This is a genomic window from Nocardioides nitrophenolicus (genome assembly GCF_016907515.1).
Classification (GTDB): domain Bacteria; phylum Actinomycetota; class Actinomycetes; order Propionibacteriales; family Nocardioidaceae; genus Nocardioides; species Nocardioides nitrophenolicus.
This window is the reverse complement of record NZ_JAFBBY010000001.1, coordinates 2415393-2470892: the sequence shown is the minus strand read 5'-3', so window position 1 is coordinate 2470892 and position 55500 is coordinate 2415393. Positions and strand designations below refer to the sequence as shown.

At 73.1% G+C, this 55500-nt stretch carries 56 protein-coding genes (2 of these 56 running past the window's edge); 46 read left to right on the top strand and 10 right to left on the bottom strand.

The annotated features are described in order from the left end of the window. The 4 genes in view from JOD66_RS12055 to JOD66_RS12040 are tightly spaced (at most 2 nt apart) and all read left to right on the top strand, a layout consistent with a single transcriptional unit that may run on beyond the window. On the top strand, positions 1 to 341 hold the 3' end of the coding sequence (locus tag JOD66_RS12055; protein WP_204837115.1) for an SDR family NAD(P)-dependent oxidoreductase. It extends 439 nt beyond the left edge of the window; 341 of the gene's 780 nt are visible here — the last part of the coding sequence; its start codon lies off the left edge, out of view; its stop codon occupies positions 339 to 341. Beyond that, positions 338 to 1402 carry a phosphotransferase family protein gene (locus JOD66_RS12050; RefSeq protein ID WP_204837114.1) on the top strand — a complete coding sequence of 355 codons (1065 nt, stop codon included), beginning with the start codon at positions 338 to 340 and terminating at the stop codon, positions 1400 to 1402. The genes JOD66_RS12055 and JOD66_RS12050 overlap by 4 nt, the downstream gene beginning before the upstream one ends. Further along, positions 1402 to 2067: a histidine phosphatase family protein gene (locus JOD66_RS12045; RefSeq protein ID WP_204837113.1), complete on the top strand. Its 666-nt coding sequence runs from the start codon at positions 1402 to 1404 to the stop codon at positions 2065 to 2067. Before JOD66_RS12050 ends, JOD66_RS12045 begins: the two co-directional genes overlap by 1 nt. A 2-nt stretch (positions 2068 to 2069) precedes the next feature. Beyond that, positions 2070 to 3161, top strand: coding sequence for a VanZ family protein (locus tag JOD66_RS12040; RefSeq protein WP_204837112.1), 1092 nt, complete (start codon positions 2070 to 2072; stop codon positions 3159 to 3161). Here the strand turns inward: JOD66_RS12040 and JOD66_RS12035 are convergent. Further along, entirely contained in the window at positions 3145 to 3906 is a 762-nt protein-coding gene (locus JOD66_RS12035; RefSeq protein WP_204837111.1) for an SDR family oxidoreductase, read from the bottom strand. The two genes, JOD66_RS12040 and JOD66_RS12035, sit on opposite strands and share 17 nt — an antisense overlap. A gap of 54 nt (positions 3907 to 3960) precedes the next feature. Between JOD66_RS12035 and JOD66_RS12030 the strand changes: the two genes are divergently transcribed. The 8 genes from JOD66_RS12030 to JOD66_RS12000 all read left to right on the top strand — a co-directional run bounded on the left by JOD66_RS12030 (position 3961) and on the right by JOD66_RS12000 (position 10570). Next, positions 3961 to 4233, top strand: a complete 273-nt coding sequence (locus tag JOD66_RS12030) for an AbrB/MazE/SpoVT family DNA-binding domain-containing protein (RefSeq protein ID WP_239545210.1) — start codon at positions 3961 to 3963, stop codon at positions 4231 to 4233. After that, positions 4217 to 4618, top strand: a complete 402-nt coding sequence (locus JOD66_RS12025) for a PIN domain-containing protein (RefSeq protein WP_204837110.1) — start codon at positions 4217 to 4219, stop codon at positions 4616 to 4618. Before JOD66_RS12030 ends, JOD66_RS12025 begins: the two co-directional genes overlap by 17 nt. Before the next feature lie 23 nt (positions 4619 to 4641). Beyond that, positions 4642 to 5409, top strand: coding sequence for a calcium-binding protein (locus JOD66_RS12020; protein WP_204837109.1), 768 nt, complete (start codon positions 4642 to 4644; stop codon positions 5407 to 5409). A 78-nt stretch (positions 5410 to 5487) separates the two neighbouring features. Next, complete coding sequence (locus tag JOD66_RS12015; RefSeq protein ID WP_204837108.1) at positions 5488 to 6081, top strand: PadR family transcriptional regulator; 594 nt, start codon at positions 5488 to 5490, stop codon at positions 6079 to 6081. Next, positions 6078 to 6206, top strand: a complete 129-nt coding sequence (locus tag JOD66_RS29100; protein WP_275579817.1) for a hypothetical protein — start codon at positions 6078 to 6080, stop codon at positions 6204 to 6206. Before JOD66_RS12015 ends, JOD66_RS29100 begins: the two co-directional genes overlap by 4 nt. Then, positions 6203 to 6922 carry an ABC transporter ATP-binding protein gene (locus tag JOD66_RS12010; RefSeq protein WP_204837107.1) on the top strand — a complete coding sequence of 240 codons (720 nt, stop codon included), beginning with the start codon at positions 6203 to 6205 and terminating at the stop codon, positions 6920 to 6922. Before JOD66_RS29100 ends, JOD66_RS12010 begins: the two co-directional genes overlap by 4 nt. Beyond that, on the top strand, positions 6919 to 9495 hold the full coding sequence (locus JOD66_RS12005) for an FtsX-like permease family protein (protein ID WP_204837106.1): 2577 nt from the start codon (positions 6919 to 6921) through the stop codon (positions 9493 to 9495). Before JOD66_RS12010 ends, JOD66_RS12005 begins: the two co-directional genes overlap by 4 nt. A gap of 253 nt (positions 9496 to 9748) precedes the next feature. Beyond that, entirely contained in the window at positions 9749 to 10570 is an 822-nt protein-coding gene (locus tag JOD66_RS12000) for an NAD(P)H-binding protein (RefSeq protein ID WP_204837105.1), read from the top strand. A gap of 75 nt (positions 10571 to 10645) precedes the next feature. Here JOD66_RS12000 and JOD66_RS11995 read toward each other — a convergent pair whose 3' ends face one another. Continuing rightward, positions 10646 to 11035 carry a type II toxin-antitoxin system VapC family toxin gene (locus tag JOD66_RS11995; RefSeq protein ID WP_204837104.1) on the bottom strand — a complete coding sequence of 130 codons (390 nt, stop codon included), beginning with the start codon at positions 11033 to 11035 and terminating at the stop codon, positions 10646 to 10648. Then, positions 11032 to 11274, bottom strand: coding sequence for a type II toxin-antitoxin system Phd/YefM family antitoxin (locus tag JOD66_RS11990; protein WP_204837103.1), 243 nt, complete (start codon positions 11272 to 11274; stop codon positions 11032 to 11034). Before JOD66_RS11990 ends, JOD66_RS11995 begins: the two co-directional genes overlap by 4 nt. 112 nt (positions 11275 to 11386) lie before the next feature. Between JOD66_RS11990 and JOD66_RS11985 the strand changes: the two genes are divergently transcribed. The 8 genes from JOD66_RS11985 to JOD66_RS11950 are packed head-to-tail and all read left to right on the top strand — an operon-like array spanning position 11387 to position 20863. Beyond that, positions 11387 to 11992, top strand: coding sequence for a TetR/AcrR family transcriptional regulator (locus JOD66_RS11985; RefSeq protein ID WP_307823463.1), 606 nt, complete (start codon positions 11387 to 11389; stop codon positions 11990 to 11992). Next, positions 11992 to 12789 carry a TIGR03084 family metal-binding protein gene (locus JOD66_RS11980; protein ID WP_204837102.1) on the top strand — a complete coding sequence of 266 codons (798 nt, stop codon included), beginning with the start codon at positions 11992 to 11994 and terminating at the stop codon, positions 12787 to 12789. The genes JOD66_RS11985 and JOD66_RS11980 overlap by 1 nt, the downstream gene beginning before the upstream one ends. After that, the gene (locus tag JOD66_RS11975; protein ID WP_204837101.1) at positions 12786 to 14501 is read left to right on the top strand and encodes an acyclic terpene utilization AtuA family protein; all 1716 of its coding nucleotides are present in this window, start codon (positions 12786 to 12788) and stop codon (positions 14499 to 14501) included. The genes JOD66_RS11980 and JOD66_RS11975 overlap by 4 nt, the downstream gene beginning before the upstream one ends. Next, a complete protein-coding gene (locus JOD66_RS11970; protein ID WP_204837100.1) occupies positions 14502 to 15638 on the top strand; it encodes an acyl-CoA dehydrogenase family protein in 1137 nt (378 codons plus the stop codon). Then, entirely contained in the window at positions 15638 to 16120 is a 483-nt protein-coding gene (locus tag JOD66_RS11965) for an SRPBCC family protein (protein WP_204837099.1), read from the top strand. The genes JOD66_RS11970 and JOD66_RS11965 overlap by 1 nt, the downstream gene beginning before the upstream one ends. A 56-nt stretch (positions 16121 to 16176) precedes the next feature. Then, on the top strand, positions 16177 to 17727 hold the full coding sequence (locus tag JOD66_RS11960; RefSeq protein ID WP_205126349.1) for an acyl-CoA carboxylase subunit beta: 1551 nt from the start codon (positions 16177 to 16179) through the stop codon (positions 17725 to 17727). An 8-nt stretch (positions 17728 to 17735) separates the two neighbouring features. Beyond that, positions 17736 to 19697, top strand: a complete 1962-nt coding sequence (locus JOD66_RS11955) for an acetyl/propionyl/methylcrotonyl-CoA carboxylase subunit alpha (RefSeq protein ID WP_204837098.1) — start codon at positions 17736 to 17738, stop codon at positions 19695 to 19697. After that, complete coding sequence (locus JOD66_RS11950) at positions 19694 to 20863, top strand: acyl-CoA dehydrogenase family protein (protein ID WP_204837097.1); 1170 nt, start codon at positions 19694 to 19696, stop codon at positions 20861 to 20863. Before JOD66_RS11955 ends, JOD66_RS11950 begins: the two co-directional genes overlap by 4 nt. A gap of 105 nt (positions 20864 to 20968) precedes the next feature. Here JOD66_RS11950 and JOD66_RS11945 read toward each other — a convergent pair whose 3' ends face one another. Continuing rightward, positions 20969 to 22483, bottom strand: coding sequence for a class I adenylate-forming enzyme family protein (locus JOD66_RS11945; protein WP_204837096.1), 1515 nt, complete (start codon positions 22481 to 22483; stop codon positions 20969 to 20971). Continuing rightward, positions 22480 to 23706, bottom strand: coding sequence for an alpha-hydroxy acid oxidase (locus tag JOD66_RS11940; protein ID WP_204837095.1), 1227 nt, complete (start codon positions 23704 to 23706; stop codon positions 22480 to 22482). The genes JOD66_RS11945 and JOD66_RS11940 overlap by 4 nt, the downstream gene beginning before the upstream one ends. Positions 23707 to 23920: 214 nt before the next feature. Here JOD66_RS11940 and JOD66_RS11935 point away from each other — a divergent pair, with 214 nt between their 5' ends. The 18 genes from JOD66_RS11935 to JOD66_RS11850 all read left to right on the top strand — a co-directional run bounded on the left by JOD66_RS11935 (position 23921) and on the right by JOD66_RS11850 (position 41818). Then, positions 23921 to 26632, top strand: a complete 2712-nt coding sequence (locus JOD66_RS11935; RefSeq protein ID WP_204837094.1) for a family 78 glycoside hydrolase catalytic domain — start codon at positions 23921 to 23923, stop codon at positions 26630 to 26632. Then, positions 26629 to 27603, top strand: coding sequence for an ABC transporter permease (locus tag JOD66_RS11930; protein WP_204837093.1), 975 nt, complete (start codon positions 26629 to 26631; stop codon positions 27601 to 27603). Before JOD66_RS11935 ends, JOD66_RS11930 begins: the two co-directional genes overlap by 4 nt. Further along, positions 27600 to 28502, top strand: coding sequence for an ABC transporter permease (locus JOD66_RS11925; RefSeq protein WP_204837092.1), 903 nt, complete (start codon positions 27600 to 27602; stop codon positions 28500 to 28502). The genes JOD66_RS11930 and JOD66_RS11925 overlap by 4 nt, the downstream gene beginning before the upstream one ends. Then, the gene (locus tag JOD66_RS11920; protein WP_204837091.1) at positions 28499 to 29485 is read left to right on the top strand and encodes an ABC transporter ATP-binding protein; all 987 of its coding nucleotides are present in this window, start codon (positions 28499 to 28501) and stop codon (positions 29483 to 29485) included. Before JOD66_RS11925 ends, JOD66_RS11920 begins: the two co-directional genes overlap by 4 nt. After that, entirely contained in the window at positions 29482 to 30438 is a 957-nt protein-coding gene (locus tag JOD66_RS11915; protein ID WP_204837090.1) for an ABC transporter ATP-binding protein, read from the top strand. The genes JOD66_RS11920 and JOD66_RS11915 overlap by 4 nt, the downstream gene beginning before the upstream one ends. A gap of 61 nt (positions 30439 to 30499) precedes the next feature. Then, positions 30500 to 32086: an ABC transporter substrate-binding protein gene (locus JOD66_RS11910; RefSeq protein WP_204837089.1), complete on the top strand. Its 1587-nt coding sequence runs from the start codon at positions 30500 to 30502 to the stop codon at positions 32084 to 32086. 47 nt (positions 32087 to 32133) lie between these two features. Further along, positions 32134 to 32946 carry an SDR family NAD(P)-dependent oxidoreductase gene (locus JOD66_RS11905; protein WP_204837088.1) on the top strand — a complete coding sequence of 271 codons (813 nt, stop codon included), beginning with the start codon at positions 32134 to 32136 and terminating at the stop codon, positions 32944 to 32946. Positions 32947 to 32979: 33 nt separating this feature from the next. Beyond that, complete coding sequence (locus JOD66_RS11900; RefSeq protein WP_204837087.1) at positions 32980 to 33909, top strand: NAD(P)-dependent oxidoreductase; 930 nt, start codon at positions 32980 to 32982, stop codon at positions 33907 to 33909. Next, on the top strand, positions 33906 to 34838 hold the full coding sequence (locus tag JOD66_RS11895; protein WP_204837086.1) for a zinc-dependent alcohol dehydrogenase: 933 nt from the start codon (positions 33906 to 33908) through the stop codon (positions 34836 to 34838). The genes JOD66_RS11900 and JOD66_RS11895 overlap by 4 nt, the downstream gene beginning before the upstream one ends. A gap of 37 nt (positions 34839 to 34875) precedes the next feature. Then, positions 34876 to 35658, top strand: coding sequence for an MBL fold metallo-hydrolase (locus JOD66_RS11890; RefSeq protein WP_204837085.1), 783 nt, complete (start codon positions 34876 to 34878; stop codon positions 35656 to 35658). Then, positions 35655 to 36404, top strand: coding sequence for an IclR family transcriptional regulator (locus tag JOD66_RS11885; RefSeq protein WP_204837084.1), 750 nt, complete (start codon positions 35655 to 35657; stop codon positions 36402 to 36404). Before JOD66_RS11890 ends, JOD66_RS11885 begins: the two co-directional genes overlap by 4 nt. 38 nt (positions 36405 to 36442) lie before the next feature. Further along, a complete protein-coding gene (locus tag JOD66_RS11880; protein WP_204837083.1) occupies positions 36443 to 37318 on the top strand; it encodes a fumarylacetoacetate hydrolase family protein in 876 nt (291 codons plus the stop codon). A 102-nt stretch (positions 37319 to 37420) separates the two neighbouring features. Beyond that, a complete protein-coding gene (locus JOD66_RS11875) occupies positions 37421 to 37798 on the top strand; it encodes a PLD nuclease N-terminal domain-containing protein (protein ID WP_204837082.1) in 378 nt (125 codons plus the stop codon). Between the two features lie 45 nt (positions 37799 to 37843). Then, positions 37844 to 38326 (top strand): hypothetical protein, encoded by a 483-nt coding sequence (locus JOD66_RS11870; RefSeq protein ID WP_204837081.1) that lies wholly within the window; start codon positions 37844 to 37846, stop codon positions 38324 to 38326. Next, entirely contained in the window at positions 38323 to 39327 is a 1005-nt protein-coding gene (locus tag JOD66_RS11865; protein WP_204837080.1) for an NAD-dependent epimerase/dehydratase family protein, read from the top strand. The genes JOD66_RS11870 and JOD66_RS11865 overlap by 4 nt, the downstream gene beginning before the upstream one ends. Before the next feature lie 29 nt (positions 39328 to 39356). Continuing rightward, the gene (locus tag JOD66_RS11860; protein ID WP_204837079.1) at positions 39357 to 40277 is read left to right on the top strand and encodes an AEC family transporter; all 921 of its coding nucleotides are present in this window, start codon (positions 39357 to 39359) and stop codon (positions 40275 to 40277) included. Between the two features lie 108 nt (positions 40278 to 40385). Then, complete coding sequence (locus tag JOD66_RS11855) at positions 40386 to 41528, top strand: 3-ketosteroid-9-alpha-monooxygenase, oxygenase component (RefSeq protein ID WP_204837078.1); 1143 nt, start codon at positions 40386 to 40388, stop codon at positions 41526 to 41528. Beyond that, positions 41528 to 41818, top strand: coding sequence for a hypothetical protein (locus JOD66_RS11850; protein ID WP_204837077.1), 291 nt, complete (start codon positions 41528 to 41530; stop codon positions 41816 to 41818). The genes JOD66_RS11855 and JOD66_RS11850 overlap by 1 nt, the downstream gene beginning before the upstream one ends. A gap of 73 nt (positions 41819 to 41891) precedes the next feature. Here the strand turns inward: JOD66_RS11850 and JOD66_RS11845 are convergent, their stop codons facing one another. Together JOD66_RS11845 and JOD66_RS11840 are read right to left on the bottom strand one after the other, a co-directional pair. Then, entirely contained in the window at positions 41892 to 42920 is a 1029-nt protein-coding gene (locus tag JOD66_RS11845; protein WP_204837076.1) for a ferredoxin--NADP reductase, read from the bottom strand. Continuing rightward, positions 42917 to 43792 carry an alpha/beta fold hydrolase gene (locus JOD66_RS11840; RefSeq protein ID WP_204837075.1) on the bottom strand — a complete coding sequence of 292 codons (876 nt, stop codon included), beginning with the start codon at positions 43790 to 43792 and terminating at the stop codon, positions 42917 to 42919. Before JOD66_RS11840 ends, JOD66_RS11845 begins: the two co-directional genes overlap by 4 nt. Positions 43793 to 43920: 128 nt before the next feature. On the opposite strand from JOD66_RS11840, the gene JOD66_RS11835 reads away from it, so the two are divergent. Continuing rightward, positions 43921 to 44469, top strand: a complete 549-nt coding sequence (locus JOD66_RS11835) for a flavin reductase family protein (RefSeq protein WP_204837074.1) — start codon at positions 43921 to 43923, stop codon at positions 44467 to 44469. A 78-nt stretch (positions 44470 to 44547) separates the two neighbouring features. On the opposite strand, the gene JOD66_RS11830 is transcribed toward JOD66_RS11835, so the two are convergent. Both JOD66_RS11830 and JOD66_RS11825 read right to left on the bottom strand, forming a co-directional pair. Further along, entirely contained in the window at positions 44548 to 45480 is a 933-nt protein-coding gene (locus tag JOD66_RS11830) for a VOC family protein (protein WP_204837073.1), read from the bottom strand. Positions 45481 to 45502: 22 nt separating this feature from the next. After that, on the bottom strand, positions 45503 to 46687 hold the full coding sequence (locus JOD66_RS11825) for an acyl-CoA dehydrogenase family protein (RefSeq protein ID WP_204837072.1): 1185 nt from the start codon (positions 46685 to 46687) through the stop codon (positions 45503 to 45505). 208 nt (positions 46688 to 46895) lie between these two features. Here JOD66_RS11825 and JOD66_RS11820 point away from each other — a divergent pair, with 208 nt between their 5' ends. From JOD66_RS11820 to JOD66_RS11805, 4 genes are all read left to right on the top strand, one after another. Then, entirely contained in the window at positions 46896 to 47885 is a 990-nt protein-coding gene (locus JOD66_RS11820) for a MarR family winged helix-turn-helix transcriptional regulator (RefSeq protein ID WP_204837071.1), read from the top strand. A gap of 255 nt (positions 47886 to 48140) precedes the next feature. Further along, a complete protein-coding gene (locus JOD66_RS11815) occupies positions 48141 to 48941 on the top strand; it encodes an IclR family transcriptional regulator (RefSeq protein ID WP_204837070.1) in 801 nt (266 codons plus the stop codon). Positions 48942 to 49062: 121 nt separating this feature from the next. Further along, positions 49063 to 50625: an FAD-binding protein gene (locus tag JOD66_RS11810; protein WP_204837069.1), complete on the top strand. Its 1563-nt coding sequence runs from the start codon at positions 49063 to 49065 to the stop codon at positions 50623 to 50625. Beyond that, positions 50622 to 50993 (top strand): nuclear transport factor 2 family protein, encoded by a 372-nt coding sequence (locus JOD66_RS11805; protein WP_204837068.1) that lies wholly within the window; start codon positions 50622 to 50624, stop codon positions 50991 to 50993. Before JOD66_RS11810 ends, JOD66_RS11805 begins: the two co-directional genes overlap by 4 nt. Positions 50994 to 51224: 231 nt before the next feature. On the opposite strand, the gene JOD66_RS11800 is transcribed toward JOD66_RS11805, so the two are convergent. Beyond that, entirely contained in the window at positions 51225 to 52907 is a 1683-nt protein-coding gene (locus tag JOD66_RS11800) for a 3-ketosteroid-delta-1-dehydrogenase (protein WP_204837067.1), read from the bottom strand. A 115-nt stretch (positions 52908 to 53022) separates the two neighbouring features. On the opposite strand from JOD66_RS11800, the gene JOD66_RS11795 reads away from it, so the two are divergent. The 3 genes from JOD66_RS11795 to JOD66_RS11785 form a co-directional block, all read left to right on the top strand. Then, a complete protein-coding gene (locus tag JOD66_RS11795) occupies positions 53023 to 53598 on the top strand; it encodes a TetR/AcrR family transcriptional regulator (protein WP_204837066.1) in 576 nt (191 codons plus the stop codon). Positions 53599 to 53694: 96 nt separating this feature from the next. Beyond that, complete coding sequence (locus tag JOD66_RS11790) at positions 53695 to 54813, top strand: YihY/virulence factor BrkB family protein (protein ID WP_307823459.1); 1119 nt, start codon at positions 53695 to 53697, stop codon at positions 54811 to 54813. A gap of 8 nt (positions 54814 to 54821) precedes the next feature. Beyond that, positions 54822 to 55500, top strand: the 5' portion of a protein-coding gene (locus JOD66_RS11785; RefSeq protein WP_204837065.1) for an IclR family transcriptional regulator. It continues 53 nt past the right edge of the window; 679 of the gene's 732 nt are visible here — the first part of the coding sequence; it begins with the start codon at positions 54822 to 54824; its stop codon lies off the right edge, out of view.

The window sequence follows — 55500 nt, the reverse complement described above, 5'->3', positions numbered from 1 at the left end:
CCGCGGTCGTCGCGCTCACCGAGACCACCGGGCACGAGCTCGCGGCGCACGGCGTGAGCGCGCACGTCGTGTGCCCGTCGTACTTCCGCACCAACCTGATGGCCGGGGTCGAGGGCCGCGACGCGGCGCTGCAGCAGGTGATGACGAAGCTGGTCGAGGACGCGCCGCTGGGGCCCGACGAGATCGCGGCCGCGGTGCTCGACGCGATCGACGCCGGCACCGAGCTGATCGTCCCCGACGACGCCGCGCGGGCGGCCTACCAGCTCAAGCTGACCGACCGGCCGTCGTACGACGCCGTCATGCGCGCGCAGGCCCGCAAGCTCGACGCGGTGACCGAGTGAGCGACGAGTCGCGTCCGGTCCGGGAGGAGGACGCCTTCGACGTGGCGGCCGTCGAGGCCTGGCTGGGGCGGGGCCCGATCGCGGAGGTCCGGCAGTTCCCCGGCGGCGCGTCCAACCTGACCTACCTGCTGCGGATGCAGGACGGCCCCGACCTGATCCTGCGCCGGCCGCCGGTCGGCACCAAGGCCAGGGGCGCCCACGACATGGGCCGCGAGTACCGGATCCAGGACGCGCTCGAGCCGGTCTTCCCACAGGTGCCCGCGATGGTGGCGTACTGCACGGCCGAGGACAGCCCGATCGGCAGCGAGCTGTACGTCATGGAGCGGCTCGACGGGCTGATCCCGCGCCGCGACTTCGGCTTCCCGATCACCCCCGAGCAGGCGTCCGCGCTGTGCGACGCCGCCGTCGACACCCTGGTCGCGCTGCACGCGATCGACGTGTCCGCCGTCCCGGGACTGGCGGCGCTCAACAAGGGCGACGGGTACGTCGCGCGCCAGGTCGGCGGGTGGATCGCCCGGCTCGACGGCGCGCGCACCGACGACACCGGTGACTGGTCCGACATCACCGGCTGGCTCGACGCGCACCAGCCCGCCGACGTCGGGCAGCGGATGATCCACAACGACTACCGCTTCGACAACATGGTCCTCGCCGCGGATGACCCGACCCGGATCATCGGCCTCCTCGACTGGGAGCTCGCCACCGTCGGCGACCCGCTGATGGACCTCGGCTGCACCCTCGCCTACTGGGTCGAGGCCGACGACGACGAGTTCTTCCTGCTCTTCCGCCGCCAGCCGACGACCGCGCCGGGCATGTGGACCCGGCGACAGTTCGTCGAGGCCTACTGCGCGCGGTCCGGCCTGTCCCTGACTCCCGAGCAGTGGACCTTCTACGAGGTCTTCGGGCTGTTCCGGCTGGCCGTGATCGCCCAGCAGATCTGGTACCGCTACTTCCACGGCCAGACCACCAACGAGGCGTACGCCGCGTTCGGCCCGGCGGTCGGCTACCTCGAGGCCCGCTGCCGCCGGATCCTGGCGGACCTCGCGCCCGAGGTGGGTGCCTGATGGGCGTCCTGCTGCTGGTCCGCCACGGCCAGGCGTCCTTCGGGTCCGACGACTACGACGTCCTCTCCGAGACCGGCTGGGAGCAGGGCCGGGTGCTCGGCCGCTGGCTGGCGAAGGAGGGCCCGGACCCGGCGTCGGTGGTCCACGGCGGGATGCGCCGGCACCGCGAGACCTGGGAGGCGATCGCGTCGGGGCTCTCCGGCCCGCCGCCGGCCGAGGTCGACGAGGACTGGGCGGAGTTCGACCACCTCGCTGTGCTCGCACGGTACGCCGAGGCCACCGGTGCCCGGGTGGACCACACCACCGACCGGCGTGCCTTCCAGGAGCAGTTCGAGATCTCCACCGCGCACTGGGCCGCGGCCGGCCCCGACGGCGGCTACCCCGAGCCCTACGACGTCTTCGTCGCCCGGGCCCGGGCCGCGCTCGACGCCGCGGCGGCCCGTCCGGGACCGACCCTCGTCGTCACCTCCGGGGGCGTGATCGCGGCGCTGGCCGCCCTGCTCGTCGTACCGGACGGAGCGGCGCTCGGCCCGGTCTGGGCGCGGTTCAACACGGTCATCGCGAACACCTCGGTTACCCGGGTGATCGTGGGCGCCACCGGCGCCCGGCTGCTGACGTTCAACGAGCACCCCCACCTCCCCCGACCCCTGATCACCTACCGCTAGGCATGTCCGACCAGGTGATGAACGCGGTCATCGCGACCGCTCTCGGCTCCGTCGTCGCCGTGGTGCTGCTGCTCCCGGTCGCGGCCGTGGAGTACCGCAGGGACGGGCGGCTCGGTCCGCGCGACCTGGTGGTGCTGCTGTCCGGCGCGGTCTACGGCCTGGCGCTGTGGACCTACACGCTGCTGCCGATGCCGGCGAGCGACGACTACCGCTGCGTCGGCAGGCAGACGGTGCCCTTCGACACCATCCGCGGAATCGACTGGGGTGATCTCGGCTCGCGGGCCGGGCTGTCGGCGCTGGCGCACGACGTGGCCTTCCAGCAGGTCGCCCTCAACGTGCTGCTGTTCGTGCCGCTCGGCTGGTTCGTCCGCCGGATCGCGCGTCGTGGGGTCGTCGTCGCCACCCTGCTGGGCTTCTCGGTGTCGCTGCTCATCGAGACCACGCAGGCCACCGGCGTATGGCATCTCTACGACTGCGCCTATCGGCTCTTCGACGTCGACGACCTGATGATCAACACCCTCGGCGCGACCCTCGGCTCTCTGGTGTCGGCGATCTTCATCCGCCGCCGGCGGCCCGAGGTCGTCTGGCCGACGAGCATCACGCTGGGGCGGCGCTGGGTCGGCATGGTCTGCGACGGGCTGTTCGTGCTGCTGCTCGGGTCGACGCTGTCGATCGCGTGGCGGGCGGTGCAGCTGTACGTCGTCGAGGTGCCCTTCGAGGACCTGCCGACCACGCCCGAGCGCCTGCTGCAGTGGGGCGTTCCGGGACTGGTCGAGGTGGCCGCCGTCCTCCTCGGCGGGCGGACCGTCGGCGAGTGGGTGGTCTCGGTGCGCACCACCGGTGGGCGCGGCCCGGTGCCGGTGGCCCGCGGCCTCAAGCTGGTGACCGGCGTGGGCCCGTTCGTCGCGCTGCTCGCGATCCCGGGTGCGTGGACCGGCCCGGTGCTGGCGCTGTTCGTCGTCGTCAGCCTGGCGGCGGCGATCCCCAGGGCGGGCGGGCACCGCGGCCTCGCCCACGCCGTGGCCGGCCTCGACCTGGAGATCGTGCTGCCGCGCGCGGTCCGGGAGCGGGAACCGTTCAGATCAGCCTCTTGAGCACGCCGAGCGGGGCATGCCTCATCACCGGAGCCATCGCCGCCCACGGCAGCGGCGGCACGCAGGCGTCGGCGACCTCCTTCTCGATTGCGGTGACCATGGCCGCCACGCCCTTCTCGGTCGACGACATCAGGGGCGTCGACTGCTCCACCTGGTCGTTCATCTCCGAGCGGATGTAGCCGGGGTAGAGCACGGTCACCTTGATCCGCTTCTGCAGCGGCGTGCCGTGGAGCTCGGTGCGCAGGCCCTCGGCGAGGTGCGCGACGCCGGCCTTGGTGGCGGCGTACGTCGTCATCGAGGAGGGCATCCCGCGCATCGCCGCCATCGACGACACCATCACCAGGTGCCCGGCCTCCTGCGCGCGGAAGACCTCCATCGCGGCCTCGGTCTGGGCGAGCGCGCCGACGAAGTTGGTCATCGCGGTCTCCAGGTTGGCGTCGAAGCGGCCGGTGCCGAGCCGGGCGCCCTTGCCGAGGCCGGCGTTGACCACCACCCGGTCCAGCCGGCCGAGCTCGTCGCGCAGCTCGCTGAACACCCGGAACACCGCCGCGTGGTCGGTGACGTCGAGCGCCCGCAGCGCCACCCGTCGCCCGGGATGGGCGGCGTGCACCTCGGCCGCCAGCTCCTCGAGCCGCTCGGTACGCCGGGCCGCCAGTGCCAGGTCGTAGCCCCGGGCCGCGAACTGGCGGGCCATCTCGGCGCCCAGCCCGCTCGACGCGCCGGTGATCAGGATCGTTTCTGCCATGGCGGCAGTCTGGCGCACGTGCGCGATACCACCGCAAATGGTAGAGTCGATGCCATGGGCAGTGCCATGCGGACCACCATCGACAGCGCCGGGCGGATCGTCGTGCCCAAGGCGATCCGCGATGCCATGGGGCTGACCGGCGGCACCCGCCTCGACCTGATCTTCGAGAACGGCCGGCTCCGGGTCGAGATCCCGCCGGCCGAGGTCGAGATCGAGTTCCCCGAGGGCGGGCCGCCGCGGATCGTCTTCAAGGACGACGACGTGCCGCCGCTGACCGACGAGATGATCCGCGAGACCCTGGAGGCCGTCCGTGACCGCCGCCTGTGACACCAGCCTCCTGGTTCCGACGCTCAATCCACGTCATCCCGCCCACGCCGAGGCGCTCGAGGTGTGGCCCGAGCTGACCGCGGTGCCGACCCATGTGCTGCTCGAGACCTACAGCGTGCTGACCCGGGTGCAGCTGGCCTACCAGATGGCCGGACGCGACGTCCTGCGCGCGCTCGACGGCCTGGGTCTCGAGGTGATCGGCCTGCCGGAGTCGCGCCAGGCCGAGCTGGTCGCCGACTGCGCCGCCGCCGACGTCGTCGGCGGCGCGGTCTACGATGGCCTGGTCGGGCTGACCGCGCGCCACCATGACGTCACGCTGATCACCCGTGACCGCCGGGCCCGGGAGACCTATGCGGCATTGGGGGTGCGCTATCGGCTGATCTGAACCACGCCTGACATCCTGCCCTGATGCGACAGGGAGCAGGGATGCGGACGATCGGGAAAGCCCGGACCAGCGCGGCGGTGGTGCTGCTCGTGGCCGGCGGCGCGGTCACGGGAGCGGGAGCCGGGATTGCCGGGGCGCACGCGCCGGCGCCGACCTGCGCGGGTCAGCGCGCCACGATCGTCGATCCGTCCAAGGGCGATGACCGGATCGTCGGGACTGCCAAGCGCGACGTCATCGTCGCCGGCCGGGGCAAGGGGCGCGACGTCGTCCTCGGGCTCGACGGCGACGACCTGATCTGCGGCAGTGCCCGGACCCGGGTGGTCGCCGGGCGGGGCGACGACACCGTCTACTTCGCCGGCCGGGCCGACGGCGGCAAGGGCGCCGACCGGTTCCACGGCGTCGGTGTGGCGCGCGGGGGCAAGGGCGCCGACACTGCCTGGGTGCCGATGGGCGCCGGCTCCTTCGACGGTGGTCCGGGCCACGACCGGGTGGTGTTCTACGAGGGCTACGTCGCGGGTGCGACCTCGGGGGTCTACGTCAACCTCGCGCTCGGCCTGGCCTCGGCCGAGACCGAGGTCGGCAGCGTGCGGCTGCGCACCTTGCTGGCCGGGGTGGAGGAGGTCCGCGGCACCCCCGACGACGACCTGATCCTGGGCGACGGCCTCGACAACGTGCTCCGCGGTGGCGCGGGGGCGGACGTCCTCGACGGCCGCGGTGGCATCGACACCGTGATCGGTGGGCGGGGCAGGGACACCTGCACCGGGGAGGTACGCCGCGGCTGCGAGCGGTAGCCGCCGGCTCGACAGGCCAGCCATATACCGGGTATACATTTCTATACCCGGTATGTAGTCGACGTCGAGGGAGCCCGGATGTCCGTCAAGCACGCCCTGCTGGCGCTGCTGGAGCAGCAGCCGATGTACGGCTACCAGCTGCGCGCCGAGTTCGAGCAGCGCACCGGCACCACCTGGCCGCTCAACGTCGGGCAGGTCTACACCACGCTGACCCGGCTCGAGCGCGACGGCTTCGCGCACGCCGAGGGCGAGGACGGCGAAGGCCACCAGATCTACCGGATCACCGACGCCGGTCGCGGCGAGGTCGCCGCCTGGTTCACCACCCCGGTCGCGCGCACCCAGCCGCCGCGCGACGAGCTGGCGATCAAGCTCGCCCTGGCGGTCACCGTGCCCGGTGTCGACGTCGGCACCGTCATCCAGCAGCAGCGCGGCGCCACCATGGCGGCGCTCCAGGACTACACCCGGCTCAAGCGCCAGGCCGCGGCGTCGGTGGCGCCATCGGACCTGGCCTGGAGCCTGGTCCTCGACTCGCTGGTGTTCGGCGCGGAGGCCGAGATCCGCTGGCTCGACCACTGCGAGGCACGGCTGCGACGCGCTGCCGCCGAAGCCCCCGCCGCCGGGACGACGGGCGCCGCCGTCGCCGCTCCCAGCACGGAGCGGAGCCGGCGATGAGTCCCGACCTGCCCGACCAGGCCCGTCGCCTCGACCGCGCCGAGCAGCGCTGGCTGGCCGAGGCCCGCGAACGACTCCTGCGCATCCGCGCCGCCCGCCTCCTCTCCCGAAAGCAAGAGCGATGAACCCCGTCCTGCAGCTCACCGACGTCGTCCGCACCCACGGCACGGGCCCGAACGAGGTCCGCGCGCTGCGCGGGGTGTCCTTCGCGGCGTACCCCGGCGAGCTGGTGGCCGTGATGGGTCCGTCCGGGTCCGGCAAGTCGACCCTGCTCACCATCGCCGGCGGGCTGGACCAGCCGACGAGCGGCACGGTCACCGTCGAGGGCGTCGACCTGGGGAGGGTGGGCCAGCAGGGGCGGGCGCGGATGCGACGTACGTCGATCGGCTACGTCTTCCAGGGCTTCAACCTGATCCCCGCGCTGACCGCGGCCGAGAACGTCGCGCTCCCGCGCGAGCTCGACGGCATCGGGCCGCGCCAGGCCCACGCCGAAGCGCGGCGGGCGCTGGAGGAGGTCGGGATCCTCGACCTGGCCGACCGGTTCCCCGACAACATGTCGGGCGGGCAGCAGCAGCGGGTCGCGATCGCCCGTGCGGTGGTGGGGGAGCGCCGGCTGATCCTGGCCGACGAGCCCACCGGCGCGCTCGACACCGAGACCGGCGAGGGCATCCTCCAGCTGCTGCGGGCCCGCTGCGACGCCGGTGCGGCCGGTGTCCTGGTCACCCATGAGGCGCGGCATGCCGCCTGGGCGGACCGGGTGGTGTTCCTGCGCGACGGCGTCGTCGTCGACGAGACGGGCGCCGACCGGGCCGAGGTGCTGACCGAGCCGGCCGCGCGATGAGCCCCCGGATCGGCGGCTGGCGGGTCGCGCTGCGCCTCGCCCGGCGAGAGGCCTGGCGGCGCAAGGCGCAGACCGCGCTGATGCTGGTGCTGGTGTGCCTGCCCGTGCTGGCCGTCGCCGCGGCCGCCGTGGTGTGGCGGACGGCGAACGTCTCCGGCGCCGAGGGCGTCGACCGGCGGATGGGCTCCGCCGCGGCGCTGGTGAGCGGCAGCGGCACCAGCGCCGTGCTGCAGGGCTTCGACCCCGACGGCCCCACCCGGTGGGTCGGCGAGGACGAGCACGTCGCGACGGCGGAGGAGGTGCGCGGTGTGCTGGGTGCGGACCGGGAGCTGGTGCCCTTCGCCCAGGAGTACCTCGGCTATCGCACCGACCGCGGCGTCGCCGACCTGCTGGTCACCGAGACCGACCTCGCCAGCCCGCTCACCGACGGGCTGTTCCGGCTCGAGGACGGCCGCTACCCGCGCACCGCCGACGAGGTCGTGGTGAACGCCGCCGTCACCGAGCGCGGCCCGGGGCTGGGGCAGACGCTCACCGTGCTGCGTCGCACGGCCGACGGCGAGAGCCGCACCGAGCTGCGCGTCGTCGGCATCGTGGTGAGCGCGACCACCCGCGAGGAGCCGGTCGCCGCGGTGCTGTCGGGCGCGATCGGCGTCCCCGATGGGCAGCCGGCCTGGCTGGTCGGCGGTGCTCCCGTCGGCTGGGACGACGTCCGCGCGCTCAACGCGGTGGGCCTGCTCGCGGCGTCGCGCGCGGTCCTCTCCGACCCGCCGCCGTCCTCGGCGCAGCCGCCCGAGGTGGTGGGCGACGAGCCGGTCGACGAGACCAGGCTGACCGCGCTGGTGCTGGTCGTCACGATGGTGCTCCTCGAGGTGGTCCTGCTCGCCGGACCGGCCTTCGCCGTCCGCGCCCGGGCTCAGGCTCGGGCGCTCGCCCTGGTCGCCGCCACCGGAGGCACGCCGGCCCAGGCGCGCCGCATGGTCCTCGCGTCGGGCGTCGTGGTGGGCCTGCTCGGCGGCGTCCTCGGGGTGGTGCTGGGCATCGGCGTCGGGGCGCTGCTGGTGCCGGTCGCGCAGCGCTTCCAGGGCACCTGGTTCGGCCCGTTCGAGGTGCCGTGGTCGGTGCTGCTCGCGGTCGCCGGCTTCGGCCTGGCCGCCGCCGTGCTCGCGGCGGTCGTGCCCGCCGTGTCCGCGTCGCGGCAGGACGTGGTCGCGGTGCTCGCCGGGCGCCGCGGCGAGGGCCGGCCCTCGCGCCGCTCCCCGGTGCTCGGCCTGCTCCTGGTCGCCGCGGGTGCCGCCGCCGGCATCCTCGGCTCGCGGGCCAGCGGCGCCTCGCCCGCGCTCGTCGGGGCGTCCGCGCTGCTGTCCGTCCTCGGGATGATCCTCCTGGTCGCCACCGCCGTCGCCGGGGTCGCCCGGCTCGCCCGCCGCTTCCCGCTCGCCCTGCGCTTCGCCGCCCGCGACGCCGCGCGCCACCGCACCCGCACCGTCCCGGCCGTCGCCGCGGTCGGCGCCACCGTCGCCGGCGTGGTCACCCTCGCCATCGCGCTCAGCAGCCAGCAGGCCGCCGACGAGCGCGACTACGACCCCCAGCTCGCCCACGGGTACGGCGCGGTGGCGCTCGACCCCGGCGGCGACCCGGCCGTCGCACGCCGGGTGCTGGCGACCCGGCTGCCGGCGGACCGGGTCGACGAGGTCGCCGGGGTCCGCTTCGACGACGCCGGCCCGTTCCTCGAGCTCCAGGTCGGCACCGAGCCGCTCGTGCTGCCCACGTCGGGCGTCTTCGGCACCGGGCAGCTCGTCGCGACCAGCGCCCCGGCCGCGCTCGGCCTGAGCAATGCCGACCGCGACCGGGCCGACCGGGCGCTCGCCGCGGGCCAGGTCGTCGTGCTCCGCGGCGACGACGCCTTCGGCCCCGAGGTGAGCGACCAGGTGCGGGTGGTCCTCGGCGAGCGCATCAGCGACCTCCCGGCGGTCACGGTGCGCCCGCCGGGCGGGCTGGGCGCCGCGGCACTGATCCTGCCGCCCGCCGTCGCCACGGACCTGCACCTCACCGTCGCCACCACCGGCCTGGTGCTCGCCCCGCCGCTCTCCGCCACCTCCGAGGTCGACCTCGACGAGGCGCTGGCGTCGACGCCCGGCACCGGGACGCTGGTGGTCGAGCGCGGCTACCAGCCGGAGGACAGCGTGCGGATCCTGCAGTGGGTGCTGGCGGTCCTCGGCGGCATCCTGATGCTCGGCGGCACGCTCACCGCCACCTTCCTCGCCCTCTCCGACGCCCGTCCCGACCTCGCCACCATGGCCGCCGTCGGCGCCCGGGCCCGCACCCGGCGCCGGGTCGCGTCGTCGTACGCGCTGGTGGTGGGGCTGGTCGGCGCCCTGCTCGGTGCGCCGATCGGCTTCGTCCCGGGCCTCGCCGTGAGCCGCCCCCTGTCGCGCGGCGACGACGGCAGCACCCTGCTCGCCGTGCCCTGGCCGTTGCTCGCGCTGGTCGTCGTCGGGCTGCCGCTGCTCACCGCCGCGGCCGTCGGGCTCTGCGCGCGCAGCCGGCTGCCGGTGGTGGCGCGGATCGACTAGGAGTCTCCCAGGACACGCCCTGACGGCTCGGTCCCGCAGGCTTCGGGTGGGCAGCGAAACCCGGGTGCGGGCCGGCCCGCCGGCCGCTATCGTCCTGGTCGTCTTGCTGACACTCGCATGCTGACGCGGCACCGCGTCGAGGATCGACGCCCGGCTCCCGGCGCGTCCCGCTCCGCCTGCCCCGAGTGAGGGGTACTCGGCCCATCCACCCGAGCCGCTCACCCTCCCTCACTCATCAGCAGGAAAGAGCATCATGAACACCTATCTCGTCACGGGCGCGACCGGCAATCTCGGGAGCCGCATCGTCCGGCAGCTGCGTCGCTCGACGCCCTCGAGCACCGTCATCGCACTGGCCCGGCCGGGAGCCGAGACCTCGGCCCTGGAGACACGGGGGGTGCGCGTCGCGCGCGGCGACTACGACGACCGCGACAGCATCCGCAACGCGCTGCACGGAGTGACCCGGCTGGTGCTCGTGTCCAGCCCGGCTCTCGACCCGGCCATCCGGGTCAGCCAGCACCGCAACGTCATCGAAGAGTCCGCACGGGTCGGCGTGGATCACGTCGTCTACACGAGCGCCCTCGGCGCGGAGCACGACCCCGGCCACCTCACGACCGAGCAGGAGCTCGCGGCGAGCCTGCCGCACACCATCCTGCGCAACGGCATCTACAGCGAGCCGTTCGCGCGGCGCGCGATCGAGGAGGCGGCTCGCAGCGGGTACATCACCTCGTCGACCGACGGGGCCGCGGTCAGGACCGCGTCCACCGACGACCTTGCCGCCGCCGCCGTCGTCGCCGTCACCGCGGCCGATCCGTCGTCGTCGACCCGACTCCTCAACGGTCCGCCGTGGACGTACGACGACCTCGCCCGCCACCTCGCTGCCCGGCTCGGCCGCACCGTGACCCATCGCCGGGTCTCGGACCAGGACCTGGGACCTCTCGGGCAGCTGCACGCGCTGTTCCGGGCCAGACTGCTGGCCCAGCCGGCTGACGAGCTGACCGCCCTGCTGCGCCGGGCGCCCCGCGGCATCCACGAGGTCGCCGACGACACGATGCGTGGCGCCGACAGCGATTCCTGACGCTCACCGGGCCCTGCCTGCCGGGCTGTGCGCGGCCGGCTGCCGGTGGTGGCGCGGATCGACTGAGGCTCGCGATCAGGCCCAGCGGGTGCGCACGTCGTGGAAGTCGCGGATCGTGCCGTCGTCGGTGACGAGGGTGAGGCCCTCGAGCTGGGCCTGGGCCACCAGCATGCGGTCGAAGGGATCGAGGTGGTGCCAGTCCATCGAGCCCGCGCGCGCCATGTGGGCGACGGAGAGGGGGAGCTCGCTCGCCTGCAGGTTGCGCATCAGCCGCCCCCAGCCGTCGAGGACGGCGGTCCCGCCGGGGAGCCTCCCGAGCCGGGTCTTGAGCGCGATCTCGTAGGCGGAGGCCGCCGAGACATGGCGCTGCGACGCACCGGCGAGGAGCTCGCGGGTCACAGCGGTGAGGCGGGAGTCGTCAGCCGCCAGCCAGAGCAGGACGTGGGTGTCGAGGAGCAGGTTCATCCCGCCGCGATGGCGCCGCCCTCCCAGCCGGCGATCTCGTCCTCGGGCAGCGACTCGAAGAAGCGGTCGTCGAGCACGACGTCGAAGCCGCCGTAGACGAGGTCGACACGCTGGAGCGGCCGGAGCTCGGCGATCGGCTTCCCCGCTCGGGCGATGACGATCGACTCGCCCGCCTCGACGCTCTTGAGCAGTTCGGACAGCCGGGTCTTCGCCTCCTGGACGTTGACGGTGGTCGTCATGGAGCCAGTCTAGGCCGATCTGACCGATCTGACCAGACCAGTCTGGTCAGACCCCGATCTATCATTTAAAGTCAGGCTTGACTGTTTGTTTGTCCCGCGCCATGCTGACGACGTGACCACCACCCGCGTGCCGCAGGAGGAGCGCACCCGCGCCATGCGGCAGCGGCTGATGGACGCCACCGTCGAGCTGCTGGTCGAGAAGGGCTTCGGCGGTACGACCACCACCCTGGTCTCCGAGCGCGCCGGCGTCAGCCGGGGCGCCCAGCTGCACCACTTCCCGACCAAGAACGACCTGGTCGTCGCCGCGGTCGGCCATCTCACCGCGATCCGTGGGTCCGACCTGGAGCAGGCGGCGGCCAGGCTGCCGCGGGGCCGGGGCCGGACGGAGGCGGTGATGCAGATGCTCGGCGAGCACTTCGCCTCCCCGGTCTTCACCGCCGCCCTCGAGCTGTGGGTGGCCGCCCGCACCGACCCGGGCCTGCACGAGGCGGTCGCGCCGCTGGAGCAGCACGTCGGCCGCGAGACGCACCGGCTGACCGTCGAGCTGCTCGGCGTCGACGAGTCCCGGCCCGGCGTACGCGAGCTGGTGCAGGCGACGCTCGACCTGGTGCGGGGCCTGGGCCTCGCCAACACGCTCGGCGACGACGCCCGCCGTCGCCGCCGGATCCTCACCGAGTGGGCGCGCACGCTGGACGCGGCCCTGAGCAAGGAGAGCTGATGACGGTTCTGGACGGCATTCTCGCCGACCTCGCGGCCGAGGGCGACGCGCTGCGTGCGGTCGTCGCCGGTCTCGACGACGCCGGCTGGCGCACCGCCACCCCCGCCGAGGGGTGGGACATCGCGACCACGATCGGTCACCTGACCTGGACCGACGAGGTCGCCGTGCTCGCCGCGCTGTCCCACACCGGGGGCGGGAAGGAGGCCTGGGACGCGGTGGTGCTCGACGCCATCAACGACCCGTCGGGCTTCGTCGACGCCCAGGCCCTCGAGCTCGGCGCGATCCCGCCCCAGCGGCTGTTGAGCCGCTGGGACGCCGGCCGCGACGTGCTCGCCTCTGCGCTGCAGAACGTGCCCGACGGGCTCAAGCTGCCCTGGTTCGGGCCGCCGATGTCGCCCACCTCGATGGCGACCGCCCGGTACATGGAGACCTGGGCCCACGCGCTCGACGTGTACGACGCCCTCGGCGAGCGCCCCGAGGTCACCGACCGGATCAGGCACGTCGCCCACATCGGCGTGCGCACCCGCAACTTCGCCTACGCCAACAACGGTCTCGACGCCCCGGCCGAGGAGTTCCGGGTCGAGCTCACCGCGCCGAGCGGCGAGGTGTGGACCTGGGGACCCGAGGACGCCGCCCAGCGGGTCACCGGCGACGCCTACGAGTTCTGCCAGCTGGTCACCCAGCGCATCCACCGCGACGACACCGGCCTGAAGGCCGTCGGCGAGGACGCCGAGAAGTGGCTGACCATCGCCCAGGCGTTCGCGGGCCCGGCGGGCGGCGGGAGGGACCCGCGATGACCTCACCCCTGAGGATCGCCAACTGCTCAGGCTTCTACGGCGACCGACTGAGTGCGTTGCGCGAGCAGCTCGAGGGCGGGGACGTCGACGTCGTCACCGGCGACTACCTCGCCGAGCTGACCATGCTCATCCTCGGCATGGACACCCTGCGCGACGCCGACCTCGGCTACGCCCGCACCTTCCTCAAGCAGCTCGAGGACACTCTCGGCCTCGCGCTCGACAAGGGCGTCAAGATCGTCAGCAACGCCGGCGGGCTCAACCCCGCCGCGCTCGCCAGGAAGATCGACGAGCTCGGCACCGGCGCCAAGGTGGCGTACGTCGAGGGAGACGACCTGCGCGCGGCCGACCTGTTCGAGGGCGCGCTCACCGCCAACGCCTACCTCGGCGCCTTCGGCATCGCCGCGGCGCTGACCAGGGGCGCCGACGTCGTCGTCACCGGCCGGGTCACCGACGCCAGCGTCGTCGTCGGCCCCGCGATCGCCCACCACGGCTGGACCCCGTCCGACTACGACGCCCTGGCCGGCGCGGTCGTCGCGGGCCACGTCATCGAGTGCGGCACCCAGGCCACCGGCGGCAACTTCTCCGGCTTCGTCGACCTGTTCCGGGCCGGCGCCCCCATGGACAGGCCGCTCGGCTTCCCCATCGCCGAGATCGCCGCCGACGGCAGCAGCGTGATCACCAAGCACGCCGGCACCGGCGGCGCGGTCACCGTCGACACGGTCACCGCCCAGCTGCTCTACGAGATCCAGTCGACGCGCTATCTCAACCCCGACGTCACCACCCGGCTCGACTCGATCCGGCTGCGCCAGCAGGACGCCGACCGGGTCGAGATCACCGGCGTCACCGGCGCGCCGCCGGCCGAGCAGCTCAAGGTCGCGGTCAACACCCTCGGCGGCTACCGCAATCAGGTCGAGTTCGTGCTCACCGGCCTCGACGTCGACGCCAAGGCGGAGTGGCTGCGCAGCCAGCTCGCCCCCCACCTCACCGCGCAGAGCGTCACCTGGACCCAGACCCCCGCACGTACGGGCGATGCGGACACCGAGGAGGGCGCCTCGGTCATCCTGCGCTGCATCGGCAAGGACTCCGAGGCCGGCCCGCTCGGCAAGCCGTTCACGGGTCCCGCGGTCGAGCTCGCGCTCGCCAGCTATCCCGGCTTCACGATGACCACGCCGCCCCAGAAGCCCAGTCCGTTCGGCATCTACCGTCCCGAGTACGTCGACCGGGCCGCCGTCGCCCACACCGTCGTCCACCACGACGGCAGCCGCGAGGTGATCGCCGACCCGACGGTCTTCGCCGACCCCGCGGAGCTCGACCCGGAGCTCGGCAAGCGGCCCTCGCCGTACCCCGCGCCGGCCGACACGATCACCCGCCGGATGCCGCTCGGCACCTTCGTGCACGCCCGCTCCGGCGACAAGGGCGGCAACGCCAACCTCGGCCTGTGGGTCAAGAACGACGGCTCGCCGAAGTACGAGGCGCGCTGCCAGTGGCTCGCCAAGATCGTCAAGGACCGCAAGATCCGGGAGCTGGTCCCGGAGGCCGGCGACCTCGACATCGACGTCTACGTGCTGCCCAACCTGGGCGCGGTCAACGTCGTCATCCACGGCCTGCTCGGCGACGGCGTCGCCGCGTCCACCCGGTTCGACCCCCAGGCCAAGGGCCTCGGGGAATGGGTGCGCAGCCGGATCGTCCACATCCAGGAGGACTTGGTCTAGATGCGTTGGAGCGAGGAGCGCCAGGCGCTCAAGGAGTCGGCGAGCGAGTTCGCACGCCGCGAGATCATGCCGAGCCTGCAGGAGTGGGAGGACGCCGGCGAGCTTCCGCGCAGTCTCACCCAGGCCGCGGCCAAGGCCGGCCTGCTCGCGGTCGGCTACCCCGAGGCGGCCGGTGGCGAGGGCGGCGACCTGCTCGACGCGTGCGCGCTGCAGGAGGGGCTGATGGAGGCCGGTGCGTCCGGTGGGCTGATGGCCTCGCTGTTCACCCACGGCATCTCGGTGCCCCACATGGTCGAGAACGGCTCGCCGTACCTCATCGACCGCTACGTGCGGCCCACGCTGGCCGGCGAGAAGATCGGCAGCCTCGGCATCACCGAGCCCGGCGGCGGCTCCGACGTCGCCGGGATCACCACCAAGGCGGTCCGCGACGGCGACCACTACGTCATCAACGGCGCCAAGACCTTCATCACCTCGGCGGTGCGCGGCGACTTCGTCGTGACCGCGTGCCGCACCGGCGAGGCGGGCCATGCCGGAATCTCGCTGATCGTGGTCGACAAGGGGACGCCGGGCTTCACCGTCCAGCGCAGCCTGAAGAAGATGGGCTGGCTCTGCTCCGACACCGCCGAGCTGTCCTACGCCGACGTCCGGGTCCCGGTGGCGAACCTGGTCGGGAGCGAGAACCAGGGCTTCTACTACATCGCCCAGCAGTTCGTGGTGGAGCGGATCTTCCTCGCGCTGATGGGCTACGGCCACGCGAAGCGCTGTCTCGACCTCGCCGCGGCGTACACCCGGGAGCGGGAGACCTTCGGCAAGCCGCTCAACAAGAACCAGGTGGTGCGCGCCCAGCTGGTCGAGATGCACCGCCAGGTCGAGGTCGCGCGCACCTACACCCTCGACGTCGCGGCCCGCCATGTCGCCGGGGAGAACGTGATCGCCGAGGCCTGCCTGGCCAAGCAGACCGCCGTCGACACCGCGGTCGCGGTCTCCGACCTCGCGGTCCAGCTGCACGGCGGTGCCGGCTACATGCACGGCACCGAGGTGGAGCGCCACTACCGCGACGCCCGGCTGCTGCCGATCGGCGGTGGCGCGACCGAGGTGCTGACCGACCTCGCCGCCAGGCTGCTGGGGTACTCCTGATGGGCCTGCTCAAGCCGCTCGGCGGCGAGGTGACGGTGCACATGAAGGCGCCGGTCGAGGAGGTCTGGGCGCTGGTCAGCGACGTGACCCGGATCGGTGAGTTCTCGCCCGAGACCTTCGAGGCCGAGTGGACCCACGGCGCGACCGGGCCGGTCGTCGGCGCCCGGTTCCGTGGCCACGTGAAGCGGAACGGCGTCGGCCCCGTGTACTGGACGCCCTGCACGGTCACCAAGGCCGAGCCCCACGAGGTGTTCGAGTTCGCCGTCGGCCTCGACGAGAACCCCCTCAACACCTGGGGCTACCGGATGCGGCCGGACGGCGACGGCACCAGCGTCACCGAGTACTTCCGGCTGACGCCGGCCTGGTTCATGCGCGGCTACTGGCTGGTCCTCGGCCGGCTGCGCGGCAAGACCAACGAGCGCGGCATGCGCACGACCCTGGAGAGGATGAAGGCGGTGCTCGAGGAAGTGAGCGAGACGTGACCACGACGGAGACCGAGATCCCCGAGCAGGCGCCGGAGCACGACCGGCGTACGGCGATGGAGGCCAAGCTGGCCGACCTGCACGCCGAGCAGGCCAAGGCGGTCGAGGCCGGCGGCAAGTACATCGCCCGGCACAAGGACCGCGGCAAGCTCACCGCCCGGGAGCGGATCGAGCTGCTCGTCGACGAGGGCTCCGCCTTCCTCGAGCTGATGCCGCTGGCCGGCTGGGGCAGCGACTTCGCGGTCGGCGCCTCGCTCGTCACCGGCATCGGCGTGGTCGAGGGCGTCGAGTGCCTGATCGTCGCCAACGACCCCACCGTCAAGGGCGGTGCGCTCAACCCGTGGTCGCTGAAGAAGTCCTTCCGGGCGGCCGAGATCGCCGAGAAGAACTTCCTCCCGACGATCAACCTCACCGAGTCGGGCGGCGCGGATCTCCCCACCCAGAAGGAGATCTTCATCCCCGGCGGCCGCGGCTTCCGCGACCTCACCCGCTCCTCGGCGCGCAAGCAGCCCACGATCTCGGTGGTCTTCGGCAACTCCACGGCCGGCGGCGCCTATGTCCCCGGCATGAGCGACTACGTGATCATGGTCAAGGAGCAGGCCAAGGTGTTCCTGGCCGGCCCGCCGCTGGTGAAGATGGCGACCGGCGAGGAGTCCGACGACGAGACGCTCGGCGGCGCCGAGATGCACTCGCGGACCTCCGGTCTGTCCGACGCCCTCGCGATCGACGAGCACGACGCGATCCGGCTCGCCCGCCGTACCATCGCCCGGCTCAACTGGCGCAAGGCCGGCGCGGTCCCCAGCACGTCGTACGCCGAGCCCGACCTCGACCCGGAGGACCTGCTCGACCTCATCCCCACCGACCTCAAGGAGCCGTTCGACCCGCGCGAGGCGATCCTGCGCATCGTCGACGGGACCGGACCCGACAACGCACAGCCGTTCGACGAGTTCAAGCCGCTCTACGGCTCGGCGCTGTGCGTCGGCTGGGCCACGCTGCACGGGCACCCGATCGGCATCCTCGCCAACGCCCGCGGCGTGCTGATGAGCGAGGAGGCGCAGAAGGCGGCGCAGTTCATCCAGCTGGCCAACCAGAAGGACACGCCGCTGCTGTTCCTGCACAACACGACCGGCTACATGGTCGGCGCGGAGTACGAGCAGGGCGGCATCATCAAGCACGGCGCGATGATGATCAACGCGGTCTCCAACTCGAAGGTGCCGCACCTGACGGTGATCATGGGCGCGTCGTACGGCGCGGGCAACTACGGCATGAACGGGCGCGCCTACGACCCGCGCTTCCTGTTCACCTGGCCCTCGGCCAAGTCGTCGGTGATGGGCCCGGCCCAGCTCGCCGGCGTGCTCGAGATCGTCGCCCGCGAGTCGGCGGAGAAGAAGGGCCAGCCCTTCGACGCCGAGGGCTTCGTGGCGATCAAGGAGATGGTCGAGCAGCAGATCGAGGAGCAGTCGCTGCCCTACGTCCTGTCCGGGATGGTCTACGACGACGGCGTCATCGACCCGCGCGACACCCGGACGGTGCTGGGCATCTGCCTGTCCGTCATCGACAACCAGCCGATCGAGGGCGCCATGAACTTCGGCGTCTTCCGGATGTGAGGGCTCCCATGACGATCACCCGAATCCTGGTCGCCAACCGCGGCGAGATCGCCCGCCGGGTCTTCCGCACCGCCCGCCGTCTCGGCATCGAGACCGTGGCCGTGCACTCCGACGCCGACGCCGGGCTGCCCTTCGTGCGGGAGGCGGACGCCGCCGTACGCCTGCCGGGGAATGCCCCCGCGGAGACCTACCTGCGCGGCGACCTCGTCATCGCCGCCGCGCTCAAGGCCGGTGCCGACGCGATCCACCCCGGCTACGGCTTCCTCTCCGAGAACGCCGCCTTCGCACGCCAGGTCGCCGACGCGGGCCTGGTGTGGCTCGGTCCCGACCCGTCCTCGATCGACTCGATGGGCTCCAAGATCGAGTCGAAGAAGCTGATGGACGCGGCGGGCGTGCCGGTCCTCGGCAACCTCACCGTGGACACCGCGACCGAGGCCGACCTGCCGCTGCTGGTCAAGGCGTCGGCCGGCGGCGGTGGGCGCGGCATGCGCGTCGTGCGCTCGCTCGGCGAGCTGGCCGGTGAGGTCGAGAAGGCGGCGGCCGAGGCCGAGTCGGCGTTCGGCGACGGCACCGTCTTCGTCGAGCCGTACGTCGAGCGCGGCCGCCATGTCGAGGTCCAGGTCGTCGGCGACCGGTCCGGCAGGGTCGAGGTCTTCGGCACCCGCGACTGCTCGCTGCAGCGCCGGCACCAGAAGGTGGTCGAGGAGGCCCCCGCCCCCGGCTTGTCCGACGCGGTGCGCACCGCGATGCACGACGCCGCGCGGGCCGCGGCCCAGGCGGTCGACTACGTCGGGGCCGGCACCGTCGAGTTCCTCTACGACGCCGACACCGAGCGCTTCTTCTTCCTGGAGATGAACACCCGGCTCCAGGTCGAGCACCCGGTCTCCGAGCTGATCCACGGCGTCGACCTGGTCGAGCTCCAGATCGCGGTGGCCGAGGGCCGGCCGCTCCCGCCGGTCGCCGAGCCGGTGGGGCACGCGATCGAGGTCCGGCTCTACGCCGAGGACCCCGCCGCCGACTACGCGCCCCAGACCGGGCGGCTGCTCGAGCTCGAGGTCGACCACGACGACGCCTTCGCGCTCGCCGGCTTCGGCGTCCGCCTCGACACCGGGTTCGAGTCCGGCGACGAGGTCGGCACCTTCTACGACGCCATGCTGTCGAAGGTGATCGCCTGGGCGCCGACCCGCGAGCAGGCCGCCCGCTCGCTCGCGCGAGTGCTGGAGAAGGCCCGGATCCACGGCCTGGTCACCAACCGCGACCAGCTCGTCGCGTCGCTGCGGCACCCCGGGTTCCTGGACCCGGCCGGCCTGGCGACCTCGTTCTACGCCGACCACCCCGAGACGCTCGCGTCCCCAGGCGCGGACGACCTGCTGCCGCTGGCCGGCGCGGTCGCGCTCGCCGAGCACCGTCGTACCGGTGCGCGGGTGCAGTCCCGGATCCCGGCCGGCTTCCGCAATGTCGACGCCGGGCCGCGCTCGACCCGGCTCGGTCTCGGGGCCGAGGAGGTCGACGTGCGCTGGTACGGCGGCCGCGACGGCTACCGCAGCGCCGAGCGCGACGACGTCGTCGTCGTCTCCGCGACGCCGGTCGAGGTCGTGCTCGACGTCGACGGGGTCACCCGGCGCTACGCGGTCCGGGTGCTCGCGGACGCGGTGCTGGTCGACGGCCCCCGCGGCGGGGCCACCCTCCGGATCCTGCCGCGCTTCGTCGACCCGTCCACCCAGGTCGCCGCGGGCTCGCTGCTGGCGCCGATGCCGGGCAGCGTGATCAGCGTCCGCGCGGCGCTCGGCGACGTCGTACAGGAGGGCCAGGCCATCCTCGTGATGGAGGCCATGAAGATGCAGCACACCATCGCGGCGCCCTATGCGGGCACCGTCACCGAGCTGTCGGCGAGCGCCGGTCAGCAGGTCGAGGCGGGCGCCGTGCTCGCCGTCGTGGAGCCGGAAGGCTCGGAGGAGGAGTCGTCATGACCCAGACCATGTTCACCGAGCCGGAGGAGCGCGTCGCCCTGCGCGAGGCGGTCAAGAAGCTCGCGGGCAAGTACGGCCGCGAGTACGTCGAGAGGCAGGCCCGCGAGGGCGGCAAGATGACCGACATGTGGCTCGAGATGGGCCGCAACGGCTTCCTCGGCGTCAACATCGCCGAGCAGTACGGCGGCGGTGGCGGCGGGATGGCCGACCTGGCCGCCGTCCTCGAGGAGTCGGCGGCGGCCGGCGCGCCGCTGCTGATGATGGTGGTCTCGCCCGCCATCTGCGGCTCGATCATCAGCCGCTGCGGCACCGAGGAGCAGAAGCAGCGCTGGCTGCCCGCGATCGCCGACGGCACCCACCTGATGGCCTTCGGCATCACCGAGGCCGACGCCGGCTCCAACTCCCACCAGATCACCACCACCGCCACCCGCGACGGCGACCAGTGGGTGCTCAACGGGCAGAAGACGTTCATCTCCGGCGTCGACGAGGCCCAGTCGGTGCTCATCGTGTCCCGCACCGAGGACGCCAAGACCGGCAAGCTCAAGCCGGCGCTGTTCGTCGTACCCACCGACGCTCCGGGGTTCACCAAGCAGCCGATCCCGATGTCGTGGCAGGCGCCGGAGAAGCAGTTCACGCTCTTCCTCGACGACGTCCGGGTCCCCGCCGACAGCCTGGTCGGCGACGAGGACGGCGGCCTGTGGCAGCTCTTCGCCGGCCTCAACCCCGAGCGGATCATGGGTGGCGCCTTCTCGTGCGGCATCGCCCGCTACGCGCTGGAGAAGGCCACGGCGTACGCCAAGGAGCGCTCGGTCTGGAAGGACCAGCCGATCGGCGCCCACCAGGGCATCGCGCACCCGCTCGCCAAGGTGAAGATCGAGCTCGAGCAGGCCCGCCTGCTCTGGCAGAAGGCGGCCGCGCTCTACGACGCCGGCGACGACTTCACGGCCGGCGAGTACGCCAACATGGCCAAGTACGCCGGCGGCGAGGTCGCCTGCAATGCCACCGACGTCGCCGTCCACACCCACGGCGGCAACGGGCTGACCCAGGAGTACGGCCTCGGTAACATGCTGGTCGCCGCGCGGCTCGGTCGGATCGCCCCGGTCTCGCGCGAGATGATCCTCAACTTCGTGGCCATGCACTCGCTGGGGCTGCCCAAGTCGTACTGAGGGTTCCGTCCTTCGCCGCGTATCTGACGAACGGGTCGCGCATCGGCTCGGTCAACGACCCATTCGTCAGATACGACGAGAGAACCCGGCCCCGCGCCAGGGGTGTCAACCCCGGAGGTCGTCGCGGCGGATCTTCCCCGTGGCGGTCTTCGGGAGCTCGGCGACCAGATGCACCTCCCGCGGTGCCTTGTACGCCGCCAGCCGGCTGCGGGTGTGGGCGATCAGCTCCTCGGGCGTCGCGCTGCGCCCCGCGGCGAGCACGACGTGCGCGACCACGACCTCGCCGCGGTACTCGTCGGGACGGCCGACGACGGCGGCCTCGTGCACGGCGGGGTGCTCGTAGAGGACGTCCTCGACCTCGCGTGGCCAGACCTTGTAGCCGGAGACGTTGATCTGGTCCTTGAGCCGGTCGACCAGGTAGACCCAGCCATCGGCGTCGACCACGGCGACGTCGCCGGTGTGCAGCCGGCCCGAAGGCATGGTCCGGGCGCTGGCGTCCAGGTTGCCCCAGTAGCCGGGCACGACCTGGTCGCCGGTGAGCACCAGCTCGCCCGGCTCACCGGGGACGGCGGGAGCACCGTCCTCGGTGCGGACCTCGATGCCGACCCCCGGCAGCGGGCGGCCGATGGCGACCGCGCCGGACGTCGGGTCGACGGGTGCGTCGACGCCGAGCGGGACGGCGACGACCGCCGAGGTGGTCTCGGTCATCCCGTAGACGTTGTGGAGCGCGACGCCGAAGCGGTCGCGGAACCGGTCGATCGAGGCCTGCGGCACCGGCGCGCCACCGGTGTAGACCGCGCGTAGCGACGCGAGCTGCTCGCGTCCGGCCCCGGGGACCTGCTCGATCGCGTGGAAGGCGGTGATCGAGGCGATGGTGAAGGTCGCGCCCTCGGCCTCGATGGTGGCCACGGCCTCGGCCGGGTCGAAGCGCCCCGAGAGCGCCAGGGACGCGCCGCCGACCAGGGCGAGCGCGCCGGACGCGACCGCGCCGGTGATGTGGAAGAGCGGGGCGGCGGCGTAGACGACGTCGTCCTCGGTGAGCTCGATCCAGGCGCCGAACCGCTCGACCGTGGCCAGCACGTTGGCGTGGGTGTTCATCGCGCCCTTGGGCGGGCCGGTCGTGCCCGAGGTGTAGGTCAGCAGCGCGAGGTCACCGGCGCCCACCGCCGCCTCCGGTACGACGGCGCCCGCGTGTGCCGCGACGACCTCGGCCAGGGTCGGGTCGTCGTCGGCGACGCCGAGCCACCAGCCGACCGCGGTGTCCGCGCCGGCCGGCTGCAGCGCCTCGATGTCGCGGGCCGAGGTGATCACGCCGACCGCGCCGGAGTCGGTGAGCAGGTGCCGCAGCTCGCGGTCGCGGTACATCGGGTTGGCCAGCACGCCGACCGCGCCGAGACGCCACAGTGCGAGCAGCGCCAGGGGGAACGCGGGGACGTTCTGCAGGTGCAGTACGACCCGGTCGCCCGCGCGGACGTCACGCTGCGCCAGCCCGGCGGCGAGGGCGGTCGCGTCGGCGTCCAGCTCGGCCACGGTCCAGCGCCGGCCGGCGTAGCTCAGCGCGACGCGGTCGGGCCGGGCGGCGACCCGGGTCCACCAGGCGGCGGCCAGCGTCGTGGTCACCGCACGGCTCCGGGCAGGGACAGGTGACGCGGGGAGAGCTCGGCGACGGAGCGCGCGCCGAGCAGGCGCATGGTACGGGCGAGCTGGGTCTCCAGGATGGCGATGCTGCGCTCCACGCCCGGCAGCCCGCCGGCCATCAGTCCGTAGAGGTAGGCGCGGCCGATGAGCACGAAGTCGGCGCCGAGCGCGAGTGCGGCCGCGATGTCCTGGCCGTGCATCACGCCGGTGTCGAGGATGATCTCGGCGTCGGTGCCCAGCACGGCCCGGGTCTCGGGCAGCAGGGTCAGCGGCACCGGCGCGCGGTCGAGCTGACGACCTCCGTGGTTGGAGAGGACGACGGCGTCGGCGCCGGAGTCGACGGCCCGGCGAGCATCCTCGACGGTCTGGATGCCCTTCACCACGAGCTTCCCGGGCCAGCGTTCCCGCAGCCAGGCGAGGTCGTCGTACGAGACCGACGGATCGAACATCGCGTCGAGCAGCTCGGCGATCGTGCCGGACCAGCTGTTGAGCGAGGCGAACGTCAGCGGCGGCGTCGTCAGCAGGTCGACCCACCAGCGCGGCCGCGGGATCGCGTCGAGGACGGTACGCGGGGTCAGGGTGGGCGGGATCGTCATGCCGTTGCGGACGTCGCGCAGCCGCGCGCCCGCGACCGGTACGTCGACCGTGACCACGAGCGTGTCGTAGCCGGCGGCCGCGGCGCGGTCGACCAGTCCCAGCGAGCGCTCGCGGTCGGTCCACATGTAGAGCTGGAACCAGCGCCGGGCGCCGGGCGCGGCCGCGGCGACGTCCTCGAGCGAGGTGGTGGCCATCGTCGAGAGCGTGAAGGGGATGCCGGCGCGCTGGGCGGCGACCGCCCCGGCGATCTCGCCCTCGGTGTGCATCAGCCGGGTGAAGCCGGTCGGGGCGATGCCGAAGGGCAGCCGGCTGGGAGCGCCGAGGATGTCGACGGCGGTGTCGACGGTGCTCACGTCGCGCAGGATCTCGGGGTGGAAGGTCAGGTCCCGGAAGGTCGCCCGGGCGCGCTCGAGCGAGAGCTCGGCGTCGGCGGCGCCGTCGGTGTAGTCGAAGGCGGCCCGCGGCGTACGACGGCGGGCCAGCGCGCGCAGCTCCTCGATGGTGTGCGCCCGCTCCAAGCGGTGCCGCCGTCCGAGGCCGGGACGGCGGAAGCGGATGAGCGGCGCGAGGTCGCTCCAGCGGGGGAACCGGCGTGGCGTACGCGGCATCTCTGCGAGTTCACATCCTTGAACTTTAGTTCGCATACTTGACATGTGATGGACGATACATGAGGCTGAGGTCATCCGCCGAGCACGTCCGTTGCCGGACGACGGTGGACATCGCGAGGGATCGAGCGCCCGGTGCCGCCATCAGTCGGCGGGCGCTGCGTCCTGCCCTCAGGTGTCCTCCGCGTGCCCGCCCGAGAGGAAGCGAGACAGCGTCGTGAAGCAGGTCCCCGTCGAGGAGTCGACCGCCCCCGCGCCACTGGCCGTGCCGGCCGCCGGCGTGGCCGCCGGCCTCCCCGTGCGCGACGACCACCGGCCGCGCGCCGGCTTCCGCCGGCACCCCCTCGGGCTCCCGGTGCGCGCCACGACGCTGACCTGGGAGCCCGGTGCCGCCCTGACGCCCGGCACCGACTACGTCGTGACCGCGACCGTGGCAGGTGAGCAGGTCTGGAGGACCGTGGCCGACCGTCCGGTCGCGGTCCTCCCGGCCGAGGTCGCCGGCACCGCCCGCCGCGTCGAGTGGCAGGTGCGCAGCGCCGACGACGCCTGGGCGAGCGAGCCCGCCACCGTCGAGTTCGGCCTCGCCGACGCCGCCGCCTGGCAGGCTCCGTGGATCGCCGCCCCGGCCAACCCGTTCGCCCGCGAGACCGACGACCCCGCGCCGTACCTGCGCCGCGAGGTCGAGCTCGCCGAGGTCCCGGAGGCCGCCCGTCTCTACGTCACCGCGCTCGGCATCTACCGGATCTGGGTCAACGGCACCGAGATCACCGCCGACGACCTGCTCCGTCCCGGCTGGACCGAGTACGGCGTCCGGGTGCACCACCAGACCTTCGCCGTCGAGGAACACCTGCGCCCCGGCCGCAACGTGGTCGCCGTCATCCTCGCCAAGGGCTGGTACGCCGGCCGCCTCGGCCTGCTGCGCTACCCCGGCCTGTACGGCGAGCGCCCGGCGCTGCGCCTGCAGCTCGAGGCCACGACCGCCGCCGGCGAGCGCACGCTCCTGCTCGGCACCTCGCCGGAGTGGCGCGCGAGCACCGGAGCGATCCGGGCCACCGACATGCTGCGCGGCGAGATCCTCGACCTGCGTCGCGAGCCCACCGGCTGGACCGAGCCCGGCTACGACGACGGCGCCTGGTCCGCGGTGGAGACGATCACCCCCGACCCGCACCCCGAGATCACCCCACAGCCGCACGACTCCGTCAGCGTCCTCGAGGTCCGCACCGGTGAGCTGGTGCGCGAGCACGGGCGCGGACCGGTGGTCTTCGACTTCGGCCAGAACCTCGTCGGCTGGACCCGGATCACCTCCGCCCTGCTGCCGCGCACCGAGGTCGTCGTGCGGACCGGCGAGATGCTCACCCCCGAGGACCTCGTCTACCGCGACAACCTGCGCGGCGCCTTCCAGGAGGACCGGATCGCCGGCGACGGCGAGGGCCGGCAGACGCTGGAGACCCGGTTCACCGTCCACGGCTTCCGGTACGCCGAGATCTGGGGGCTGCCGAGCGACAACCCCTACGGCAACTACGAGCTGCCCGCGGGCGTCGAGGTCGAGGCGGTCACGCTGACCGCGCTGCCCGAGGAGGTCGGGCGGTTCGAGAGCAGCAACGAGCTGCTCAACGAGTTCGCCTCGGCGGTCGAGTGGACCGTCCGCGACAACTTCATCGAGGTGCCGACCGACTGCCCGCAGCGCGACGAGCGCCTGGGCTGGCTCGGCGACGCCGGTGTCATCTCGCCGACCGCGCGCTACTTCCTCGACGTGGCGGCCTTCCTGGGCAAGTTCGTCCAGGACATCGCCGACACCCAGGGGCCCGACGGCGAGGTCTGGTCGTACGTCCCGCCGGTGCCGCCGGGCAACCAGCGCCCGGGCGCGCCCGGCTGGGCCGACGGCTTCGTCCGGATGGCGCACGTGCTCGCCGACACCTATGGCGACCTGACGACGGTCGACCGGATCTTCCCGGCGCTGGAGCGCTTCGCCGCCCACGTCGACCGCGAGAACCCCGACGGACTGCGGGTCAACGCCGTCGGCGCCGACTTCGCCGACTGGCTCTCGCTGCCCGAGAAGGACGGCGAGCCGACCCACCCCGGCTACGCCTGGACCGGCGCCCGCTCCACGGCGCCCCGCCCGGTGGTCGGCACCGCTCACACCTACCGCACGCTGCGCCAGCTGGCCGACCTCGCGCGCTGGACCGGCCGTGACGCCGAGGCCGCGCGCCTCGACGAGCGGGCCGAGGAGGTGCGCGCGGCGTACCGCAAGGCGTTCGTGGGTGCGGGCCTCGAGATCGCCGGCGCCACCCAGACCGTCTACGCGCAGGCGATCGGCTTCGGCCTGTTCGAGGGCGAGGACGCGACCGTGGCCGCCGAGCGGCTGGCCGCGATGGTCCGCAGCCGCGGCTACGTCACCACCGGCATCCACGGCGTCCAGCACGTCATGCCCGCGCTGATGAGGCACGGCCACGCCGACCTGGCGTACGACGTCCTGCTGCGCGAGGACATGCCCGGCTGGCTCTACATGGCCGCGCGCGGCGCGACGACCGTGTGGGAGAAGTGGGACGGGCTGCGCCCCGACGCCACCCTCTCGACCGCGCAGATGAACTCGTTCAACCACTGCGCGCTCGGCGCGGTCGGTGCCTCGCTGTTCGAGGAGGTCGCCGGGATCGCCGTCGGCGGTGCGCTCCGCGCGGGTCGGATCGAGGTCCGCCCGGTCTACTCCGAGCGGCTGGGCTGGGCCGGCGCCGTGCACGACAGCGCGCTCGGCCGGGTCGGCAGCCGCTGGGTCGTGCAGGGGGAGCGCGTCGACCAGGAGGTCGCCGTCCCGGCGGGGGCCACGGTCGCGTTCACCGCGCCCGAGGGCTGGCAGCTCGACGGCGGCGCGACCACGGCCGACCTCGCGCCCGGCTGCCACCGGCTCGCGCTCGTGAGGAGCCGTCGGTGAACCGGGCTCGGCTGTTCCGGATCGGCCTCAAGCTGCTCCGCCTCGCGGCGGTGCTGCTGGTGGTCTCGACGCTCTGCTTCTTCAGCCTCGCGCTGCTGCCGGGTGATCCCGCCCGGCTGATGCTCGGCGACTCCGCCACCCCGGAGGCGGTCGCGACGCTGCGCACCCAGCTGGGCCTGGACCTGCCGACCATGGAGCGCTTCGGGCACTGGATCGGCGGCGTCCTCCAGGGCGACCTCGGGGAGTCCTATCGCACCGGCCAGTCGGTTACCGAGATCCTCGCCGAGCGCGCGCCGGTCACCGTCGAGCTGATCGTGCTCAGCCAGGTCCTCGCCCTGGCCCTCGCCGTGCCGGCCGCGATCGTGGCGGCGCACCGCCGTCGTACCGGCACCGACCGGGCGCTGAGCCTGTGGGTCTTCACCGCACTCTCGACCCCGGACTTCGTGGTCGGCGTCGTGCTCATCTGGATCCTCTCGGTTCACCTCGGCTGGTTCCCGGCCAACGGCTACGCGCCGTGGTCCGACGGCGTCGGACCGCACCTGTCGTCGCTGGCGATGCCCGCGATCGCGCTGGCCGGGACCTCCTTCGCCCTCTACCAGCGAGTGCTGCGCGCCGACCTGGTCGAGACCCTGCGCCAGGACTACATCGACGTCGCGCGGGCCAAGGGCCTCTCACTCACCCGGATCACCTTCCGGCACGCGCTGCGCCCGAGCCTGCTCGGCCTGACCACCCAGATCGGCGTCACCGTCGGCATGCTCATCGGCTCGACCGTCGTCGTCGAGTCGCTCTTCGGGCTGCCCGGCATCGGCGACGAGCTGGCCGGCGCGGTCACCGCCCGCGACTACGTCGAGGTGCAGGGCCTGGTGCTGGTGATCGCGACCTGCTTCGTGCTGGTCAACGCTCTCGTCGACGTCCTCTATCCCGTGATCGATCCCCGACTGGCGTCGTCCCGCCGAGGAGGTGCCCGATGACCGCCACCGCACCCGTGCCCGCACCGGTCCCGACGCCGGAGCCGGCGCCTCGGCCGGCCGGCCGTCGCCGTCGTCGGCGCGGTGGCCGCTGGACGATCGCCGAGCGGCTGTCCGCCGGCTGGCTGGTCCTGCTCGTCGGCGGCATGCTCGTGCTGCCCCCGCTGCGCGGCATCGACCCGCTCGACATCGGCGCCGAGAGCCGGTTCGCCAAGTTCGGCGCCGAGCACTGGCTCGGCGCGGACAACCTCGGTCGCGACCTGCTCGCCCGCGCGCTCGACGGGGCCCAGGTCTCGGTGCTCATCGGGGTCGGCTCGGTGCTCATCGCCGCGCTGGTCGGCGTCCCGCTCGGGATGCTGTCGGCCTACTACGGCGGCCCGGTCGCCGCGGTGATCTCGTTCGTCGTCGACGTCATCCTGGCCTTCCCCGGCCTGGTGCTGGCGCTGGGCCTGGCCTCCTTCCTGGGCGCGAGCGTCACCAATGTGATGATCGCGATCACCGTGCCGATGTTCCCGGTGTTCGTCCGGCTGGCCCGGGCCCAGACGCTGGCCCTGCTCGAGACCGAGTACCTCGAGGCGAGCGAGGTGATCGGCACGCCGGTGCTCTCGATCATGCGCCGCGACGTGCTGCCCAACATCGCCGAGGCGATCCTCGCGTTCGGCTTCGTCAGCATCGGCCGCGCGATCCTGATCGAGGGCAGCCTGAGCTTCCTCGGCATCGGCGTCCCCCGCACCCAGCCCACCTGGGGCGGGATGATCAACGAGGGCCGGATCTACATGACCACCGACCCGTTGCTGATCCTGGTTCCCGGCGCCTTCCTACTGCTCACCATCCTCAGCCTCAACCTCATCTCCGACCGGTTCCTGGTCGACGGTGACCCGGCGACGGGAGCCCGCGCATGAGCGAGCCACTGCTCCGGATCCGCGACCTGGTCGTCGAGTTCCGCACCGCCAACGGGCCGCTGCGCGCGGTCGACGGCGTCAGCCTCGACGTCGCCCGCGGCGAGCGGGTGGGCATCGTCGGCGAGTCCGGGTCGGGCAAGTCCGTACTGTCCCGTACGGCGATGGGCCTGCTCGGCGCCAAGGACGCCCGGATCTCCGGCGAGATCACCTTCCGTGGCCGCGACCTGCTCGCGATGAGCGACAAGGAGCGTCGCGAGCTGTGGGGCCGGGAGATCGCCATGGTGTTCCAGGACCCGCTGAGCTCGCTGCACCCGATCACCCCGGTCGGCCAGCAGATCGTCGAGACGCTGCGCCGCGACCCGGCCATGGACAAGGCCAAGGCCCGGGCCCGGGCGGTCGAGCTGCTCGACCTGGTCGGCATCCCGCAGGCCGAGCGGCGGTTCAGGTCCCGGGCCCACGAGCTGTCCGGCGGAATGCGGCAGCGGGTGATGATCGCGATCGCGGTCGCCAACAGCCCCGCGCTGCTCTTCGCCGACGAGCCGACCACGGCGCTCGACGTCACCGTGCAGGCCCGCATCCTCGAGCTGTTCGACGAGCTGTGCCGGGAGCTCTCGATCGGACTGGTGATGGTCAGCCACGACCTCGGCGTCGTGGCCCGCCACACCGACGCCGTCTCCGTGATGTACGCCGGCCGGATCTCCGAGCAGGGCAAGGTCGACGACGTGCTCCGCGCGCCGCGAATGCGCTACACCAGCGCGCTGCTGGCCGCGATCCCGCGCATCGACCACGGCCGGCGCGAGCTGCCGAAGCCGATCGGCGGACTGCCGCCGGACCTGGTCCACCCGCCCGCGGGCTGTCGGTTCGCGCCCCGCTGCGTGCACGCGGTGGCGGCCTGCGCCGACCAGGTGCCGGCGCTGGAGCCGGCGGCCGGCGTACCCGACCACACCTTCGCCTGCTGGAACCCGACGGAGGTCGCGCGATGACCACGACCAGCTCTCCCGTCCTGGAGGTGCGGGGCGGCGGCGTCACCTTCCGCGACGCCGACCGCAACGAGTTCCGCGCCATCGACGGCGTCGACCTGCAGCTGCGCCGCGGAGAGATCCTCGGCCTTGTGGGCGAGTCCGGCTGCGGCAAGTCCACGACCGCGCGGGTGCTCATGGGCCTGCAGCGGCTGACCAGCGGGCAGGTGCTGCTCGACGGCGCGCCGGTCACGCCCGGCCGTCGTCGTTCGCTCGCACCGCGGGTGCAGGCGATCTTCCAGAACCCCGCCGGCTCGTTCAACCCGCGCCGCTCGCTGCTCGACTCCGTGGCCGAGCCGCTGCGGGTCTGGAAGCAGGGCAACGCCGCCGAGCGCCGCGAGCGCGCGCTCGAGGAGCTGGCCCGGGTCGGCATCTCGCCGCAGATGGCCCAGCGCCGTCCCTCGGAGGTCTCCGGTGGTCAGTGCCAGCGCGCGGCCATCGCCCGGGCCACGGTGCTGCGCCCGGAGGTGCTCATCTGCGACGAGCCCGTCTCCGCCCTCGACGTCTCGATCCAGGCGCAGATCCTCGAGCTGCTCGCCGAGCTGCGCGAGGAGCAGGGTCTCGCGATGCTCTTCATCTCCCACGACCTCTCGGTGGTCGCCACGCTCTGTGACCGCACCGCCGTGATGTACGCCGGCACGGTGGTCGAGCAGGGCGACACCCCCGCCGTGACCGACCGGCCGCAGCACCCCTACACCGCGATCCTCCACGACTCGGTCCCCACGCTGGTCCCGGCTGCCACGACGGCGACGGGCCTGCGGATGCGGCCCGCGACCGGCACGGTCGACGGCCGCGCCGAGCCCGGCTGCCGGTTCGCCGGCCTGTGCCCGCTGGTGCAGGACGACTGCCGCGCCACCCGCCCCGACCTGCAGCCAGGAGCCCACACCGCCGCCTGCCTGCACCCGCTGGGCGCCTGACTCCACCAGGCCGCCCGCACCCCCAACGCACGCCGACGTGCGTCGATCACAAGGAGAAGAGATGACCACATTCGGATCTGGCGGGCTCGGACGCCTCCGGACCGCGATGGCTGCCTCGGTGGCGGGCGTCCTGCTGTTCGCCGGCTGCTCGGGCGGTGGCTCGGGCTCCGACTCCGACGAGCCCCAGAGCGGCGGCACCCTGCGGGTCGGCATGAGCTCGGAGGTGACCACCCTCGACCCCGCCAAGGGCTCGGCCAACGCCATGGCCCTGACCGGCTACGCCATCTACGACACCTTGATGAAGGTCGAGAAGCTCGGTGACGAGCCGAAGCCGAACATCGCCGAGTCGATGGAGCCGAACGCCGACTTCACCGAGTGGACGATGAAGCTGCCGACCGGCCTGAAGTTCAGCGACGGCACGCCCTTCGACGCGGCCGCGGTGAAGTTCAACATGGACCGCCACCTCGACCCGGACGTCCCGTCGACCGCGAAGTCGCTGCTGTCCTCGGTGGAGTCCGTGGACGCGCCCGACGAGACGACCGTGGTGTTCCACCTCAAGAACGCCTACGCCGGGCTGCCCTACGCCCTCTCGTACGACGGCAGTGGCACCGCCGGCTACATCGCCTCGCCGACCGCGCTGCAGCAGTACGGCGACGACTACACCAGCCACGCGGCCGGCGTCGGACCGTACAAGCTCGAGTCCTGGGGACCTGGCAAGGACACCGTGCTGGTGCGCAATCCCGAGTACTGGGGCAAGGACGAGCCCTATCTCGACAAGGTGCAGATCCGCCTGATCGAGGACGAGCAGGCTCGCTTCCAGGCGCTGCAGTCCGGTGACATCGACTACGCGCCGACGATCAACCCGACGATCATGCTGCAGGCCCAGAACGACGCCTCGCTCAACTTCGTGCAGGGCGTCGGCAGCGACCAGGACTCGATCGCCCTCAACATCACCAAGCCGCCGTTCGACGACCCGCGGGTTCGCAAGGCCGTCTCGATGGCGCTGGACCGCGACGAGATCGTCGACCTGACCAAGGAGGGCATGGCCCGCCCGGCCGTCAACCTGTTCCCGGAGTCCGACCCGTTCCACAACGACAACGCGGACCCCGGCCACGACCTGGACGAGGCGAAGAAGCTGGTCGACGAGTACGAGGCCGAGACCGGCACCCCGGTGTCCTTCACCTACATGTGCCGTCCCACGGTCAACACGACCGATGTCGTCGAGCGCCAGCTCACCGAGGCCGGCATGGACGTGAAGGTCGACGTCCAGGAGAGCACCACCGCCGTGTCCAACTTCATCGCGGGCAAGTACGACGCCGCCTGCTGGACCATGGCCGGCTTCCTCACGCCGGACCTGCTGCCGTACCGCTTCTTCTACTCCAGCGGCGACCTCAACAGCACCGGCTTCGCGAACCCGGAGTTCGACCAGCTGGTGGACGAGGCGCGGCTCACCGACGACACCGCGAAGCGCAAGGAGCTGTGGGGCCAGGCCGACGCCATCCTCACCGAGGAGCTGCCGTGGGTGTGGACGACCAGCCAGCCGATCGGCTTCGTCTCGTCGAAGAAGGTCCACAGCGCGGACCTCGACGAGCCGAGCCGGCTGCGGTACTCGGTGCCGACGGTCAACAACGTGTGGCTGTCCAAGTAGTCGACGCCGTCGACTGACGCACTCGACCCCGGAGGAAGGGAATCAGCATGGAGAACGCGGCATCGCGGCCGAAGGTCGCGCTCGTAACCGGCGCGGCGTCCGGCATCGGCCGGGCCACCGCCGAGCTGTTCGCCACCCGCGGCTACACCGTCGCCGCGCTCGACATCGCCGAGGACCGGCTGCGCCAGGCGGCCGCCGAGGCTCCCTCCTCCGGGTCCGCGCGGATCCACCCGGTCCCGGTCGATGTCGCCGACCGGGACCGGGTGACCGGCGCCGTTGAGGCGGTGGTGGCCGAGCACGGCGGTCTCGACGTCGTGGTCAACTGCGCGGCCAGCTTCCTGGCCCGCGGCCTCGATGCCACCCCCGCGGAGTGGGACGCCGTGCTGCGGGTCAACGTCCAGGGCATCAGCAATGTCGTCCAGGCGGCGCATCCGCACCTGGCCCGCGCCGCGGGCGCGGCCGTGGTCAACACCGCCAGCGTCTCCGCCCATGTCGCCCAGCCCCAGCGCTGGACCTACAACACCACGAAGAGCGCGATCGTCGGGCTGACCCGGTGCCTGGCGATGGACCTCGCCGGCGACGGGATCCGGGTCAACTCGGTCTCACCCGGCTGGATCTGGACCCCCGAGGTCGCGGCCGCGGCGGTCGACGGCGGGCGGGAGCGCTGGGAGCCGGTCTGGGGCCGCTTCCACCTGCTCCGCAGGCTCGGTGAGGCCGCCGAGGTCGCGGCCGCCATCGGCTTCCTGTGCTCGCCCGAGGCCAGCTTCATCACCGGAGTCGACCTGCCGGTCGACGGCGGCTACCTCGCCATGGGCCCGGAGGGCCTGGGCGACACCTCCAGCTTCGCCGGCTCGGTCTGAGCCCGGCGTTCCCCGAACGAACAGAGAGTTCCCATGCGAAGAATCGTCATCACCGACACCAACCTGGGCGACGGGTCCCACGAGCGGGCCGAGCTCGGCGAGGGGTACGACGTGACGCTCGCCGGCGTGCTCGCCGAGGACGAGGTGATCGCGGCCGCCCGGGACGCCGAGGGGATCCTGGTGCAGTGGGCGCCGATGACCGAGCGGGTCTTCGCCGCGCTCCCCGGTCTGCGCGCCGTGGTCCGCTACGGCATCGGTCTCGACAACATCGACCTCGACGCCGCGGCCCGCCACGGTGTCGCCGTCAGCAATGTCGACGACTACTGCATCGCCGAGGTGGCCGACCATGCCGCGGCATCGATCTATGCCCACAACCGGCGGCTCACGGCCGCCGCCCGGCGGGTCGCGGAGGCGGGGTGGGGCACGGCCGGCATCGCCGCCCCGCTGCCGCCGGCGCAGGACCCGGTCGGCATCGCCGGCTTCGGCCGGATCGGTCGTGCCGTCGCCGATCGCGTGTCCGCGCTGGGCTTCCCGGTCCACGTGTGGGACCCGTTCGCGACCGAGGTCCCGGCGTCGGTCACCCGGCACGAGACGCTCGGCGAGCTGGCCGCCGCCGTGAACCACCTGACCCTGCACATGCCGTCCACCGCGGAGACCGCGGGCGTCGTCGACGCAACCGTGCTCGCCGGGCTCGGCGCGGGCGGTCACCTGGTCAACACCGCCCGCGGCGCGCTCGTGGACGAGGACGCGCTGCTCGCCGCGCTCGATGCCGGCAGTCTCGGGTTCGCCTCGCTCGACGTACTCTCCAGCGAGCCGCCGGCCGGCGTCGCCGCCCGGCTCGCCGCCCACGCGCGGGTGCTGGTCAACCCCCACATCGCCTACCTGTCGACCGAGTCGCTGCCCCAGCTGCGGGTGCGCGCCGCGGCCAGGCTGGCGGCCCTGCTCGAGGACAGCTCGCGATGAAGGCCCTCGTGTTCACCGGACCGGGCGTCGTGGAGCTCCAGGACGTCCCCGAGCCGGTCGCCGCCGCCGGCGAGGTCGAGATCCGGGTGGTCGCCTCCGGCATCTGCGGCAGCGAGCTGCACGGCATCGCCCACACCGAGTTCCGCAAGCCACCGCTGGTGATGGGCCACGAGTTCTCCGGCACCACACCCGACGGACGACGGGTCACCGTCAACCCGTTGCTCAGCTGCGGCGGCTGCGCGGCCTGCGTCCGCGGGGACGAGCAGCTGTGCGAGACCCGGGCGATCATCGGCATCGACGCGCCCGGGGCCTTCGCCGAGCGGGTCGTCGTGCCCGAGCGGGCGGTGCGCGAGCTGCCCGACGACCTCTCCTTCGCGGAGGCGGCGCTCGTGGAGCCGCTCGCCAACGCCGTGCACGCCGTCCGGCTCGCGGACCTGGGACCGGACAGCCGGGTAGCCATCCTCGGCGCCGGCACCATCGGCCTGACCTGCCTGCTGGTCGCGCTGCAGCACACCGCGGACGTCACGGTCACCGATCTGGCCCCGGGTCGGCTCGAGCTCGCGGCGAGTCTCGGCGCCGCGCGGACGAGCAGCACGCTGGAAGGCCGCTACGACGCGATCATCGACGCCGTCGGGGCCGAGGCGACGCACCAGGCGTCGGTCGACTTCCTGCGCCCCGGCGGCACCGCGGTGTGGATCGGGCTGCTCAGTGCGTCGGCCGGCTTCGACGGCCAGGAGATCGTCCGCGCCGAGAAGCGCGTGGTCGGGTCGTACTGCTACACGCCGCGCGACTTCGACCAAGCACTCGACCTGGCGACCCGAGTTCGGCTGGACTGGGCCACCACGTTCCCCCTCACCGAGGGGGCCGAGGTGTTCACCAGCCTCATGGCGGGCGTCACCGAGACGACCAAAGCACTGTTGATGCCCTGACCGCGAGGTCGGGGCGAAGCCGGGAGAAGGAGGAGCGATGACGTTCGGGGTGCGGATCCTGCCGCTGGGGACCGGTGAGGTCCCCGGGCCGGAGGTCTACTGGATGTCGGACTGGGACCAGTGGTACGAGCTGGCCTTCCAGGCCTTCCTCGTCGAGGGCGACGGCGTCCGGGCGCTGGTGGGCACCGGCCCGGCGCAGGACCTGACCGCCATGAACGAGGGCTGGGCCTCCTTCCTCGGCGAGCGCGCCGCCTTCCGCCGGGAGCCGGGCCAGTGGCTCCCCGACCAGCTCGACGCCCTCGGCGTACCGCTCGACAGCATCACGCACGTGCTGCTCACCCCGCTCCAGCTCTACACGACCGCGAACGTGCTGGCCTTCGAGCGCGCCCAGATCTGCCTCACCCGCCGGGGCTGGACCCACTTCCACACCAGCCACCGGCATCCCCACGACGACCGGGACACCTCGCTGACGCCCGACGTCGTCGCCCAGCTGACCGGTCCCGCCTGGCCGCGGGTGCGACTGCTCGAGGACGAGGACGAGATCGCCCCGGGCCTGCGCACCTGGTGGACCGGCTCCCACCACCGGGCATCGATGGCCGTCGAGGTCGACACGGCGGCAGGCGTCGTCACCATGACCGACGCCTACTTCACCGAGCGCAACCTGCGCGAGGACCACCCGATCGGCATCTGCGAGAACATCTACGAGGCGCTCGCCGCCCACGACCGGGTGCGCCGCACCGCCGACATCGCGCTCACCCTCTACGACGCCGGGCAGCTCGCCCGCTACCCCGACCGCGTCGTCGTCCCGGTGCCGCGATGAGTGCGCCGGTCAAGTCGGCCGACCGGGTGCTGCTCATCTTCGAGCTGCTCACCGAGCATCCCGACGGGCTCACCCTGGCCGAGGTCCAGCAGAAGATGGGCCTGCCCAAGAGCAGCACCCATGGCCTGCTGCACACCATGGTGATGCGCGGCTTCCTCGACCTCGACCAGACGACGAAGCGGTTCCGGATCGGGATCCGGCTCTGGCAGGCGGGACGCAGCTACCTCAGCGCCGCGTCGATCGAGAGCCTCGCGTTGCCCTACATGGCCGCCGTGCGAGACGAGCTGAACGAGACGGTGCAGCTCGCCGTGCTCGACGGCGCCGACAACGTCTACGTCGCGAAGGTCGATCCCGACCACCAGCTGCGGCTCGCCTCCCACGTCGGCGCCCGGCTGCCGGCGTACGCCACCGGCATCGGGAAGGCCCTGCTCAGCACCCTCGACGATGACGAGGTGCTGCGCCGGGTGGGCGAGGAGCCGTTCACCCGGTACACCAGCACCACCCTCCCGGGACCCGCGGCGCTGCTCGACCAGCTCCGCGAGATCCGCGAGCGGGGCTTCGCCGAGGACCACGCGGAGTACACGCCCGGCGTGTTCTGCGTCGCCGTGCCGCTCGCGCGCACCGCCGAGCACCAGCCGGCGATGAGCGTGTCGATCCCCGACGTCCGCAAGACCGACGAGCTGATCGCCCGCGCGATCGGCTCCCTCCAGGAAGCCGCCGCGGCGATCGCCGCGCGGATCGGCTGACCCGTCCCCTCCCACCCAGCACAAGGAGCAGTTCCCCCATGGAGTTCATCAGGTACGGCGCGGCCGGTTCCGAGCAGCCGGCCGTGCGCGACGACGCCGGGACGACGTACGACCTGCGCGGCCTGACCGCCGACATCGACGGCGCCTTCCTCGCCGCGGACGGCATCGCCCGCACCCGGGCCGCCCTGGCCGCGGGCGAGCTGCCCGCGCTCGCGCTCGCCGACGACGTCCGGATCGGGGCGCCGATCGCGCGCCCCCAGGCGGTCAGCTGCATCGGCATGAACTACGCCGCCCACGCGGCCGAGTCGGGCGCCGAGCCCCCGGCCGTCCCGGTGCTGTTCTACAAGCATCCCGGCACCGTGGTCGGGCCCGACGACGACGTCCTGCTGCCGGTCGGCTCGACCCGCAGCGACTGGGAGGTCGAGCTCGGCGTCGTCATCAAAGACACGCCGCGCCACCTCTCCGACGACGCCGACCCGTTGGCCTATGTCGCCGGCTATGTCACCGCCAACGACCTCTCCGAGCGGGCCAGTCAGCTCGAGCACTCCGGCGGCCAGTGGTCGAAGGGCAAGTCGGCCGAGACCTTCTGCCCGGTCGGTCCGGTGCTGCGTCCCGCCGACGAGATCGACCCGCAGGCGCTGCGGCTGCGCTCGTGGGTCAATGACGAGCCGCGCCAGGACTCCTCGACGGCCGACATGGTGTTCACCGTCGCCGAGATCGTCCGGCACCTGAGCCGGCACGTCTACCTTGCACCCGGCGACCTGGTCCTCACCGGCACTCCCGAGGGAGTCGCCCTGTCGGGGCGGTTCCCGTATCTCGCCGACGGCGACGTGATGGACCTGGAGATCGAGGGCCTGGGCCACCAGAGGCAGCGGGTGCGCCAGGCGGTGTCGGCCGTCTCGGCCGCGCCGTAGCCCGGCGACGCCGCGACGCTCGCGTCGTCGGTCGACCGACGAGACGCGCTCCGGGAACGGGAAACCCGCGCGCCGACCGGCGCTGCCGGGCACAATGCCGGGATGCGCCTGCTGCCGCCCCTGCTGATCCTGATCCTGTGGGTCTACTGCCTGGTCGACGTGATCACCGCGCGCGAGGACAGCGTCCGCAACCTCGCGAAGACCTGGTGGCTGCTCATCGTGTTCTTCTTCCCGCTCGCGGGCTCGATCGCCTGGTTCATCGCCGGGCGGCCGACGCCCGAGCGGGCGCTGACCCGCGACCAGGGCGCGGCGCCGGGCTTCCCGGAGTACGAGCGCCGGGGCCGGTTCGCGCCCGCGGATCCGGAGAAGGACGAGGAGTTCCTGCGCAAGGTGCGGGAGCGGGCCGAGGAGCAGCGGCGGGCCTATGAGCTCAAGCGCCGCGAGGAGCAGCGCCGCGACGAGGGCACCGACCCGGCGTAGGCAGTTCGCCCGGATGTCCCCCCGCGGAACGGGTACGCCGGGAGGATGGACGACGAGGTTCTTCACGGTTACCTGCAGCACCACTGGGCCGGATCCACGGCCGGGGTCTCGCTCTTCCGGCGGGTCGCCGGGAGCCACGGGATCGCCACGGTCGCCGCGGGAGTGGGCCGGCTCGCCGAGGAGGTGGCCGAGGAGCGCGAGATCCTGCGCCGCGTCATGCACGACGTCGGCGCGAGCCCGAGCACGATCGGCACGGTCGCGGCGCGGGTCGGCGCCGAGCTCGGGCGGCTGAAGCCGAACGGCCGGATCCTCACCCGCGCCCCGCTGACCGACCTGGTCGAGATCGAGGCGCTGCGGATCGCGGTCTTCGGCAAGCGCAGCGGGTGGGAGGTGCTGCGCTCGGTGGCCGACGACGACCCGCGGCTCGACCCGGCGCTGCTCGACGACCTGATCGCGCGCTCGGACCGCCAGCTTGAGACCCTCGCCCAGCTGCACCTGACCACCGCCCGGAGACGGATCGCGGCATGAGGGTCGTCGTCACCGGGGCGTCCGGCAACATCGGCAGCGCCACCCTGCGCGAGCTCACGGCCGGTGGCCGGCACGAGGTGGTCGCCGTGGCGCGCCGGCGTCCGGAGCTGAGCGACCGGGCGGCCGCCGAGGCGTCGGTGACCTGGCGGCCCGCCGACGTCGGTGCCGACGACCTCGACCCGCTGCTCGACGGCGCCGATGCGGTGGTCCACCTGGCCTGGAGGTTCCAGCCCACCCACCGGCCCGAGGAGACCTGGCGGACCAATGCGGTCGGCACCCGGCGCCTGCTGGCCGCCGTCCGCCGCCGCGGGGTCAGGGCACTGGTGTGCGCCTCCTCGGTGGCCGCCTACTCTCCGGCCCACCACGACGACCCGGTCGACGAGGGCTGGGAGACCGACGGGTCGTCGTCGGCGGCGTACTGCCGGGAGAAGGCCTACAACGAGCGGGCGCTGGACGCCTTCGAGGCGACGGGCGAGGGCACCCGGGTGGTCCGGGTCCGGCCGGCGTTCGTGTTCCAGCGCTCGGCGGCCAGCGAGCAGCGCCGGATCTTCGGCGGCGCGCTCGTCCGGCCCTGGATGTTCGACCGGCGGCTGATCCCGGCCCTGCCGGTGCCCAGCGGGCTGCGCCTGCAGGCGGTCCATGCCGAGGACGTCGCCCGCGCCCTGGTGGCGGCCGTCGAGCGGCCGGTCGCCGGCGCCTTCAACCTGGCCGCGCCCGGCGTGCTGCGCCGGTCGGAGCTCGGTGAGCTGGTCGGCGCGCCCACGGTCGAGGTGCCGCCCCGGCTGGTCAGCGGCGCTCTCGACCTGGGCTGGCTGACCCACCTGCTGCCCGTCCCGGGCGCGCTCGCGGACGCGTTGCTCGCCGTCCCGCTGCTCGCCGCGGACCGGGCCCGCACCGAGCTGGACTGGACGCCCCAGCACACCGCCGCCGAGGCGGTCGAGGCCTTCCTCTCCGGCGCCGCGCGCTCCGCCGGATCCGGGATGCCACCCCTGCATCCCTGACCGTGGCCCGCGGGTGATGGGATCGACCCGTGGGCGGTGTGCTGGAGGGCTTCGGGACGATCGCGATCGTCATCGCCCTCGGTGCGCTCCTCGCCGACCGCGGCATCGTCGACCTGCAGGGCCAGCGCAGCCTGTCGCTCGCGTCCTTCTACCTCGCCAGCCCGGCGCTGCTGGTCACCGTGCTCGAGGACTCCGACCCGTCCCGGGTGCTCTCCGGGCCGCTGGTCGCGACGGCCGCCGGGGTGGTGGTCAGCGCGGGCATCATGGCCGCGATCGCCCGGGTACGACGACTCGACGCCGGGACGTCGGTGGTCGCGAGCCTGTGCTCGGCGTACGTCAACGCCGGGAACCTCGGCATCCCGATCGCGGCCTACGCGCTCGGCGACGCGGCGCTGGTCGTGCCCGCCCTGCTGATGCAGCTGCTGGTGCTCCAGCCGCTCGCGCTGACCGTGCTCGACGTGGTGACCAGCCCGGAGCGTCCGTCGGTCCTCAAGATCCTGTCCCGTCCGGTCACCAACCCGCTCACCATCGCCTCCTTCGCCGGCCTGTTCCTCGCCGGGACCGACACCGAGCTGCCGCAGGTCGTGCACGCGCCGCTCGAGCTGGTCGGGGGAATGGCGGTGCCCGCCATGCTCATCGCGTACGGCGTCGCGCTCCGCCTGGGTCCCCTCCCCGGCCGCGGGGTCACGCCGCGCGCGCTGGCCACCGTGACCTCGTTGAAGATGGTGGTGCAGCCGGTCGCGGCCTACCTCGTCGGGCGGTTCGGGGTCGGCCTCGACGGGACCGAGCTGTTCGCGGTGACCCTGCTCTCCGCGCTGCCGACGGCGCAGAACGTCTTCGTGGTCGCGATGAGGTACGAGCGGGGGGTGCTGCTCGCCCGCGACGCCATCTTCGTCTCGACCCTGGCCTCGGCGCCGGTGGCGATCCTGATCTCCGCGCTGCTCGCCTGACCGCCCGCCGGTGCCGCCGGTGCCGGAGAGCGGGAGGAGCCGCACACCGGGCAGCGGGCCCTTCCTACGGTCGCCCCACCCGTACCGTGCACAGGAAGGACAGCCGTCATGACGACCGCTCCCGACATCCCCCGCCAGATCGAGGCGGACCCGATCGCGCAGCGCTACGCCCGCGGCTGGCACTGCCTCGGACTCTCCAAGGACTTCCGCGACGGCCGGCCGCACCAGGTGCAGGCCTTCGGCGCCAAGCTCGTCGTCTGGGAGGACGCCGACGGCGAGCTGCGCGTACTCGACGCCTACTGCCGCCACATGGGTGGCGACCTCTCGCAGGGCACCGTCAAGGACGGCAACATCGCCTGTCCGTTCCACGACTGGCGCTGGGGCGGCGACGGGCGCTGCAAGCAGATCCCGTACTCGCGCCGGGTCCCCCTGCGCGCGCGGACGTCGGCCTGGCCGACCCTGGACCAGGACGGCATGCTGTTCGTCTGGAACGACCCCGAGGGCAACCCGCCGATCGCCGAGCAGGCCATCCCCAAGATCCCGGGCGCGACCAGCGACGAGTGGACCGACTGGCACTGGTACTCGATCAGGATCGACGGCTCCAACTGCCGCGAGATCGTCGACAACGTCGTGGACATGGCGCACTTCTTCTACGTGCACTACTCGATGCCGACGTACTTCAAGAACGTCTTCGAGGGCCATGTCGCCACCCAGGTCATGAACGGCACCGACCGTGGCGACGTCGCCGTCCCCAGCGAGGACGACTCGACCCTGCTCGCCATGAAGTCGACCGCGTCGTACTTCGGGCCGTCGTTCATGATCGACGACCTCGTCTACGAGTACGACACGGGGAACTTCGAGTCGATCCTGATCAACTGCCACTACCCGGTGGACACGAACTCGTTCGTGCTCCAGTACGGGATCATCGTCAAGAAGCCGCAGGGCGTCTCCGACGAGTACGCGCACGCGTCGGCGGTGAGCATGGGCGAGTTCATCAAGACCGGCTTCGAGCAGGACGTCGCGATCTGGCGGAACAAGGCCCGGATCGACAACCCGCTGCTGTGCGAGGAGGACGGCCCGGTCTACCAGCTGCGGCGCTGGTACCAGCAGTTCTACACCGACGTCGACGCCGTCCTGCCGGAGATGACCGAGCGCTTCGAGTTCGAGCTCGACATGACCCGGCCCGCCGAGGCCTGGGGGCAGGAGGTCGCCGACAACATCGCCCGGGCCGCCGAGAACGAGTCGGTCTGATGGCCGCGCCCGTGGCCGGCGTGACCGTCCGTCCCGACGTCCGCCTCGAGAACGCGCCCATGTCGCCGGTCTCGTGCGAGACGTGCGGGGCGGCGGTCGAGGCGCGCAAGAGCAGCTGGGAGCAGACGAGCATCCAGTGGCACGCGGCCGACACCGAGCGCTGCCTGGAGCGGCGCGCGGCGATGCCGCCGCGGATCGAGGGGATGCTCTTCGCCGGGTGTGTCTCGCTGCGTCAGGCGCTGGCGAAGGCCGTCGAACGCGGTGACCTCCCGGTGCTCACCGACGACTGATCGCACGGACAGCACGGACAGCAAGGAGCCCCGGCCGCGAGCGCGGCCGGGGCTCCTTCGCGTCGTGGGCGGGTCAGCCGTCGTACGAGACCCGGACCCGGTCGCTGACCGGCCGCGCCTGGCAGCCGAGCACCAGGCCGTCGGCGAGGTCGGCATCGTCCAGGACCTGGTTGACCGCCATCGCCACCTCGCCCTCGGAGACGACGCAGGCGCAGGCGCTGCACGCCCCCTCCCGGCACGAGTACGGCGCCGGCAGTCCCGCCGCCAGCAGCACATCGGTGAGCGGGCGCGAGCGGGCCCACGGCAGCGTGTGGGTCTCGCCGTCGAGGGTGACCTCGAGCTCGGCGGCGTCCTCGTCGCTCGCGGGGGCGAGGGGCTCGGGCGCGGCGAACGGGTCGCCGGTGAGCGAGACGAACTCCTCGACGTGCACGAGCGCGGGGTCGGCGCCGGCCGCGGCGAGCGCCTTCTCGACCGCGCGCATGAAGAGCGCCGGGCCGCACACGAACGCCTCGCGGCCGGCGTACGGCGTGAGTCGGGCCGCCAGCCGCTCGTCGTCCGGGAGGCCGTGCAGGCTCTCGAGCCAGTGCAGCACGACCAGCCGGTCCGGGTGGGCCTGCTCGAGCGCGGCGAGCTCGGGGCCGAGGATGACCGAGCGCTCGTCGCGGTTGGCGTAGAGCACGACGACGTGGCCGGTGCCGGCCGCCAGTGCCGAGCGCAGGATCGACAGCACCGGCGTGACGCCGCTGCCAGCGGCGACGAGGAGCAGGTCGCGGTCGAGGTCGCGCGGGGTGAAGGTGCCGGCCGGGCGGAGCGCGTCGACGACGTCCCCGACCGCGAGCTCGTCGCACATCCAGGCCGAGCCGCGCCCGCCGGGAACCTTCTTCACCGTGACGACGAGCCGGTCCGGCTCGTGATGGGGCGAGCTGCTCAGCGAGTAGCAGCGGGCCAGCGACCCCTCCGCGGCCGGCACCCGGAAGGTGAGGAACTGACCCGGCTCGTAGCCGACCCGGACGCCGTCCTCGGCCGCGAGCACGACGGAGCGCGCGTCCTCGGTCTCGGCGACGGTGGCGACGACCCGCAGCCGCAGAGGGGCGGTGGTCATGCGCTCTCGGGCCGGGTGAGGAAGGCCTCGACGACGCTCTCCCACGCGTGCTTGGCCTCGATCATCGCCCAGTGGCCGCAGTTGGGCAGCACGTGCAGCTCGACGTCGGGGATGGTCCGCATCGGGATGAGCGCCATGTCCATCGGGCTGACCCGGTCGTCGCGGCCCCAGGTGATGAGGGTCTTGGCCTTGATCTTGTGGAACATCGCCCAGTACGGCACGTGGTCGGCCGCCGCGGCCGCCGCCGCGTTGCGGGCGAACGCCTCGCTGCCGTAGAGCGTGCGCGCGTTGGCGAGCGTCTCGGGGTCGGTCGCCTGCTGCCAGCGATCCTCGATCATCTCGTCGGTGATGATCGACGGGTCGAACACCATCGAGTGCAGCCAGGCGACCAGCTTCTCGCGGGTCGGGTGGTCGGTGAAGTCGACGAGCAGCCTGATCCCCTCGCCGGGCGCCGGGGAGAAGATGTTGCGGCCCAGGCCGCCGACCGTGACCAGGCGGCGTACCCGGTCGGGCTGCTCCATCGCGACCATGCCGCCGGCGATGCCGCCCAGCGAGTTGCCGATGATGTCGAACCGGTCGAGCCCGAGCGCGTCCGCGAACCGGGTCGTCGCCGCGGCCGCGCCGGGCACCAGGCCCTCGCCGGTCGCGTCGCTGATGCCGAAGCCGGGCAGCTCGAGGACCAGGCAGCGGAAGTGCTGGGAGAAGCGGGCCAGGTTGCCGGCGAAGTTCTTCATGCCGGTCACGCCCGGGCCGGAGCCGTGGAGCATGACGAGCGGCGGGCCGTCGCCGGCCTCGTGGTAGCGGAGCACGCCGCGGTCGGTGGCGACCTCCCGGAGGGTGGCGCCGGCGTCGAGAGTCGAGGTCTGGGTCATGGTCGGCGACGCTAGGCGGCGGCGTACGGCCGGCGGGGCGCTCGTTCCGTTCTCCGGGAGAAGAGCCCGGCCGGAGCTCGCCGAGCGCCTAGCGTCACGGGGTCACCCTGGCCCACCGAGGAGTACCGATGCCCCAGACCGCGCTCGCCCCGCACGAGCCCAGCCCCGAGCGGATGCGCCGGGCGATGAGCAGCTTCGCCAGCGGCGTCACCGTGGTCGCCGGACTCGACGCCGACGGACCGGTCGGCTTCGCCTGCCAGTCCTTCGCCTCGGTGTCGCTGACCCCGCCGCTCGTGCTCTTCTGCGCCGACCACCGCGGCCGGACCTGGCCGCGGATCCGGGCCGCCGGCAGGTTCAGCGTCAACATCCTCGGCGAGCAGCAGACCGAGCTGTGCCAGCGCTTCGGCTCCAGCAAGGGGCGCAAGTTCGACGAGCTCGCCTGGACGACGTCCGAGTGGGGGACGCCGGCGCTGCCCGACGTCCTGTGCCGGGTGCACGCCGAGGTCGCCTCGGTGCACGTCGAGGGCGACCACGACGTCGTGATCGGGCGGGTGCTCGCGCTCGAGACGCCCCGCACCGGGCGGCCGCTGGTCTTCTACCGCGGGCGGTTCGGGGTCGACGGCGACGGGGTGCTCGTGCCGCCGGACCTGTTCGGGTGGAACGAGCACTGGCGCTGAGGTCGCCCGTCGTACCGGGCAAAACGGTCGTGAACTCGACGAGTTCACGACCGTTTCGTCCGGTACGACGGGGAAGGGTCAGGCGGAGGGCGGGACGAACGCCGCGAGCGGCTCGGAGCCGGACCAGTCGTGGCCCCAGTAGGAGTCGGCGGTGATCTCCTCCGACGTGTACGACGTCTCGTCCACCCGGCTGCCGTCGGTGCCGTACTCGACGTCCCAGCCGCCGGGCGCGCGGACGTAGAAGGACACCATCTTGTCGTTGGTGTGCCGGCCCAGCGTCGACGAGATGGAGAAGCCGCGCTGGTTGACCTGGTCGAGCGCGCGGCCGACGGCGTCGAGCTCGTCGACCTCGACCATGAAGTGGACCAGGCCCGGCGCCTCGCCGTGGGGGGCGCCGATGAGCGCGAGGCTGTGGTGGCGCTGGTTGACGCCGAGGAAGCGGACCCGCGGCTGGTAGCCGTCGATCGGCGGCCCGGCCTTCATCGCGCCGCGCGGCAGGAAGCCGAGCGTCTCGACGTAGAAGGCGTAGGTCTCCTCCGGACTGGTCGTGGGGACGACGACGTGGCCCAGGCCCTGGTCGCCGGTGACGAACCGCTGCGCGAAGCCGGTGCGCACCGGGCTGTGGTCGAGCTCGGGGCCGAAGAAGATCTCGGTCGGGTTGCCGCCGGGGTCGGTGAAGCCGATCGCGCCCTCGACCCGGCGGTCGGCGAGCTCGTCGTCGGTGAGCGGCTTGACCGCGACGCCGGCGGCCTCGAGGTCGCGGGCGACCGCGGCGAGGGCGAGGTGGTCGCGCACCTCCCAGCCGATGCTGAGCACGCGGTCCGGCCCGCCCGGGAGGACGACGAGGCGCGCGGGGCGCTCGTCCATCCGCAGGTAGAGGCCGTCGGGGTCGGCGCCGGCGACCTCCTGGAAGCCGAGCGTGTCGATGGCGAGCTCGCGCCAGCGGGCGATGTCCTGGCTCTGCATGCGCAGGTAGCCGAGCGAGCGGATGTGGCGGACGTTCTGGGTCATCGGGGTGGTTTCCTTCCAGGGATCAGATCATCGAGTGCAGCGGGCCCGGCGGCGGCACGAGGTCCATCTCGCCGAGGGCCGAGGCGTGCAGGACGGGGCCGGGCACGTTGATCGCGTGCGCGAGGCCCATGTGGCCGTCGCGCCAGAAGCGCTGCATCGGGTGGTCCAGGCGCAGCCCGTTGCCGCCCGAGCGGGCCACGATCTCGTCCATGGCGCGGACGGCGCGCCACGAGGCGGTGACCTGCGTCTGCCGGTTCTTCGAGCGCTCCGCGAAGGTCAGCTCGTGGCCCGCGGCCACCCGGTCGTAGCTCCAGCGCAGGCTGTCGAGCAGCGCCACCTTGGACGCGTGGATCTCGGCCGCCGCGGCACCGATGGCCGAGAGCACGTAGGGGTCCTCGCGCACCGCCGTACCCGTGATCTGGAGCCGGTTGGTCTGGTAGGCGAGGTGGTGGGCGAGCGCGCCGTCGCAGATGCCCAGGACGGCCGAGGTGATGCCGCTGGGGAAGACGGTCGTGAACGGCATCAGGTACGTCGGGTCGTCCAGGCCGGCGTCGCGCGGCGCGGAGCCGTCGGTGAGCCGGTCGTAGCCGAGTACCCGGTAGTCGGGGATGAAGGCGTTGTCGACGATGACGTCCTTGGACCCGGTGCCGCGCAGGCCCACGACGTCCCAGGAGTCCTCGACGATCGTGTAGTCGGCGCGCGGGAGGACCACGTGGTACATCCCGGCCGCGAAGTCGGGCGCGCCGTCGGGGCCGGCCATGGTGGCCCCCAGGAAGATCCAGTCGCAGTGGTCGGTGCCCGAGGAGAACTGCCACCGGCCGGAGAACGTGAAGCCGCCGTCGGCGGGGGTCAGCATGCCCATCGGGGCGTAGGGGGAGGCGATCCAGACGTCCGGGTTCGCGCCCCAGACCTCCTCCTGCAGGCGCGAGTCCATCATCGCCATCTCCCACGGGTGCAGGCCGACGATGCCGGCGACCCAGCCGGTCGCGCCGTCGCACGCGGCGACCTTCATCACGGCCTCGGCGAACTCGGCCGGGGTCGTCTGCAGGCCGCCGTACTTGGCCGGCTGCAGCATCTTCATCACGCCGGTCTCGCGCAGCAGGGCGACCGCCTGGTCGTCCAGCTTGCCGAGCTTCTCGTTGGCCGCACCGGTCGCGGCGATCTGCTCGGCGCGCTCCTCGATCGCGGACAGGACTTCGTGGCCCATGGTTCTCCTCCTCCGGGACTGCTCGGGCAGTCGTGGGGTCACCGTCGCAACGCCGGCCCCCTCCTGCCGGGCGTTCTCCCGCCAGGCGGGAACTGAGCGCGAACCGGGCACGGCCGGACCCATTGCTCTCCCGCCGTCCGGCAGCGATCGGCGGCGCGCGAGAATCGGGCGCGAGCCTGACCAGACCGACGACCGGAGGGAGCCCGTGGTGACGTCCCCGACGAGCGAGCCGACCCCCTCGCTGGAGAGCACGACGCTGGGGCTGCTCAACGTCTTCGCGAGGGTCGCCGAGAGCCGCGAGCACACCCGGATCTTCGAGGAGCTCGGCGGCGTCTCGCTGCCGGCCGCCGACCTGCGGCTGCTGGAGTACCTCAACGGCCGCCCGCCGGTGCCGACGAGCACCGTGGCCGCGGCTCTGGCCACCGACCTGTCCCGGACCAGCCGGCAGGCCCGCCGGCTCGAGGAGCTCGGGTACGTCGCCCGGCAGGCCGACCCCGCCGACGGACGGCGCACCCTGCTGCGGGTCGCCCCGGCGGCGCAGCCGGTGATGGACCGGTCCCTGCGCAGCTGGGCCGACGCCTCGCTCAGTGCGACCGCCGACTGGAGCGAGGACGAGGTGGCCGCGCTGGCCCGCTGGCTGCGCCTGGTGCACGCCGGGCTCAGCGGGTGGCTGGCCGACCGGCCCGACTCCGCCGCGCCCGAGCTGTGGCAGCGGCTGGTCGCCACCGACGACGTGCGTCCCACCGAGGCGCGGCTGGCGCTGGGCGAGGCCGCGATCCGGCTGTTCGCCTGGCTGCCCCAGGCCCGGTGGTTCGAGCAGCTGCTGCGCGACCACGCGCCGGACCTCAGCCCGCCGGTCTACCTGACCCTGGTCGTCGTCGACAGGCACGGCCCGCTGGCCGTCTCCGACCTGGCCGAGCGGACCTGGGTCGACCACACCCAGGCCAGCAAGCGGGTCAGCCGGCTGCAGGAGCTCGGCCTGGTGGAGCGCGCGGCCGACACCTTCGACCGGCGCACCACGCTGGTGCGCTGCTCGCGGCGCGGGGTGGCCCAGGTGCGCCGGCTGGGTGCCGCGCAGCGAACCGACCTGGTGGCCGCGCTGGGTCCGCTGGACGAGGCCGAGCGGGCCGGCTGGGCGGCGCTCGTGGAGCGCTACGTCGCCGCGCTGAGCGCTCGGGGGCTGATCTCCGAGCTGTGAGCGGCGAGCTGGGTCGAGAAAATTCCGTGCAATCGATCCACTAAAACTAGCCGTTCGGCAAGTAGTTTGGTGAAGGGTCATGGCAGACATTTCCGCAGGTCAGACCCCCATTTCAGCGATCACGAGCGCTCCCTCTGGGCGGGAGTCGCGAACTGAGGCGCATCGAGCCGCAGAGAATACGTGCGTTCCGTCCACTTGATTTACCCTGTGTCAGTGCTCACACTCGGGGGGAGGCACCACCGTCGAGGAGCATCCATGACCGTCACCGCACTGCCCGCCGCGTCCGCGGCCACCGACCCCGACGACCGGCGTACCCCACTGGGCGTCGTGGGCCGGGTGACCCGGATCCTCAACGCCTTCAGCGAGTCGCCCGACCGGCTCATGCTCGAGGACGTGATGGCGCTGACCGGGCTGCCCCGCTCCACCGCCTTCCGGATCCTCGGCCAGCTCATCGAGGAGGGCTGGGTCGAGCACGACACCCGTGGCTACCGGCTCGGGCCGCACGCGCCCACGCTCACCGGCCGGCCCGGCGAGCACCAGGAGGTGCGGGTCGCCGCGTCGCCGTTCCTCAACGAGCTGCACGCCCTCACCGGCGCGGTCGCCCACCTCTCCGCGCTCGAGGGCGACCGGGTCCACTACCTCGACAAGATCGGTGGCTCCGTGGCCCGCGCCGTTCCCTCGCGGGTCGGCGCCCGGCTGCTCGCCTGCGACACCGTGAGCGGGCGCGCGCTGCTCGCCTGCCGGGCGCCCGAGTACGTCGACGACGTGCTGGGCCCACGGCTGGCCGCCGACCGGCTGGCGCTGCTGCACCGCGAGCTCGCCGCCGCCCGCCAGCGCCGCGGCGTGGTCCACGCGCCGGCCGACCCCGTCACCGGCATCGCCTCGATCGCCGTCCCCGTCCTCGGCCCCCAGGGTGCCGTCGCCGCGATCTCGCTGGCCGTCCCCGGCGAGCTCCCGCCCGCGCGGGTCGGCCCGCTGCTGCTCAACCAGGCCCACCGCGTGGCCGGCGTCCTCTTCCCCAAGCGCCGCCTCCAGGGCCGATCCTGGCTGCGCTGATCCGGGCCGCGCCGGCCGACTCCCGCAGGACGGGAGGACCGCCGGAGCCGGGCCGGGATGCTCCCTAGCGTCGCCGCCACGACGCCGGAGGTCGGCGTCGCGAACCGGTGAGAGGAACACGATGGACTGGGCAGAGGAGTACGACGTACTGGTGGCGGGCTCCGGCGCCGGCGGCATGGCCGGCGCCTACACCGCGGCCCGCGAGGGGCTGAGCGTGTGCCTGGTCGAGGCCGGTGACAAGTTCGGCGGCACGACCGCCTACTCCGGCGGCGGCGGGGCCTGGTTCCCCGCCAACCCGGTGCTGCTCCGCGCCGGCACCGACGACACCGTCGAGGACGCGCTCGAGTACTACCGCGCCGTGGTCGGCGAGCGCACCCCCGCCGACCTGCAGGAGACCTACGTCCGCGGCGGGGCCGGGCTGATCGCCTATCTCGAGGAGGACGCGCACCTCTCGTTCGAGCCCTACCCGTGGCCCGACTACTTCGGCGAGGCGCCCAAGGCGCGCCGCGACGGGCAGCGCCACATCATCCCGACCCCGCTGCCAGTGCCGGACGCACCCGAGCTGCGCGAGGTCGTGCGCGGGCCGCTCGACAACGACCGGCTCGGCACGCCCCCGCCCGACGACCTGTTCGTCGGCGGCCGTGCCCTCGTCGCCCGCTTCCTGACCGCGCTGGCGACCTACCCCCACGCGACGCTGGTCCGCGAGACCGCGCTCACCGAGCTCGTCGTCGAGGACGGCGTCGTGGTCGGCGCGATCGTCGAGCACGACGGCGTACGCCGGGCGATCCGCGCGCGCCGCGGCGTGCTGCTGGCCGCCGGCGGCTTCGAGGCCAACGACGAGCTGCGCCGCAAGTACGGCGTCCCCGGCGTCGCCCGCGACACGATGGGCCCGCCCACCAACGTCGGGCGCGCCCACCAGGCCGCGATAGCGGTCGGCGGCGACGTCGACCTGATGGGCGAGGCGTGGTGGTCGCCCGGGCTCACCCACCCCGACGGGCGCTCGGCGTTCGCGCTGTGGTTCACCGGCGGGATCTTCGTCGACGGCGAGGGCAGGCGCTTCGTCAACGAGTCGGCCCCCTACGACCGGCTCGGCCGGGCGATCATCGACCACCTCACCGACGACGAGGGCGTCACCCGCCCGTACTGGATGGTCTACGACGACAAGGAGGGCTCGATCCCGCCGGTGCGCGCCACCAACGTCTCGATGGTCGACGAGGAGCAGTACGTCGCCGCGGGCCTGTGGCACACCGCCGACACGCTGCCCGAGCTGGCCGCGCTGATCGGCGTACCGGTCGACGCCCTGGTCGCCACCGTCGAGCGCTTCAACCAGCTCGTCGCCGACGGCTGCGACGCGGACTTCGGGCGAGGCGGGGAGGCCTACGACCGCTTCTTCTCCGGCGGCGAGCCGCCGCTGGTGAGCATCGACGAGGGCCCCTTCCACGCGGCGGCCTTCGGCATCTCCGACCTCGGCACCAAGGGCGGCCTGCGCACCGACACCTCCGCACGCGTGCTCACCGCCGACGGTACGCCGATCCCCGGGCTCTACGCCGCCGGGAACACCATGGCCGCGCCCAGCGGCACCGTCTATCCGGGCGGCGGCAACCCGATCGGCACCAGCATGCTGTTCAGCCACCTCGCGGTGCGTGCCATGGCCGAGGGCGCCGGCGACGGGGACGCCCGGTGAGCGCCGAGGCCAGGGCCGCGGTGGCCCGCTACCTCGACGCCGTCGCCGGCGGCTCGCCCGCCGCCATCGCCGCCCTCTACGCACCCGACGCGACGCTCGAGGACCCGGTCGGCGCCGACGTCCTGCGCGGGCGCGCGGCGATCGAGGAGTTCTACGGCGCGCTCGCGGGCGCGCGGGTCGCGACCGAGCTGCTCGCCGTACGAGCGGTGGAGGGGCAGGCGGCGTTCTCGTTCCGGGTCACCACCGACGCCGGCGACCAGCAGTACGTCGTCGAGCCGATCGACGTGATGACCTTCGACGCCGACGGGAGGATCACGTCCATGCGGGCGTTCTGGGCGCCCGAGGACATGGTGGTCCGGCCCGCCTGAGGCGGGGTTGCGTCGGGGCGGGGCGGGGCGGGTCCCGGCGGGGCAGGTCGGGTCGGGGCGGGTCCCGGCGGGTCCCGGCGGGGCAGGTCGGGGCGGGTCCCGGCCGCTGTAACACGTAGTCCGCCGGCCTACCCGACCCCAGTCGGCGCTTCGTCGGCGTGTCGCACGGCGTGTCGCGACGTGGACTGCGTGTTACAGCGGCGGACTGCGTGTTACAGCGACCCGCCCGGATCAGGCCGTGACCACCGCGGAGGCCGCGTGCCGCGCGGCGTGGGTGGCGACGATGTGGCCGAACACCAGGCCCTGGCCGATGGTCGCGCCGGCGCCCGGGTAGGCCCGCCCGAAGACGTTGCCGGCCGTGTTGCCGATCGCGTAGAGGCCCTCGATCACGCTGTCGTCCGCGCGCAGCGGACGGCCGTGCTCGTCGCAGCGCAGGCCGCCGCAGGTGCCGAGGTCGCTGAGCACCACCTTGACGGCGTACAGGTCGCCGCGGTCGAGGGGGCGCAGGTTGGGGTTGGGGGTGACCGTCGGGTCGCCGTAGTAGCGGTCGTACGCGCTGTTGCCGCGGTGGAAGTCGTCGTCGATGCCCGCCGCCGCCATCCCCGTGAAGCGGTCGAGCGTCTCGGTCAGCGCGGCCTCGGGCAGGCCGGTCGCGCGGGCCAGCTCGGCGGCGGAGGCGGCGCGGTGGGCGATGCCGGCGTCGTACCACTCCCGGGGCAGCGCCATCCGCGGGAAGAGCGAGCCGGCGAGGACGTAGCTGTTGCGGTAGGCCTGGTCGAAGACCAGCCACATCGCGCCGACCGGGTCGCCGGCGCGGTCGCGCTCGAGGACGGTCTGGCCGAAGGTCATGTAGTCGATCGACTCGTTGATGAACCGGCGGCCGTGCCGGTCGACCATGATCGACCCGGGCAGCGAGCGCTCGGCGAGCAGCACCTGCGGCGCACCGCCGGGCAGCGGCGCGACGGCGGGGAACCACCAGGTCTGGTCCATCAGCGTCAGCTCGGCGCCCACCTCGGCGCCGAGCTTGATCGCGTCGCCGGTGTTGCCGTCGTTGCCGAGGCTCCAGTCCTCGAGGAACTCCGCCTGGTAGCGGTGCCGCATCGCCAGGTCGTGGTCGAAGCCGCCGGCCGCGAGGACGACGCCCTTGCGCGCGAGGATCGTCTCGCGGGCGCCGTCGCGCTCGACCACGGCGCCGACCACGCGGTCGCCCTCGGTGACGAGCTCGACCAGCGAGGTCTCGCGCCAGATCGGGATGCCGGCGCGCAGCGCGCCCGCGAAGAGACCGGCCGCGAGGGCCTGGCCGCCGGCGAGGTAGTCGCGACCGAGCGCCATGCCACCGATGCCCTGCGCCGCGCGGCGCAGGATCCGGGGCAGGCCCTTGCCGGGCTTGCGGGCGACGAGGTTCATCCACTTGTAGTCCGCGCCGGTGACCGGCATCGGCACCGGCGCCTCGACGACGCCCGGACGCAGCAGCTCGCGCGACTCGCCGAGCACGGAGGCGTCGAACGGCCTGCTCTCGACGCTGCGGCCCGCGGCGTCGCCGCCGGGCAGCTCGGTGTGGTAGTCGGCGTACCCGCGGGCCCACATGAACTTGAGGCCCGTCGTACGGCGCAGCATCGTGATCGTGTCGGGGCCGTGGCGCAGGAAGGCCTGCCAGCGGGCCCGGGGGGCGTTGTCGCCCACGACGGCGTCGAGGTAGGTCTCGCCGCGCTCGAGGGTGTCGCGGGAGCCGGCCTCGAGGAGGGCGGGGTTGGCGGGGATCCAGAACGCGCCGCCGGAGCGGGCGGTGGAGCCGCCGACGTACGCGGTCTTCTCGACGACGAGGACGTCGAGGCCCTGCTCGCGGGCGCTCAGGGCGGCGGCGAGCCCGGTGCCCGAGCCGATGACGAGCAGGTCGACGGTGGTGTCGGACATGGCGGGTCCTTTCGCAGGGTCGCGGCAAACTAGCCGATCGACTAGTTAGTCTAGACCGCATGACAGGTAAAGCCCAGGCCCACGGCGGGACCGGCCGATGGGCGATGATGCGGTCATGAGCAGCAGCGCCCCCGAACGCGTCCGACCGGGTCGCGGCGGCATCCTCGACGCCGCCACCCGGCTGTTCGCCACCCACGGCGTCTCGGGTACGTCGCTGCAGCAGATCGCGGGCGCCGCCGGGATCACCAAGGCCGCCGTCTACCACCACTTCCCCACCAAGGAGGAGGTCGTCGCCGCGGTGCTGGCCCCCGCGCTCGAGGCGATCGACGCCCTCGTCCGCACCGCCGAGGCCCACGACGAGCCGCGCACCCGTACCGAGGCCGCCATCATCGGGCTCGCCGACCAGGCGGTCACCCACCGGCAGCGCTGGGCGGTGCTGCTGCAGGACGCGGCCGTGGAGGAGTACATCCGCAACGACCCCGGCCACGACGAGCTCTTCACCCGGCTGCGCGGCCTGCTCACCGGTCCCGGCCCCGACCCGGGCACCCGGCTGCAGGTCGCGCTCTTCCTCTCCGGGCTGCTCGGGCCCGCCCAGGACCCGAGCTGCGCCGACATCGACGACGACGACCTGCGCGCCGGGATCGTGCGGGCCGGCCGGCTGCTGCTGCTCGACGGGGCGGCGACCGGCTGACCCGCGCCCCGCCGAGCCGGTCGCCGACCGAGGTCCGACCGGAGCGTCGTACCGACCCTCGTCGGGTGGTGACACCCGATGTCATAGGTTGCGCCTGTGGGAGTTGTCGGGGACATCGATCGAGCGCAGCGCAAGCGCTCGTCCGTCGGCTTCCCGCTCGCGGTCGTCTACAAGTTCTTCGACGACCAGGGCAACTACCTCGCGGCGATCCTGACCTTCTATGCGTTCTTGTCGATCTTCCCGCTCATGCTGCTCGGTACGTCGATCCTCGGCTTCATCCTCGAGGGCCGCGAGGCGCTGCAGGAGCAGGTCCTCGACTCGGCGCTCGGGCAGTTCCCGATCATCGGCGACGCGCTGGGCCGCCCGGACGGGATCCAGGGGTCGACGGGCGGCATCGTCGTCGGCTCGCTGACCGCGCTGTACGGCGCGCTCGGGCTCGGCCTGGCCCTGCAGAACGTGCAGTCGGCGGCGTGGGCGGTGCCGCGCAACAGCCGGCCGCACCCGGTGATGACCCGGGTCAACAGCCTGTTCATCCTGGCGGTCGCGGGGACGGCCATCTTCACCGTCTTCGTCGGCTCGGCCGTGCTGACCGAGACCAAGCTGGTCGGCGACCTGTCCAACCACGGGTGGTTCCACTGGCTGGTGCGCCTGCTGTCCCTGGTGCTCCTCGGCTCGATGATGACGGTGCTGCTGCGCATGGCCGCGGCCCGCGCGATCCGCGACCGCGGGATCCGGGCGGCGCCGGGCGGCTTCACCGTCGCCGTGCTCTGGCAGTTCCTGCAGTGGATCGGGACCTGGTACGTCACCAATGTCATCGCCAGCACCCACCGCAACAACATGACCGAGGCGTTCGGCGTGGTCCTCGGCCTGATGGGCCTGCTCTACATCGGCGCCGTGATGGGCGTCCTCGGCATCGAGGTCAACGTGGTGCTCGCCCGCAAGCTGTGGCCGCGGGCGCTGCTGACGCCGTTCACCGACTCGGTCGACCTCACCGAGGCGGACCGCCGGGCCTACGCCATGTACGCCCAGATGCAGCGGCACAAGGGCTTCGAGACGGTCGCCGTCCGCTTCGACGGCCGCGACGGTGACTCCCACGAGATCGTGCTCGACCCGCGCACGGAGAAGGTCCACAAGCAGCACATCCCCGGCCGGCCGCCGCGGCCCGAGGCGGCCGAGGAGCCGACCCAGCCGGTCAACCTGCCTCCTTCCGTCTGAGCCGCGCCATGGCCCAGAACTCCTTCACCCGCGGGCTCGACGTCCTGATCGCGATCGCCCGCAACGGCCAGGTCACCGTCGCGGAGGTCGCCGAGGAGCTCGGCCTGGCCACGAGCACGGCGTACCGCTATGTCCGCTCGCTGCGCGACTACGGCCTGATCGAGGAGTCCCAGGGCGTCTACGTGCCCGGCTGGCGGCTGATGGAGATCTCCGGGGAGCATCTCACCCACACCCGGCTCGCCGAGGTGGCGGGGGAGTACCTGCGCACGCTGACCTACCAGACCGGCGAGACCGCGGTGCTCGCCGTGCGCGCCGGGTCGCACGCCATCTGCCTGCGCCAGTCGGTCTCGCCGGCTCCCGACCGCTACGCCTTCCGGATCAACGAGCTGCTGCCGCTGTACGCCGGCGCCGGGCAGCGGCTGCTGCTCGCCCATGCGCCCCGCCCGATCGTCGAGGTCGCCCTCGCCAACCTGGTGTCGTACTCCGCGGCGACGATCACCGCGGCCGAGCTGCCCGCGGCCCTGGCCCAGGTGCGCCGCGACCGGCTGGCGGTCTCGCGCGGGGAGTTCAAGGAGGGCGCGATCGCCGTCGCCGTCCCCGTGTTCAGCAACGGCGAGTGCGCCGCCTCGCTGACCATCGCCGGGCCGTCGGAGCGCTGCGACAACGCCGAGTGGGTGCGTCGCGCGA

Excerpts from the sequence above, each read along its gene's own strand:
- JOD66_RS11940 (WP_204837095.1), bottom strand. The coding sequence starts at position 23,706 with ATGCCGCGTACGCCACGCCGGTTCCCCCGCTGGAGCGACCTCGCGCCG.
- JOD66_RS11925 (WP_204837092.1), top strand. The coding sequence starts at position 27,600 with ATGACCGCCACCGCACCCGTGCCCGCACCGGTCCCGACGCCGGAGCCG.
- JOD66_RS11970 (WP_204837100.1), top strand. The coding sequence starts at position 14,502 with ATGCGTTGGAGCGAGGAGCGCCAGGCGCTCAAGGAGTCGGCGAGCGAG.
- JOD66_RS11880 (WP_204837083.1), top strand. The coding sequence starts at position 36,443 with ATGGAGTTCATCAGGTACGGCGCGGCCGGTTCCGAGCAGCCGGCCGTG.
- JOD66_RS12045 (WP_204837113.1), top strand. The coding sequence starts at position 1,402 with ATGGGCGTCCTGCTGCTGGTCCGCCACGGCCAGGCGTCCTTCGGGTCC.
- JOD66_RS11965 (WP_204837099.1), top strand. The coding sequence starts at position 15,638 with ATGGGCCTGCTCAAGCCGCTCGGCGGCGAGGTGACGGTGCACATGAAG.
- JOD66_RS11835 (WP_204837074.1), top strand. The coding sequence starts at position 43,921 with ATGCCCCAGACCGCGCTCGCCCCGCACGAGCCCAGCCCCGAGCGGATG.
- JOD66_RS11910 (WP_204837089.1), top strand. The coding sequence starts at position 30,500 with ATGACCACATTCGGATCTGGCGGGCTCGGACGCCTCCGGACCGCGATG.
- JOD66_RS11875 (WP_204837082.1), top strand. The coding sequence starts at position 37,421 with ATGCGCCTGCTGCCGCCCCTGCTGATCCTGATCCTGTGGGTCTACTGC.
- JOD66_RS11915 (WP_204837090.1), top strand. The coding sequence starts at position 29,482 with ATGACCACGACCAGCTCTCCCGTCCTGGAGGTGCGGGGCGGCGGCGTC.
- JOD66_RS11855 (WP_204837078.1), top strand. The coding sequence starts at position 40,386 with ATGACGACCGCTCCCGACATCCCCCGCCAGATCGAGGCGGACCCGATC.
- JOD66_RS12030 (WP_239545210.1), top strand. The coding sequence starts at position 3,961 with ATGGGCAGTGCCATGCGGACCACCATCGACAGCGCCGGGCGGATCGTC.
- JOD66_RS12040 (WP_204837112.1), top strand. The coding sequence starts at position 2,070 with ATGTCCGACCAGGTGATGAACGCGGTCATCGCGACCGCTCTCGGCTCC.
- JOD66_RS11800 (WP_204837067.1), bottom strand. The coding sequence starts at position 52,907 with ATGTCCGACACCACCGTCGACCTGCTCGTCATCGGCTCGGGCACCGGG.
- JOD66_RS11795 (WP_204837066.1), top strand. The coding sequence starts at position 53,023 with ATGAGCAGCAGCGCCCCCGAACGCGTCCGACCGGGTCGCGGCGGCATC.
- JOD66_RS11955 (WP_204837098.1), top strand. The coding sequence starts at position 17,736 with ATGACGATCACCCGAATCCTGGTCGCCAACCGCGGCGAGATCGCCCGC.
- JOD66_RS12005 (WP_204837106.1), top strand. The coding sequence starts at position 6,919 with ATGAGCCCCCGGATCGGCGGCTGGCGGGTCGCGCTGCGCCTCGCCCGG.
- JOD66_RS11870 (WP_204837081.1), top strand. The coding sequence starts at position 37,844 with ATGGACGACGAGGTTCTTCACGGTTACCTGCAGCACCACTGGGCCGGA.
- JOD66_RS11990 (WP_204837103.1), bottom strand. The coding sequence starts at position 11,274 with ATGACGACCACCGTCAACGTCCAGGAGGCGAAGACCCGGCTGTCCGAA.
- JOD66_RS11995 (WP_204837104.1), bottom strand. The coding sequence starts at position 11,035 with ATGAACCTGCTCCTCGACACCCACGTCCTGCTCTGGCTGGCGGCTGAC.
- JOD66_RS11810 (WP_204837069.1), top strand. The coding sequence starts at position 49,063 with ATGGACTGGGCAGAGGAGTACGACGTACTGGTGGCGGGCTCCGGCGCC.
- JOD66_RS11885 (WP_204837084.1), top strand. The coding sequence starts at position 35,655 with ATGAGTGCGCCGGTCAAGTCGGCCGACCGGGTGCTGCTCATCTTCGAG.
- JOD66_RS11950 (WP_204837097.1), top strand. The coding sequence starts at position 19,694 with ATGACCCAGACCATGTTCACCGAGCCGGAGGAGCGCGTCGCCCTGCGC.
- JOD66_RS11840 (WP_204837075.1), bottom strand. The coding sequence starts at position 43,792 with ATGACCCAGACCTCGACTCTCGACGCCGGCGCCACCCTCCGGGAGGTC.
- JOD66_RS11865 (WP_204837080.1), top strand. The coding sequence starts at position 38,323 with ATGAGGGTCGTCGTCACCGGGGCGTCCGGCAACATCGGCAGCGCCACC.
- JOD66_RS12035 (WP_204837111.1), bottom strand. The coding sequence starts at position 3,906 with ATGGCAGAAACGATCCTGATCACCGGCGCGTCGAGCGGGCTGGGCGCC.
- JOD66_RS11825 (WP_204837072.1), bottom strand. The coding sequence starts at position 46,687 with ATGGGCCACGAAGTCCTGTCCGCGATCGAGGAGCGCGCCGAGCAGATC.
- JOD66_RS29100 (WP_275579817.1), top strand. The coding sequence starts at position 6,078 with ATGAGTCCCGACCTGCCCGACCAGGCCCGTCGCCTCGACCGCGCCGAG.
- JOD66_RS11895 (WP_204837086.1), top strand. The coding sequence starts at position 33,906 with ATGAAGGCCCTCGTGTTCACCGGACCGGGCGTCGTGGAGCTCCAGGAC.
- JOD66_RS11905 (WP_204837088.1), top strand. The coding sequence starts at position 32,134 with ATGGAGAACGCGGCATCGCGGCCGAAGGTCGCGCTCGTAACCGGCGCG.
- JOD66_RS11890 (WP_204837085.1), top strand. The coding sequence starts at position 34,876 with ATGACGTTCGGGGTGCGGATCCTGCCGCTGGGGACCGGTGAGGTCCCC.
- JOD66_RS12015 (WP_204837108.1), top strand. The coding sequence starts at position 5,488 with ATGTCCGTCAAGCACGCCCTGCTGGCGCTGCTGGAGCAGCAGCCGATG.
- JOD66_RS11975 (WP_204837101.1), top strand. The coding sequence starts at position 12,786 with ATGACCTCACCCCTGAGGATCGCCAACTGCTCAGGCTTCTACGGCGAC.
- JOD66_RS11900 (WP_204837087.1), top strand. The coding sequence starts at position 32,980 with ATGCGAAGAATCGTCATCACCGACACCAACCTGGGCGACGGGTCCCAC.
- JOD66_RS11850 (WP_204837077.1), top strand. The coding sequence starts at position 41,528 with ATGGCCGCGCCCGTGGCCGGCGTGACCGTCCGTCCCGACGTCCGCCTC.
- JOD66_RS11920 (WP_204837091.1), top strand. The coding sequence starts at position 28,499 with ATGAGCGAGCCACTGCTCCGGATCCGCGACCTGGTCGTCGAGTTCCGC.
- JOD66_RS11960 (WP_205126349.1), top strand. The coding sequence starts at position 16,177 with ATGGAGGCCAAGCTGGCCGACCTGCACGCCGAGCAGGCCAAGGCGGTC.
- JOD66_RS11830 (WP_204837073.1), bottom strand. The coding sequence starts at position 45,480 with ATGACCCAGAACGTCCGCCACATCCGCTCGCTCGGCTACCTGCGCATG.
- JOD66_RS11815 (WP_204837070.1), top strand. The coding sequence starts at position 48,141 with ATGACCGTCACCGCACTGCCCGCCGCGTCCGCGGCCACCGACCCCGAC.
- JOD66_RS11845 (WP_204837076.1), bottom strand. The coding sequence starts at position 42,920 with ATGACCACCGCCCCTCTGCGGCTGCGGGTCGTCGCCACCGTCGCCGAG.
- JOD66_RS12010 (WP_204837107.1), top strand. The coding sequence starts at position 6,203 with ATGAACCCCGTCCTGCAGCTCACCGACGTCGTCCGCACCCACGGCACG.
- JOD66_RS11980 (WP_204837102.1), top strand. The coding sequence starts at position 11,992 with ATGACGGTTCTGGACGGCATTCTCGCCGACCTCGCGGCCGAGGGCGAC.
- JOD66_RS12020 (WP_204837109.1), top strand. The coding sequence starts at position 4,642 with ATGCGACAGGGAGCAGGGATGCGGACGATCGGGAAAGCCCGGACCAGC.
- JOD66_RS12000 (WP_204837105.1), top strand. The coding sequence starts at position 9,749 with ATGAACACCTATCTCGTCACGGGCGCGACCGGCAATCTCGGGAGCCGC.